The sequence below is a fragment of the Streptomyces sp. UW30 genome, from assembly GCF_008042075.1.
Lineage (GTDB): Bacteria > Actinomycetota > Actinomycetes > Streptomycetales > Streptomycetaceae > Streptomyces.
The window spans coordinates 1,737,172-1,792,748 of record NZ_RDBN01000037.1; the positions used below are offsets into that span (position 1 = coordinate 1,737,172).

Here is a 55,577-nt window from a genome sequence, read left to right on the forward strand (position 1 = left end):
CCCTCCCCCCAGGCAGCGCCGTCTTTCCGGCTCGCCTACGTCCCCGGAGTGACCCCCGCGAAGTGGGTGCGGATCTGGAACGAGCGCTTCCCCGACGTGCCCCTCACCCTCCACTCCGCGACCACCGCCGAGGCGCCCGACCTGCTCCGGGACGGCGACGCGGACGCCGGTTTCGTACGGCTGCCGGTCGACCGTACGTTCTTCAGCGCGATCCCCCTCTACACCGAGACCACGGTCGTCGTCGTCCCCAAGGACCATGTGATCGCGGCGGTCGACGAGGTGAGCGCCGAGGACCTGGCCGACGAGGTCGTCCTCCACCCCCTCGACGACGTCCTCGACTGGGAGCGACCGCCGGGGGAGCCCGCCTTCGAGCGCCCCGCGACCACGGCGGACGCCGTCGAGCTCGTCGCGGCGAACGTCGGCCTGCTCGTCGTACCCCAGTCCCTGGCCCGCCTCCACCACCGCAAGGACCTCACCTACCGGCCGCTCGTGGACGCCCCCCAGTCGGGCATCGCCCTGTGCTGGCCGCAGGAGGCGACCACCGACCTGGTCGAGGACTTCATCGGCGTCGTCCGCGGCCGCACGGTCAACAGCACCCGGGGCCGTACGACGTCCCAGACCCCGGCCGCCCAGGACCAGCCGAAGCGGGGGCGACCGCAGAGCGGCGGCGCCCCGCGTCGCCAGCCCGGCACCGGCCGCGGCCGGCACGGCGGCGCCACCGGCGGCAAGGGCACCAAGGGCGCCAAGGGCGCCAAGGGCGCCAAGGGAGGCAAGCCGCGCCGCAGGTCCTAAGGGGGCAGGCCAAGTCCGCTGCGGTTCGGCAACCCCCCAGGGGGGCGCGGGGCTGTGTTGGATGTGCGGCTACCGCCGCGCGGGCGCGACCAGCCACGATGGCGCCGCGGGCGAAAGACAACATGGACGCGGCACATCCAGCGGAGCGCTTCCGCGGAATCACTTCGGCGGCAGGCTCGCCGCGAAGGCGCGCCCCTCGTCGATCCACGCCCCGAGCACCTCGTCCTGCGTGAGCGCGTCCCCGGCGACCAGGATCCAGCCCCGCATGGGCCGGCCGGTCATGTCGAAGATCCGGGTGCCGGGCCTGGCCAGGGCGGCGTCGGTGCTGTCCGGGCCGACGCGGACCATGAGGTCGTCGCCGCTCACGCCGACCGCCATATGGCCGTGCACCAGGAAGGCGAGCCCGCCGAACATCCGCTTCTCGGTGATGTCGGTCCCCTCGCCGACCCGCTCCCGGATCCGCTGGGCGAGTCCCTCGTCGTATGCCATGGCGTCCTCACTCGGTGGGTGATGCGAGCCGGCGCTCCAGGTCCCGCAGGTCCTTGTCGATGCGCCGGGCGAGGAAGTACGCCGTCCGCGTGACCTCGGCGCCGACCCCGAAGCCACCCGTGTCGTCGATCGTCATGTACCCCGCCTCCGCGCGGCGGCGTCCGGTGCTGCCTCCAGGATCCCCGCACCGGGCGGTGGGCGCGCGGTGCGGGGACACGGCCGGCGGCTCAGGGGGCGTACGTGGCCCGCTCCGCCGTACGGACGACCGTCTGCCCGTCGGCCTGGCTCAGCAGGCCCGCGCTCACCCAGGCGCTCACGGTGGACCGCACCCGCGCGACCAGCGCGCCCTTGCCCGCGAAGGGCGCCCCGGCCCAGATCTCGTCCAGGAGCGTGGTGCCGTCGGACTTCGCGGGGTTGGCGACGCCGGAGTCGGAGTTGCCGAGGATCACCCGGGGCTCGGAACGCCGGAAGTAGGCGTGGGTCGGGTCCTCGGTGCCCTCGAAGAACGGGGCGAACTCGGTGCCGTCGAGAGTGAAGTGGAGCGGCTTGCCGGAGACCGGGGTGAGTGAGGGCAGCAGATCGCCGGAGAGACCGGCATTGCGGTACAGGCCGAACCGGAGGTGGCTCGTGGAGGAGTTGCGGCCGACGAGGTTGACCGGACCGTGGAAGAGGGTCTGCAGCGAGGGATCGTCGAGCGCCTTCTCCACCCGGAGCCGGAACGGCATGGAGATCCGTACCGTGTCGCCGCTGCGCCATGTCCGTGACACCGTGAAGTAGTTCCCCGGCGCCGGAGTACCGCTCACCGCACTGCCGTTGACCGTCACCCGGAATCCGGCGGTCGCCCAGGACGGCACCCGCAGCCGCAGGGCGAAGGCCGCGCCGCCGCCGATGGTGAGCGTGGTGCCCTGCTCGCGGGGGAAGGACGTGGCCTGAGTGATCGTCACACCCTTTTCCGCCCAGGTCAGTTGGGACGGGCTGTACAGATTGACGTACAGCGCGCTGCCGTCGGCGGCCTTGAAGTACACGGAGTCCTGGTACTTGGTGGCGCTCTCCATGCCGGTGCCCTCGCAGCAGGTCGTGCCCTGCTTGGGCGTGTAGTCGCGCACATGGCCAGGCGTCAGCCCGATGAAGTACGTGACGAGCGGCTTCTCGGCGTCCGCCTTGTCCTGCTTGGAGCCGAGGACCTGGTTGTAGAGGGCCCGCTCGTAGTAGTCCATGTACTTCGGCTGCTGCTCGTGGAAGAACAGGGTCCGGCTCAGCTTCAGCATGTTGTACGCGCAGCACGTCTCGGCGGTGGTGTCGCTGATCGTGCCCGCGATCACGTCGCGCGCCTTCCAGAACTCGGCGGTGCTGGTGCCGCCGATGCCGTACATGCGGTGCGGCACGACCATGCCCCAGAAATTCCGTGCCGCGTCGAGGTAGGGGGCCTCCCCGGTCGCGTCGTACAGCCGCAGGTACCCGGTGAAGATCGGTATGTGCTGGTTGGCGTGCAGCCCGTCGAGGATGTCGGTGTTCGCGGCGCAGTTGTCGATGAGCCGGTCCAGGTCGAACAGCCGGGCCAGCGCGAGGTGTTCGGCCTTCCCGGTGATCGAGTGCAGGTCGCAGACGGCCTCGACGATGCCGCCGAACTCGCCGCTGGAGAACAGGCCCCACATGCGCTGCAGGGTGGCCTCGGGCAGCTTGGACAGCCGCGCGTGCATCCAGTCGCACATGCCGGACGCGAGGTCGAGGGCCCGCGCGTCCTCAGTGGCGAGGTAGGCGTCCAGGACTCCCCTGAGGATCTTGTGCGCGGTGTAGTAGGGCGCCCACACCTTCGTGTAGTCGCTGGTGGTCCTCGACTCCAGGTCGATGAACTGCGTCTCCGGATACGCGGCCAGGAACCCGGGGTGGCTGGGCCCGCCCCAGGTGCGGCGCAGGGTGGCGGTGAGCCCGCGTCCGGAGGCATCGGCGAACGTCCCGCCGGAGGTCTCGTCGAAGGCGTACGAGGCCAGGTTGCCGCGCCCGGCGGAGGCGTCGGCGGCACGAGCGCCCTGCAACTCCGTGATCTCGGCGGCGCTCAGGGCCCGCGACCAGACGTTGAACTCGTCGTAGGCGCCCGCGAAGACGGGGTCGGTGGCGAAGTTGGAGCGGCCGAGCCAGTTGTTGGTGAGGGTGCCGAGGGCGGCCGGGGTGAGGGTCATCGCCGTGTTCCGGGCGACGGAGGTGCCGTTGACGTACAGCGTCCCAGTGCCGCCCGCGATCGTGACCGCGAGGTGGCTCCACTGGTTCAGCGGCAGCGCGGCGGTGCCGTCGAGGCCCTGCTCACCGCCAGGCCCGCCGGTCGTGACGGCGAAGCGCGGCACTCCGCCGGAGCCCCGGGCGGCCAGGTACATGTACCGGGTGTTGTTGTTGCCGAAGTCGAAGACGCGCGCCCAGTTGCCGTCGTGGGTGGGCTTCACCCAGGCGGACAGGGTGATCGCCGAGGCGCCCCCGAGGACTGCGGCGGGGAGATCGACGTACTGAGAGGCCCCCCGGACGTTCTCCGCGGCCGTACCGAACCTCCCGCCGACGCTCAGCACCGCCGGGTCCTTGCGCAGCGCCGCGCGCACCTCGGTCAGCGCCCCGATCATGGTGCCGATCCTGTCGACGAACACCTGCTCGCCGGTGCCGGCGTAGGCCTGCGACAGCATGGTCAGGAAGTGCCCGGTGTAGTGCCCGCGCAGATTGCCGTTCGCCTCGCCGTCCAGCCCCTCCCATCCGCCGGGCGCGACGGCGCCGCCCGTGGCGAGCCCGGCGTTGGCGCGGAACACCTGGAGCAGCCGGTTGACGTCGTAGCCCCGGGCGTGATCGAGCATCAACTGCCGCTTGTCGGTGAAGAGTCCGGGCCGCAGGGCCACGTCGTCCAGGGCGAAGGGCTGCACGGACCAGGCGGACGGAACGGCGGTCACGGCCTGCGCCTCCTGAACGGCGGCCGCTGCCCGGCCGGTTGCCGTGTGGCTGATCGCGGGGGCCGCCGCGGCGAGCGCGGCGGCCTGGAGAAGGGATCTTCTGGAGAGGGGCGGTGCCATGGGTGCTCCTCCACGCGGGTCGCCTTGTTCGTAATCACGAACAATGTACGGATGGTCGACCAGACGCTATGCGTGAGGTGAGGAGGCGTCAACGGTGCTGACGGGTTTGGCACTCGGGCGGATATCCGGTCAGGCCTGCCGGAGGTGAGGGGTCAGGTGTCGTGCAGGCTGTGGGGTGCTGAGACGTCCTACGGGTGGTGGGTCAGGACGAAGTCCAGCGCCGCGCTCACGTTCACCAGCCCCGCCCCGGTGGCCTCGTCCGGGCCGCGGCGGGCCGGGATGCCGAAGGCGTTCTTGCCGGTGGTGACGTCGGTGGCGGTCCTGGCCAGTGCTTCGGCCACCTGACGCGGCGTGAGTCCCGGGCGGGCCTCCAGGAGCAGCGCCGCCGCTCCCGCGATCTGGGGCGCAGCCGCCGACGAGCCGGAGAACAGTGCCCAGCCGTCGTCGCGGGTCGTCCCGTCGCCCTCGTCGCTCTCGTCGACGTCGATCGAGCAGCCGGGCGGTATCGGGAGCATCAGATACTGGGCCAGGGGCGCCAGGCCGACCAGCCCGGAGACCGTGGGGACGACGACGCCGTCGAACCAGGGGCTGGCGTAGCCGCTCGTGTAGTCCGACGCCCGCAACTTGCCCTGCGGATCGGAGAAGGCCCCGCCGACCGACAGCACCCCGGGCACCTGCGGCTCGATCGAGAACTGCCCGTTGCCCGACGCGAAGACGACGACGATGCCCTGCTCCACCGCGTCCAGGATCTCCAGCGCCCACACCCGGTGGATCTCCGGCAGGGGTCCGTCCTCGGGGAAGCCGACCCGCCCGCCCCAGGAGTTCGTCAGTACCCGCGGCTCTTCGGCCTTCGCCCGTACGAAGGCCGCCATGGCGGCGGTGAGTCTGCCGTTGCGGTCGCTGCCGCGGTAGGGCAGCAGACGCGCGCCGGGTGCCACGGCGAAGATGTTCGCCGACTCGCCCGTGCCGTGCCCCACCGGGTCCTCGTCGGGACTCGTCCCCGGGGCGAGCGCCACGGTCGGGGTGATGTCGTAGCCGTGCGTCGTGAAGTAGGCGTGCGGCGCCTGTCCTGTGTCGACCATGGCGACCCGCACTCCGCGTCCGACGTGCCCCCGCTCGTGCGCGGGCGTGGCGTTGAGGAGGCGGGCCACATCGTCCGGAAGCGTGAGATGGAACTTCGCGACCAGCGGAGGCCGCGCCGTCGCCGGAACGAGCCGCATCGGTATGCGCGGTTCCTCCAGCGCGACGGCCTCGATGCTCGCCTCTCCCGGCGCGGCACCGATGCCGAGGGCCCTCGGCTGACGGTCGCCGACGATGTCGAGATGCGTCACGGAACGCTGCCGGCCCATCTCGACCCGCTGCTGAACCTCGTAGCTCACGATCCTGCCGGTGGTCAGCTGCTCGAACGCCGCCGGCGTGCCGGCCACGGTGAATCCGAGCATGCTCTCGGCCGTCACGGTCAGACCTGCCTGCCGCGCATGCTCCTCGGCCCGCTCCCTGACGCCCCTCTCGGCGTGGAAGGGCCGGGCCGACAAGGGACTCGCCGCCTCGGTCATCGATACCCCGCCCCGCGACCGCGCCGACACATAGCCGTACACGGTGTCCGGAACGTTCCGCTCGTAAGTCGGCGTCTTCGCAGCCATCGGTCCCTCCGGGAAGTGGCGCCCGGACGCACGGTCACGGCAGCAGGTCACGCACGCCGAGCGTGGGAGTCGGCAGGACGGTGACGGACCTCGCGGTGGTCTCGAGTCCCGGGGGAACGGGCAGCGTCCTCGGCCGTGAACGATCCTCGACGGGCACCCCGAACGCCTCCGCGAACTGCCGGCCCGAACCGGTGATCAGCGTTCCGGCGGCCATGGGCACCACGTCGATGCCGTAGCGGGAACACCACGCGACCACATCGCGCACAGACGCTTCGGCCCGCAGCTCCACCAAGGCCTCGACGAACTCCTCCTCGGGCGCGTCACCTTGCCCTGAAGTCACTTGTCTCTCCTGAGAGCGCGCCTACGCTCCCCATCGTCCCACCGCGTGCCAATGGTCGCAAAAGGTGTTAATTGGCAGCACAGTTGGGCGGGACGTGTCACGCGGTTCAGTCGGAGGCTGTCGACCTCACGAGCCAGTCGACATCACGAGCCAGTCGACCTCACGAGCCAGTCGTATGCCGCCCGCGCCGTGAACTCCGACTGCCCGCCCCGCAGCAACAGCCCGGCCGTCGCGAACTCCGGGGCGTCCGCCTGGGCGGCCACATAGGGAACCGCGATGCACCGCATGCCGGCCGCGTCCGCGGCGGCGGCGCCAGGGGCGGCGTCCTCGACGACCACACACCGGGCCGGGGGCGTGCCGAGCCGGCGGGCCGCCTCGAGGAAGACGTCGGGGGCCGGCTTGCCGTGGTCGACCTCGTCGGCCGAGACGACGGTGCGCAGGTGGGCGTCGAGGCCCGTGCCGGCCAGGATCGCCGTGATGGCCTGGAGCGAGGAACCCGAGGCCACGGCCATCGGTACGCCCTCGGTCGACAACAGCTCCACGAACTTGCGCATCTCGGGGTACGCGCGCGTGGCCGTGCGGGCGAGTTCCAGATAGCGGCGGTTCTTGGCGGCGAGCAGTTCCTCGACGGAGGCGTCGAGGCCGTACTCCCGCTTCCAGAGCGTGACCGTCTCCAGCGTGCTGATGCCGACATAGCGCTCGTGGTCCGCCCAGGTGAAGCCGGGCACCCCGTGCTCGGCCAGGATCTGGCGGCCCGCCTCGTAGTAGTGGGGCTCGCTGTCCACGAGTGTTCCGTCGAGATCGAAGATGACCGAAATGCCGCTGAGTCCGCTCATGGACCCAGGATGTCAAAGGTCATTTCCGTGCTGCCGCCCGCCCGATCGACTCCACCAGCGGCAGCAGCCGGTACGTGACCCGCTCGCGCAGGGCCACCTCGGAGCGGGTGCGGACCACGCCGGGCAGGCTGATCAGCTTCTGGATCACGTCCTCCAGGTGGGCGTTGTCGCGGGCCACCACCCGGGTCAGCAGGTCCCCGCCGCCCGTGATCGAGAAGGCCTCGACGATCTCCGGGACGGCGGCGAGCGCGTCGCCCACGTCGTCGAGATGGCCCTGGGTCACCTCGATGTGCACGAACGCGAGCACCGGATGGCCGAGGGCGGCGGGCGACAGCGTCGGCCCGGTGCCGGTGATCACACCGTCCCGCTCCAGCCGGTCGAGCCGGGCCTGGAGCGTGCCGCGCGCGACGCCGAGGGTGCGGGCGTACTCACGCACGCTGGTGCGGGGCTGTTCCAGCAGAAGCCGCAGGATGCGGGTGTCGAGCTCGTCCACGGCCATGGTGTCGCGGCCTCTCTGCGTGTGTGGTCCGTTGGCTCGCTGATGGACGTGCCGGAACCGATATGCCTGTACCAATGGCACACCATATCGGGCGTCACTTGAGCCAGTCTGCGCGTTGATGCTGCAATGGACCCGGTCGATGGCGCTGCGGGTTCCCGCGGCGCCTTTTTCATGCCGGTGGCGAAGGGGCGGAAACAGTGCTGAAGAGGGTGTTCGTGGCGCCGGACCCGGGGCGGGCGCGGCTGCGCTTCGCCACGCGGGCCGTCCTCGGCATCGGGCTCGCGGTCGTCGTCTGCGCGCTGGCCGGAACTTCCCTCGTCGGCGCCGTCACCGGCGGGCTCGCCGCGCTGCTCGCCCTGTTCACCGTCACCGACACCACGGTCCGCGGGCAGGCGGTCACCACCGCGCTGCTGCCGCTCGTCGGCCTGCCCGTGCTCGCGGCGGCGGCCGAGCTGCACGACCACCCCGTCGCCCGCGACTTCACCTTCCTCGCCGTCGTCGGCGCCGGCGTGTACGCCCGCCGCTGGGGGCCGCGCGGGCACAGCCTCGGCGTGTTCGCGTTCATGACCTTCTTCGTGGCGCAGTTCCTGCACGCCACCCCGGGACAGCTGCCCGAGCTCTACGCCGCCGTACTGCTGTCCCTGCTGACCGCGGCCGCGGTGCGGTTCGGGCTGTGGTGCTACGAGCGCCGGATGCCCCCGGCACCCGTACCCGCACCGCCGGGCGGCGGCGGACTGGCCCGCGTGACCACGCGCCAGGCCATCCAGGCCACCGCGGGCGCGGGCTTCGCCCTCGTGGTGGGGCAGCTGGTGTCCGGGCAGCGCTGGTACTGGGCCGTCGGCGCCACCTGGTGGATCTTCGTCAACACCACCTCGCGCGGCGAGACCCTGGTCCGCGGCTTCCGCCGGGTCCTCGGCACGGTGATCGGCATCGGCCTCGGTCTGCTCGTCGCCGTCCCCCTGCACGGGGCGGCGGTGCCGACAGCCGTACTCCTCGCCGTGTGCGTCTTCGGCATCTTCTACACGGCCGCCGTCTCCTACACCTGGATGATGCTCAGCGTCACCGTGCTCGCCGAGCTCCTCTACGGCCTCCTGGGCGTCCTCCACCCCGCCCTGCTGGCGCTGCGGCTCGCCGAGACCGGCGTCGGGGCGATCGGCGCCATGCTGGCCGTGCTGTTCGTCCTGCCCGTCACCACGCACGCCATCACCGACGCCTGGATCCGGCGCGCCCTGCGCTGCGTCCACGCGGCCACCGCCGAGGCCGCCGCACGCCTCGCCGGCGACGAGAGTGCCGACCCCGGCTCGCGAGTGGCCGAGCTGGAGCGGCTGCTCGGCCGGGTACGGCTCTCGGTCGCCCCGCTCGTGCACCCGCTGAACCCGATGCCGGCCCGCAAGGGGCGCGCCCGCCGGGTGCTGGCTCTGCTCGACGACTGCGCCCGGGAGATCCGGGGCCTGGCCGCCGTCGCCGCCGACCCCGTCGCCTCGCACGACGCCCGCCTGGCCGCCGCGTGCTGGCGCGTCGAGGCCGCCGTCGAGGCTCTGACCGGCGGCGCGGACGTCACCGCCCCCACCGCGCAGCCCACGGCGGCCGACCCCGCGCTGGCCCATCTGCACGGCCTGGAGCGGGCCCTCGTCGAACTCGCCCAGCCCCTGCGGGCGCCGTCGGGTTCACCGCTCGTCGGCGCCTGAGACCACGCCGCCGGAGCCACGCCGAGCACGGCCGAGTCCCTTCATCGGCCACCGAGAGGGTGGATCAGGGCATCTCGCGGGTAACCCCGCATCCATCGGACCCACCAGCCCGCGAGCCGCGCGGGAGCGGCCCGCGGGCGGGTCCCGGCCGGGAAGCGCGAGGTGAGGCCCGTGCGTAGCGTGACGCGAGGCCCCGTACGGAGAGTGACGCGCGGCCCTTGCGGACAGTGACGTGAACTCGCCGACGATCAGGCGACCTTGGTCTAGACCGATGATGATCCGCTGCTACCGTCAGCCCGGACGGCACCCGACCGGAAGGGGACAGCGGTGGCAGACGTCGGCAGGCGGGGGAGACGGGCCTACATCGGATCGTTCACGGCAGCCGGAGGCCATGGCATCACGACGGCGGCCGTGGCCGCGGACAACGGCGCGCTGACCGTCCTCAGCGGGGTGCGCGATGTGCCCGACCCCGCGTACCTGGCCCTGTCGCCCGCCGGCGACACGCTCTACGCGGTCAGTGAGACCGCCGAGGGCACGGTGGTCGCGTACCGCGTGAACGGCGGCAAACCCGAGCTCGTCGGCTCGCCGGTACCCGTGGGCGGCAGCGGGCCCACGCACCTCAGCGTGTTCGCCGGCCACGTCCTGACCGCGAACTACGGCTCCGGCAGCGTCACCGCCGTGCCCGTCCGCTCGGACGGCACCCTCGCGGACGCCCCGCCCGCCGTCCTCCGGCACACCGGCTCGGGCCCCCACACACCACGCCAGCAGGGCCCGCACGCCCACCAAGTACAGAGCGACCCGAGCGGCCGCTGGGCCGTCAGCGTCGATCTCGGCACCGACTCGGTGCGGGTGTGCACCCTGACCGAGGGCACGCTCGACGTGTACCGGGAGATCGCCCTGCGCCCCGGCTCGGGCCCCCGCCATCTGGCCTTCCATCCGCACGGCCGGTACGCGTACGTCGTCAACGAACTCACCCCCACGGTCACCGTCTGCCACTGGGACGCCGACGACGGCACGCTCAAGCCGCTCACGGAGACGCCGGTGCTGCCGGGCGCCCCGGCCGGCGACGCCTATCCGTCGGGGATCGTCGCCTCGCCCGACGGCCGCTTCGTGTGGACCGCGACCCGCGGCGAGGACGTGCTGTCCACGTTCGCCGTCGAGGACGAGGAACTGCGGCTGGTCGGGACGGTGCCCTGTGCCGGCCACTGGCCACGCGCGCTGGCGGAGGCGGACGGGTTCCTGTACGTCGCGAACGAGCGCTCCGGAGACGTGTCCTGGTTCGCCCTGGACCCCGACCGGGGACTCCCGCGGTACGAAGGCTCCATCGAGGTGCCCGCGGCGTCCTGCGTGGTCTTCGGACCCGGCCCCGACCCGGCCGCCTGACGGATGCCGAAGGGCCCGCACCCCGGCTGGGGAGCGGGCCCTTCGGCGTTACGGCTGTGACGTGCGCGTCAGCGGACCGGCGTGCCCTGCGGCTGCGGCGGGGCGATGCCCAGCGCCGTCGTGTACTTCGACAGGGCGAGCTTGCCGATCGCCGGGTACGCGCCGAGCGCCTCGGCGGCGGAGCAGCCCGCCTCATGCGCGGCCTGCGCGATCAGGCTCGGGTCGATCTCCGGCCCTATCAGGTACGGCGCCAGCGCCAGCTGCTGCGAGCCCGAGGACCGCAGCTGCTCGGCGACGGCCGTGATCGAGCCGTCCTGGTCCAGGGCCGCCGCCATCACCGGCACGGCCAGACGCGCGGCGAGCAGCATGCCGGTGATCCCGGCCGCTTGCACGGCCTCCTCGCCGCCCACGGAGGCCAGGATGATGCCGTCCGCGGCCGTCGCCACGGTGAACAGACGGGCGCGGTCGGCGCGGGCCAGACCGGCCTCCGACAGGCGCACGTGCAGTGCCTCGGCGAGCAGCGGGTGCGGGCCGAGCACATCCGTCAGGTCGGCCGCGACGCGGCTGTCCATCACGGCCTGGCGGATGACGCGCAGCAGCGCGCCGTCCGGGCCGGCGAGCAGCGGCACGACGACGGCGACGGGGCCTTCCGGCTCCTTGGCCTCCACACCCGCGGCGATCGCCTGCTCATAGCGGGCGGTGCGCTCCTCGGCCGCGTGCACGAGCACCGACTGGAGCGTGGGGAACTCCGCGTCGTCGCCGTCGACGTACCCGATCCGGGCGTCGAGACCCGGGAGCTCGGAGCGGGCGATGCTCACGACCTCCTCGGCGAGACCGCGGGTGGCGGCGCTCGGCGTGCCCGGCACCGCGAGGACGAGTGAGGGCGCACCCTCGGGAGCCGCCAGGGGCTCGGGTCGGCGGTGCCGCCCGGGCTGACGAGGTCGCGGCATTCGTACTGGCAGGCCGGACGCGGGCCCAGTGGGGGAGCTCATGGCGACGCATGTTACTGGCTTCTTGGGCTCCCCTGTTCGGGGAGGGTGCAGGTGAGCGGTATCCGTCCGCTTTTGTCTGATTGAGTTACCTACGGTGCGGAAGTGGGCGGCGTAGTGGGATCAGTCCCCCTTGTCGGTCACCACGCAGAGCATCGCCTCGTCACTCGGCAGAGCGAGCGGGCCCGTCGCCAGGTCGGTCGCGATACGCACCGCCCCCTGCAATGGATCCCCGTCGGCCGGCACCCGCCGCGCGTGCGGCAGCCGCTTCGACAACTCCTCTTCCAAAGGTACGACAAGAGGCGCGCCCATGTTCAACAGGCCACCGGTGACGGCGACTTGGGGGTCCCCGGTGGTGGGGCAGACGGCGGCCGCCGAGTCCGCCATGTGCCGTGCGGCGGCCCGCAGGATGTCCGCGGCGACGGGGTCGCCGGCGGCGCAGGCGGCCACCTCGGGAGCGAAGGAGGCGAGGACCGCGGGGCGGTCCGGGCGTGGGTAGAGCCTGCCGGGCAACCCCCGCACCGGGCCGAACGATTCCTCGGCGCGAGCCAGCAACTGCGTCGATCCGTCGGGCCGTCCGTCGTGCGCGCGCAGCGCCGCCTCCAGCCCGGCACGTCCGATCCAGGCACCGCCGCCGCAGTCGCCGAGCAGATGCCCCCAGCCGTCCGCACGACGCCAGCGCGTCAGGTCGGTGCCGATCGCGATCAGCCCCGTGCCTGCCGCCACGACCGCACCCGGCCGCGGACCGAGGGCGCCCACATACGCGGTGACGGCATCGGCGGCCAGGGCGACCCGCCTGACGCCGAACTCGCGCTCCAACGCGCCCGGCAGTTCGGCACGCAGCCCCTCTCCCAGGCTGGCGAACCCGGCCGCCCCGACGGCGACCGCACGCGGTACGGCGCCCCCCGCCTCGGCCAGCGCCCCCCGCACCAAGGGCACGAGCTGCTCCATGAAGTGCCCGGCATCGATGCCCCGCTCCCCGGTCCGCACCGGCTCGCGGGACTCCCGACGCACCGGAACACCACGGCCGACGACACCGACGACGACCCGCATGCCGGAGCCGCCGGAGTCCACCGCGATGAAACCGGCGGGGCCGGTCACGGCAGGCGCCAGTCCACCGGCTGGCCTCCTTGGCCGATCAGGAGGTCGTTGGCGCGGCTGAACGGGCGGGAGCCGAAGAAGCCGCGGTCGGCGGACATGGGGGAGGGGTGGGCGGACTCCACCGAGGGGAGGTTGCCGAGGAGCGGGCGGAGGTTACGGGCGTCGCGGCCCCACAGGACGGAGACCAGCGGCTTGCCGCGTGCGGCGAGCGCGCGAATGGCCTGCTCGGTGACCTCTTCCCAGCCCTGGCCGCGATGGGCGCCGGGCTTGCGCGGAGCCGTGGTGAGCGCCCTGTTGAGCAGCAGCACGCCCTGCTGGGTCCACGGCGTCAGATCGCCGTTGGACGGCTGCGCCAGCCCCAGGTCGGTGTTCAGCTCCCGGTAGATGTTGATGAGGCTGCCGGGCAGCGGACGCACCTCGGGCGCCACCGAGAAGGAAAGTCCCACGGCATGGCCCGGGGTCGGGTACGGGTCCTGTCCGACGATCAGGACACGCACCTCGTCGAAGGGCTGTTGAAAGGCCCGTAGGACATTCGGCCCGGCCGGCAGATAGGTGCGTCCCGCGGCGATTTCCGCGCGCAGGAAGTCGCCCATCGCGGCGATCCGATCGGCAACGGGTTCCAGGGCCTTCGCCCAGCCCGCTTCGACGATTTCATGCAAGGGTCGTGGTGCCACGGGCGTCACCCTACTGCCGTACGGGCAGCGGTGATCAACCAGTGGCCAAGGCCCGCCCCTAAGCCCTGATGGCTCATGCGACCACCGCGGCCCTGACGCACAGCACGTCCGGCAGGTGCGACGCCAACTGCTGCCAGCTGTCGCCGTCGTCGGCCGACCCGAACACCTCGCCGTTGCGATTGCCGAAGTACACGCCCGCCGGGTCCGCGTCGTCCGTGCACATCGCGTCGCGCAGCACCGTGCCGTAGTGGTCCCCCGCAGGCAGCCCCGCCGACAGTGGCTCCCAGCTCTTGCCCGCGTCCGCCGTACGGAAGACGCGACAGCGGCGGTCGGCCGGGACGCGGTCGGAGTCGGCGTTGATCGGGAAGACGTACGCCGTCTCGCCGCGGTGCGGGTGGGCGGCCGCCGCGAAGCCGAACGTGGACGGCAGGCCCTCGCCGATGTCGGTCCAGTGCGCGCCCGCGTCGTCGCTGCGGTACACGCCCCAGTGGTTCTGGAGATACAGCCGGTCGGCATCGGCCGAGTCCTGCGCGATCTTGTGCACGCACTGGCCGAACTCCGGGTTCGGATCGGGCAGGAACACCGCGGAGACACCCGAGTTGGACGGCGCCCAGCTCGCGCCCCCGTCGGCCGTTCTGAACACTCCGGCGGTCGAGACGGCGACCGTCACGGCCTTCGGGTCGCGCTGGTCGGTGATCACCGTGTGCAGGCCCTCACCGCCGCCGCCCGGCACCCACTTGGACCGGGTCGGGTGCTCCCACAGCGGGCGGACGAGGTCGAAGGTCTCGCCGCGGTCCGCCGAGCGGTACAGCGCCGCCGGTTCCGTGCCCGCGTACACCACGTCCGGCTCTGCGGCCGCCGGGTGCAGCTGCCACACCCGCTCCAGCGAGGCTTCCGTGTCCTTGGGGAACTTGACGGCCGGCTGGGCCGGTTCGGTCCAGGTGCGGCCCAGGTCGTCGGAGTGGAACACGGACGGGCCCCAGTGCGCGCTGTCGCCGCCGGCCAGCATCCGCGGGCGCTCGCCCCGGGTGTCGATGGCGACCGAGTACACGGCCTGGGCGTTGAAGTAGGGACTCTCGTCGAACTCCCAGGTGCCACCTCGCCTGCGCCCGATGAACAGGCCCTTGCGGGTCCCCACGGCGAGCAATACCTCGGTCATGCCGATCACCTCCGCGACGCCTTTGTCTCAGACACCGGCCAGTCTGCACCCCGGCACTGACAGTCACCTCTGCAAACGAAGACTTCGCAGGTCAGGGCGGCGATGATAGCTCGCCGCCACGCGCCGCGGGTCCCTTTCGCGAAGACGCCGTCCGGACCGCGTGACCCGTGCCACCGTCGACTCCCGCAGGTGCCGTGAGCATCCGCCCGCCGTCTCCCGTATGGGAGGGAGGTCGGTAGGGATGCTCGTGCGCTCATGAGGAGGAAGCCTTCGATGGCGTTCCGTGGTCCGCAGGTGTGGCTGTGGCGTTGGCGGCGCAATCCGCTCAAGCGCCGGGCCGACGCGGTGGAGGCCTGGGTGCTGCTCGGCGTCTGGGTGCTCACCGTCCTCGCCGGAGTGCTCGCGGGCCTGACGACGGCCCGTACGGTGGAGCAGGGCATGGCCAGGGAGCGCGTCGAATGGCGGCCCGTGGTGGCCCTGCTGACGGAACAGGCGCCGGGCACGGCCGAGTCGCGCTCCAGTGCTTCCAGCAGCGAGCAGGTCTGGGCGAAGGTCCGCTGGAGCGCCCGGGACGGCTCCTCGCACACCGGCCAGGCCCGGGTCCACCCCGGAAGCGGCGTCGGCACACCGGTCACCGTCTGGACCGACCCCCAGGGCCGCCTGGTGACCAGGCCCGCCACCCCCTCCGAGGCCCGCACCCGGGCCACCCTGGTCGGCGGCGTCGCGGGCGTCTGCGCCGCGTGCGTCCCCTTCGTCGCGGGCCGGGCTCTCCGCAGCCGCCTGGAGAGCCGCCGCATCGACCGCTGGGGCTACGAATGGGCGCGGTTCGGCCCGCTGTGGGGTGGGCGGATGAGAGGGTGACGGCGCCGCGGGACGGCTGCGCCGTGTGGGCCGTGCCGCGGGTGACGCCCGAGTCGGTGTCGGCCGCGCAGGGGTCTCACCCCTGACCCGGCAGCGCCCGCTCCAGAATCCCGTCCACGTCGGCCGAGTCGGGCAGCGTTCCGAATGCGTGCCCCCATTCGCCGCCGAGCCGGGTCGCGCAGAACGCGTCGGCGACCGCCGCGGGGGCGTGCCGGACCAGCAGGCAGGCCTGGAGGGTCAGGGCCATCTGCTCGACCAGGCGGCGGGCACCCGCCTCGGAGCCCGTGGCCAGCATGTCCTTCAGGCGCACGACGGCCGCGTCCAGCCGGGCGTCCGCCCCGCGCGCCGTGGCCAGTTCGGCGAAGAGGGCCTCGGCGGTGCCCTGCTCCTTGCTCAACGCCCGCAGGACGTCGAGGGCGTTGACGTTCCCCGAGCCCTCCCAGATCGACAGCAGGGGAGCCTCGCGGTAGTGGCGGGGCATGCCCGAATCCTCGACGTAGCCGTTGCCGCCCAGGCACTCCAGGGCCTCCGCCGTGAAGGCCGGGCCCCGCTTGGTGACCCAGTACTTGCCGACGGCCGTCGCGATTCGGCGGAACGCCGTCTCGGTCCCGTCCGCATCCTCCGCGCGCACCACCCGGTCGGCCGCCCCGGCCAGCCGTAGCGTGAGGGTCGTGGCCGCCTCGGACTCCAGGGCCAGGTCGGCGAGGACGTTGCGCATCAGGGGCTGGTCGATCAGCCGGGCGCCGAACGCGCTGCGGTGGCGGATGTGATGTCCCGCCTCGACGAGCGTCTTGCGCATCAGCGTCGCCGACGACATCACGCAGTCCAGCCGGGTGCAGTTGACCATCTCGATGATCGTCTTCACGCCGCGTCCCTCGGGCCCGACCAGCCAGGCGACGGTCCCGTCGAACTCCGGCTCGGAGGAGGCGTTGGAGCGGTTGCCCAGCTTGTCCTTCAGACGCTGGATGCGGAAGGTGTTGCGGCTGCCGTCGGGCAGGACGCGCGGCACGAGGAAGCAGGACAGTCCGCCGGGAGCCTGGGCCAGCACCAGGAAGACGTCGCACATGGGCGCCGACGTGAACCACTTGTGCCCGCGCAGCGTGTACACGCCCGGCTCGGCGGTCGGCCAGGCCGTGGTCGTGTTCGTACGGACATCCGACCCGCCCTGCTTCTCGGTCATCCCCATGCCCGCGAGCAGACCCCGCTTCTCGGTGGGCACGCGCAGGCCGGGGTCGTACTCCCGGCTGGTCAGCAGGGGTTCGTAGACCTTCGCGAGCTCGGGCTGCCGGCGCAGCACGGGAACCGCCGCGTACGTCATCGACGTCGGACAGCCGTGCCCGGCCTCGGTGTGCCCCCACACCAGTCCGCCCGCGGTCCGGGCGACATGCGCGCCGGGCCGCTCGTCCGCCCAGGGCGCCGCCGCGAGGCCCTCGCCGACGGCGACCCGCATCAGGTGATGCCAGCTCGGATGGAACTCGACCTCGTCGACGCGATGGCCGTACCGGTCGTGCGTCCGCAACTCCGGCTCGTGCCGGTTGGCCAGCTCACCCCACTCCTGCGCCTGAGCGCTCCCGGCCCGCAGGCCGAGCCGCCGGATGTCCTCCTCGGCCCATCCGGCACCCTCCCGGCGCAGCCCTTCGATCAGGGCCGAGTCCTCCGACGCGTCGTACGGCGTCAGGGGAGGGGGCTGGTTGGTGACGTCGTGCGTGGCGTACTGCCCGGACTGCTCCTGCGCGGCTATCGAGACCATGCCGCCAGTGTTGCACCATGGCTACGGTTGCAGCAATCCTGTAATACGCCGAGTTGGCACGTAAGGTACCTGGCCATGCCGAACAACGCGTCACCGCAGGCCGACGAGGTGGAGCTGCGCCCGCTGTCCGCCCGGTCGGTCGTCCTGAGCCTGCTGCTGGGTCTGCATCCGCCCGAGCTGCCGGTGAAGGACCTGGTGAGCAGCGTGGAGCCGTTCGGGATCGCGGGGTCCACCCTGCGGGCCGCGCTCAGCCGGATGGTGGCGGCCGGCGATCTGCGCCGCGCGGACACGGTGTACGGGCTCAGCGACCGGCTGCTGGCACGCCAGCGACGTCAGGACGACGCCGTCCACCCCGGGACCCGGCAATGGGCCGGCGACTGGGAGATGGTCGTGGTCACGACCACGGGTCGGGGCGCCGCCGAACGTGCCGAACTGCGCACCGAGCTGACCCGCCTGCGGCTCGCCGAACTCCGTGAGGGCGTCTGGCTGCGACCTGCCAACCTGCTCCGCCCCCTGCCGGACGGCCTCGACCAGGTGACCCAGCACTACACGGCCCGCCCCGACCGCCCCGCACAGGAGCTCGCCGTGAGCCTGTGGCCGCTGGACGCCTGGGCCGGCACGGGGCACGCCCTGCTCGCCCATGTCGCCCGTGCGCGACGGCCGTCCGACCGCTTCACCGCCTTCGCGGCCGTCGTCCGGCACCTGCTCGCCGACCCGGTGCTGCCCCCCGAACTCCTGCCAACCGACTGGCCGGGCACGCGACTGCGCGCCGCGTACGACGACTACCGGCGGGAGTTGGCGCAGGACGTACGCGCGCGTGAGGCGAGGGAGCCGGTCGAGGGGCCCACGCGCGCGTGACGGACGGGAGCCGCTGCCGGTACGCGCACGTGCCCGCCCGGAACAACACGACGGCCGCCCGAAGCGCCGTGCGGGGACGCTTCGGACGGCCGCCTTCACCGTGGGGGGACTATCTGCCGATCGGGGCTACCTGTAGGTGATGTCCGAGGTGGAGTACAGGCAGTTCGTGCTGTCCGGCCCCGTCCCGACAGCCGTGTTGTTGTTGTACTTCTGGCAGGGGACGACCTTGCGGCTCGCGTCGTTGAGGATCGTGATGCCGCGCAGCGTCGCCACGTCGCCCCGGTTGACGTTGATGCCGACGAGACGGGCCGTGGACCCCGTGCCGGTCACCTCGATGTTGCTGAGGTTGACCTTGCGCGTGTACTGCGTGGAGCAGTCGCCGCACGAGCGGTACAGCGTCTTGAACTCGCTGACCGCGAAGTTGGAGATGTTCAGCGTGCCGGGCCCGTTGTGCTGGAAGACCTTGTCGGCCGCCTTCTTGGCGCCGCCGCCGGTCACGGTGTAGGTGGAGCCGCCGCGGAAGGTGGCGGCGTCCTCGCCGACGTCCTCCCACCACACGTTCTGCAGGGTGCAGTTGCCCTCGCAGTGGATGCCGTCGGCGCCGGGCGCGCCGATGATGACGTTCTTCAGGGTCGCGCCGGCCGCGAGCTCGAAGATCGGGTCCTGGCCCTCCTCCTGCCCGTCACCGGCCAGGTCGCCGCTGCCGTAGTAGCGGACCATGCCGCCGTCGCGGACGCCGGACACCTGGATGGTCGAGCTCACAGGCTGGCTGCCGGCGGGTGTCGGCCAGCTGGCGGCGCTCGCCGGCGGCGCTCCGACTGTCGTGATCATGACAGACGAGAGTCCGAGTGCGGCCAGACCGCCGGTCAGCGCGCGCCGGCGGGCGCGGGGCTTTGCTGGTGAAGTCATGTCCCGATGCCTTCTTCCGGTGGTGGGGGTGGTCAGATCTTTCCGGCGCCCGCGCCGCCCGTCACCGAGGCGACGACGCTGGACGCGGACTCCGCGGTGTAGCTGTAGGGCGGCGTGGTGAAGGTGCCGGCCTGGGAGATCTCGGTCGCGGCTCCGCCGAGATCGTTGCCGCGCAGATTGGCGTAGCCGTCCACGTCGCTGCTGCGGTTCGTGGTGATGGCGATCTTGGTGTCGCGGAAGACGTTGTTCTCCACGAGCATCTGGGCGCCCATGCGCGAGTGGCAGGCGGTGTCCGCGCCGGTCACGTAGTTGTTGTAGAAGTGCCCGGTGCCGAAGCGCAGGCTGGGGATGCGCGAGTAGACGTTGCTGAACAGGTTGTGGTGGTACGTCACCCTCAGATGCCCGGTGTCCTCGCTCGCGTTGTTGTCGCTGTGTCCGACGAGCGAGCCCTTGAAGTGGTCCTTGAAGGTGTTCCAGGACACCGTGACGTTGTCCGAGCCGTGATTGATGTCCAGCAGACCGTCGTAGTAGTCCTTGTCGTGATCGCGGTCGGCCGAGAAGGAGTTGTGGTCGATCCACACCTTCGTCGACGCCTGGACCGTGATGCCGTCGGACGGTGCCACGGGCTTGCTGATGTTCAGGTTGCGCACGACGACGTTGGTGACGTTCTTCAGGCGGAGTCCGCCGCCGGTGATCCCGGACGACGAACCCACGCCCAGCACCGTCGTGTTGGAGCCGACGTCGACCTGACCGCTCAGCGGGATCAGGCCGTTGACCCGGACGACCTTGGCCGAGCCGCCCGTCACCGCCGCCTTGAAGGCGTCCAGGGTGGAGACGGTGACCGCCGAGGAGCTGCCGCCGCCGGTCGTCCCCGCGCCGAATCCGACCGGCGTGGTCTCGGCCGCCCCGGCGGGCTGCGGCAGGGCGAGGGCGGCTGCGGTGGCGAGGGCGGCCACGGCTGCCGTCACCAGTGCGGTTCTCTGCGGGCGTGCACGTGGGGGGAGAGTTCGCATGCGGGTGCGTCCCTTCGGGAGGAGCGACTCGATCATGTACGTGAACGATGTACGTCATGGAGAACGCCGCGCGCGGGCAGTGTGGCCATGTGGGGGTGCTGTGGAGCGGTTCAGTCACACTGCTGAACGGAACGTATGGGGTAAGCGCTTTCTGGTCAACGCCTTGCGCGGAGGAATTCAGTCAGTCCTGGTGGGAGGCAAGGGCTCTCTGGGTGCCAGGTGTGGGAGCGCTTCCATGGTGGGCGTGTCCATGCCACGATGCCCTCGCGTGCTTTCCAAGTGAAAGGACTTCCACCCGGTCGGGACACGAGCCGCGACCAGAAGGGACAAGGACGTGCCCACCCCCCTCCGCACGACCACGAGAAGGAAGCTCCTGGCGTCACTCGCCGCCCTCCTGCCGCTCCTCGCGGCACTGCTCGTCGCCGCCCCCTCGGCCGCCGCCCGCACCGAGGCCGCCGACGTCGCCCCCACCGCGACGCTGACCGAGGTCACCGACTTCGGCACCAACCCCAGCAACCTGCGGATGTACCTCTACGTCCCGGACCGCGTGACCGTGAAGCCCGCAGTGGTGGTGGCCGTGCACTGGTGCACCGGATCCGGCCCGGACATGTACAACGGCACCGAGTACGACACGCTCGCCGACCAGTACGGCTTCATCGTGCTGTACCCGTCCGTCACCCGCAGCAGCAAGTGCTTCGACGTCTCCTCGCCGCAGGCGCTCCGGCGCGACGGCGGCAGCGACCCGGTGGGCATCAAGTCCATGATCGACTGGGTCACCCGCACCTACGACGCCGACACCGGCCGGATCTTCGCCACCGGCATCTCATCCGGCGCGATGATGACGAACGTCCTGCTCGGCGACTACCCCGACGTGTTCGCCGCGGGCGCCGCCTTCGCGGGCGTCCCCTTCGGCTGCTTCGCCACCACCGACGGCTCCGAGTGGAACAGCGCCTGCGCCCAGGGCACGGTCACCCGCACCGCGCAGCAGTGGGGCGACATCGCCCGCGCCGCCCACCCCGGCTACGTGGGCCCCCGGCCCCGCATGCAGCTGTGGCACGGCACCGAGGACGACGTCCTGCGCTACCCCGACTTCGGGGAGATGATCAAGCAGTGGACGAACGTCCAGGGGGTGAGCCAGACCCCGGCGGCCATGGACACACCCCAGTCCGGCTGGACCCGCACCCGCTACGGCGGCACCGGTGACCGTGCCCCGGTCGAGGCGATCAGCCTCCAGGGCGTCGGCCACAACCTCTACGGCTACGGTATGGCCGCCCGCGTCCTGACCTTCTTCGGTCTCGACGGCGGCGGCCCCGCCCCTCAACCCCAGCCGGGCGCCTGCAAGGTGACCGCCACCACCAACGCCTGGAACACGGGCCTGACCGCGTCCGTGACGATCACCAACACGAGCGCGACGGCGATCAACGGCCGGCAGCCGGCCTTCGCCCTGCCCGCCGGCCAGACGGTCACCAACGGCTGGGGAGCCACGTACGCCCCGTCCTCCGGCACGGTGACGGCGACCAACGCCTCCTACAACGCGACGCTCGCGCCGGGTGCGAGCGTCGGCATCGGCTACCAGGCGAACCACGCCGGAAACAGCGCGGCGCCGGGTGCCTTCACGCTCAACGGAACGCTCTGCACGGCTGGTTGATCGAGCCGCCCGGCATCCGGTGACCAGGGGTGACCCGACTCGTCACGAACGACCAGCGGCCGTACGGCGAGTCAGGTCCCCCCACCCACGAGTCCGCGATCAGACGGACCGGTGGTACTGGTCCGGCACATGCAAGTCCCCGCCCAGCTCCCGGGCCGCGTGCCGGGCCCACGACGGGTTGCGCAGCAGTTCGCGGCCGAGGAGGACGGCGTCCGCCTCGCCGTTCGCGACGATCTTCTCGGCCTGTTCGGCGTCGGTGATCAGCCCCACCGCGGCGACGGGCAGCGAGGTCTCGGCCTTCACGCGCGCCGCGAACGGCACCTGGTAGCCGGGGCCGACCGGGATGGGTACGCCGGAGGCGTTGCCGCCGGTCGAGACGTCCAGCAGGTCGATGCCGTGGGCCGTCAGGTCGGCGGCGAAGCGGACGGTGTCGTCGGCGGTCCAGCCGCCCTCCTCCAGCCAGTCCGTCGCAGAGATGCGGAAGAACAGCGGCTTGTCGTCCGGCCACACCGCACGCACGGCGTCCACGACCTGGAGGGCGAAGCGGGTGCGGTTCTCGTACGAGCCGCCGTACTCGTCGGTGCGGTGGTTGGAGTGCGGGGAGAGGAACTCGTTGATCAGATAGCCGTGGGCGCCATGGATCTCGGCGACCTCGAACCCGGCGGCGAGGGCGCGGCGCGCGGCGTCCGCGAACTGGCCCACGACCTCCTGGATCTCGGCGACCGTCAGCTCGGTCGGCACCGGGTGCCCGTCGGCGAACGGGATCGCGCTCGGCGCCACCGGCTGCCAGCCGTAGGAGTCCGGCCCGACCGGCGCACCGCCCTTCCAGGGCTGGTCGGTCGACGCCTTGCGGCCCGCATGGGCAAGCTGGATCGCCGGCACGGTGCCCTGCGACACCAGGAACCGCGTGATCCGGCGGAACGCCTCGACCTGCGTGTCGTTCCAGATGCCCAGGTCCCACGGGGAGATCCGGCCCTCGGGGCTGACGCCGGTGGCCTCGACGATGATCAGCCCGGTGCCGCCGGCCGCGCGGGCCGCGTAGTGCGCGAAGTGCCAGTCGTTGGGGGCGCCCGTGTCGGGGCCCTGTGGTGCGGCCGAGTACTGGCACATCGGGGGCATCCACACCCGGTTCGGGATCGTCAGATCGCGCAGGGTGTAGGGCTGGAAGAGCGGGCTCACGGCGGACTCCATTCGTCGCGGGGACCAGTCGTCGACTCGTACGATAGGCATCGTAGTACGGGAGATGTCAAACTACGAGAGATCTCGTACAATGGAGGAACCGCCGGCGAGGTGAGCCGAGCCGGGGAACCCGACGAAGTGGAGCCGCCGTGACCAGCCCCGCTGTCAGCAGCCGAGACCTCCCGCACCCGGCGCGCGAGGAGATCCGTCTCGAAGGTGTGCTGCACGCGCTGTCCGACCCGCTGCGGCTGCACATCGTGCGAGAGCTCGCCACCGTCGGCGACGAGCTCTCCTGTTCGCACTTCGACCTGCCGGTCACCAAGTCCACCACCACGCACCACTTCCGCGTGCTGCGCGAGAGCGGGGTGATCCGGCAGATCTACCGGGGCACGGCCAAGATGAACGGCCTGCGCAGGGACGACCTAGACGGCCTCTTCCCGGGACTCCTGGACGCCCTTCTCGACGCCGCCGCCCGGCAGGCCGTCCGTCTCGGCGGCGCCTGAACCGGCCCTCGCGGGCAGGTGGTTGAAGAGCAGGTTCAGCGCGATCGCAGTGAGGCAGCCGGCGCTGATACCGCTGTTCATCACCGTCTGGAACCAGTCGGGGAACTTCTCGTAGATCGTCGGCACACCGACCGGCAGCATGCCCATGGCCACCGAGACGGCCACCACCGTCAGGTTGTGGTTGCCCTTGAAGTCCACCCCGGCCAGGGTCCGCAGGCCGCTCGCGGCGACCGTCCCGAACATCACCAGACCCGCCCCGCCCAGCACCGGCGCCGGTATCGCCGCCACCACCGCGCCCAGCTTGGGCAGCAGCCCGAGCAGGACGAGGATGGCGCCCGCCGTCGCCACCACCCAGCGGCTGCGCACACGGGTCATGCCGACCAGGCCCACGTTCTGCGCGTACGCCGTGTACGGGAAGGTGTTGAAGACGCCGCCCAGTACCGTCGACAGGCCGTCGGCGCGCAGGCCGTCCGCCAGGGAGCGCGGCTCGACCTTGCGGTCGGTCATCTCGCCGACCGCGATCAGGTCACCCGTCGTCTCGGTCATCGTCACCAGGGCCACCACCAGCATCGACGCGATCGCCGAGAACTCGAAGGTCGGCGCCCCGAAGTGGAACGGCGTGCTGATCCCGAGCCAGTCGGCCTCGCCGACCCCGCCGAAGTCGGTGAAACCGAACGGCACGGCCACCGCGAGTCCGACCACGATGCCGATCAGTACGGCGATCCGGCTGAGGAACGCGGGCGCGAACCGCTGCACACCGAGCACCACCGCGAGGACGAAGCCGGCCAGCGCGAGGTTCTTCGGCTCCCCGAAGTCCGCCGAACCGGCGCCGCCCGCGGCCCAGTTGCCCGCGACGGGCAGCAGGGACAGGCCGATGATCAGGATCACCGTGCCGGTCACGAGAGGCGGGAAGAAGCGCAGCAGCCTGCCGAAGACCGGGGCCAGCAGCATGATCGCCAGTCCCGCGACGATCACCGAGCCGTAGATCGCGGGGAGCCCGCCGCCCGTCGTGCCGATGAGCACCATCGGGGACACGGCGGCGAACGTGCAGCCCTGCATGATCGGCAGCCGTACGCCGAAGCGCCAGAAGCCGATGCACTGGATCAGCGTCGCGATGCCGCACACCAGGAGGTCGGCGGTGATCAGATACGCCAGGTCGGCGGGCGGGAGTTTCATCGCGCCGCCGACGATGAGGGGGACGGCTACCGCGCCTGCGTACATCGCGAGTACGTGTTGGAGGCCGAAGGCGGCCAACTGGCGTTTGGGCGGGACCTCGTCGACCGGGTGCACGGGTGCGGTTTCGTTCATGTGCGAGACCGTAGGCTCCTTGAACAGAATGTTGATTTCATGGGTGTTGCCGCTTCGTATCCTGCTCCGGGGCCCATGGGTCCCCGCGCCCCTACCGGGAGTCGCCGTGCGCGGCGCTCATCAGGGACCGCCAGTCGGGGAGCTTCACCACACCCCTCCCCAGTGACGCGCCGAGTTCCGCCTCCGCGCGCTCGATCGCGCACCAACCCGTCCACTCGACCGGCTCGACCCCCTCGGCACGCAGTGCTGTGAGCGGATCCTCGGGCAGTTCTCGTCGTACGAGCGCGGAGGCGTCCTCCAGAAGTGACGTCACCGTCTCCTTCGCACACGGCCGGTTGGTGCCGATGACTCCGGTCGGGCCCCGCTTGATCCACCCGGCCACGTACTCGCCCGGCGCGACGGCACCCTCGCGCAGCACACGCCCGGCGAGATGCGGCACCGTGCCGGTCGACGTGTCGAAGGGGAGCCCCTCCAGCGGGACTCCGCGGTAGCCCACCGAACGCAGCACCAACTGGGCCTCGATGTCCTCGTAGTGGCCGGTCCCCGTCACCCCGCCCTGCCCGTCGGGCGCCGTCCGCTCGAAGCGCACCGCGCCCACGCGTCCCGCGTCGGCGAGGAGTTCGACGGGGCGCAGGAAGAAGCGCAGGCCGATGCGGTGGCTGGCCTCCCGCGGCGGGGCCTCGGTCCAGCCGCGCAGCACCTCCACGTTGCGGCGCTGCGGCGCGGGCAGCCCGGAGGGGTCGGCGTAGGCCGGATCCAGCGCCAACTCCCGCGGATCCACGATCACTTCGGTGTCCGGCAGGGTGCTCAGCTCCCGCAGCTCCTTGGTGGTGAAGCGGGCCTGCGACGGGCCGCGCCGGCCCACCATCACGACGTCGGTGACGCGGCTCGCGGCGAGGGCTGTGAGCGCGCCCTGCGGCATGTCCGTCGGGCTCAGTTCGGCGGTGCCCCGGGCCAGCATCCGGGTGACGTCCACCGCGACGTTCCCGACGCCGATGACCACCGCTGAGCGCGCGCCGGCCACGAAGCCGTCGTCACGGGCGTCCGGATGGGCGCTGTACCAGGACACGAACTCCGTCGCCGACCAGCTGCCCGGCAGGTCCTCGCCGGGAATCCCGAGGTGCCGGTCGGTGGCGGCGCCGACGCAGTACACCACCGCGTGGTACAGCTCGCGCAGCCGCGCGGCCGGTACCGCGCCCGGGCCGATCCGGACGCCGCCGAGGAACCGCACCCGCTCGTGCTCCAGGACTGTGCGCAGGTTGTTCTGGAGGGACTTGATCTTCTCGTGGTCCGGCGCCACCCCGTAGCGCACCAGGCCGTACGGGCACGGCAGCCGGTCCAGGACGTCGACGACCACGTCGGGGTCCAGCTGTACGAGGCTCTGGGCGGTGTAGCACCCGCTCGGCCCGGAGCCGACGACGGCGACACGAAGCACGGCGGAACTCCTTGTCCGGGGATCGTCAGGAGTCGCTCTCGACTCCAGCATCGCACCGCGGCCGCTCCGCTGACAGGGTGCAGTGCGCTGTACGGGACGCGTGTTTCGTTCGTATGGAATGTGATCATGCGGTTACGTTGCGTGTGTGCTGGAAGCATCCTTTCTTAATCTGTCCGCTCGCCCCGCGACAGACGGTGCCGTGTCGGTGTGGCCCGCGTGGAAAGTGCGGGACGGTGGCGGCGCCACTGTGTGGTTCGGCGTCCGGCTGGAGTTCCGTGACGGCGCCCGGGTCGACGCCATGGCCGTGCTGTCCAAGGGGAGCGTCTCCATCGAGGACGTACGGGCCGAGCCGGCGCTCTCCCTCGACGACCTGGCGGCGCTGGCCGACTGGATCGAGGCCCCGCTCTCCGAGGCGTGCGGGATCGGGACCGGACGGGACGGCGGGGACGTCGAGGACGGCGCGGATGCCGAGGGCGGCGCGGACGTCGAGGGCGGCGGGGACGCCGGGGCGAGCCGGGCCCGGTCGGTCTGGCCGCGTGGCATCGAGGGGCAGTGGCTCGTCGCGCAGAAGTACCGCGCGGCGCAGGAGGCGGGCGTCGACCCGGTGCTCGCGGTGATGAGCGCGACGGGGCACAGCCGCCGCAGGTCGCTCCGGCTCATCGGTCAGGCGCGCGACGCGGGCTTCCTGACCCCGCGTCGCGCCCGCCGCTGACCTCGGTCTCGTCAGGGGACCCGCCGAGGCCGTCAGAGCATGTCCCGCATCCGGGTGATCTCGCTCGTCTGCTGAGCGATCACCTCGTCTGCCATCTCCTCGATCCGGATGTTGTTGCCCTGCCCCTTCACGTCCGTGGCCATGGTGATCGCCCCGTCGTGATGGGTGATCATCAAGGTGAGGAAGAGCTGGTCGAACGCCTTCCCCCGCGCCGCGCGCAACTTCTCCAGCTGTGCCTCGGTCGCCATGCCCGGCATCGTCGCGTGCTCGTGGCCGTCGCTCCGCTCGGCCTTGCCGTGGGTCCTGAGCCAGCCCTTCATGGCGGCGATCTCCGGTCCCTGCGCGGCGGCGATCCGCTCGGCGAGCTTTTCGAGCTTCGCCGACTCGGCGCGGTCCGGGGCGAGTTCGGTCATCTCCAGGGCCTGGGTGTGGTGCGTGATCATCATGCGCGCGAAGGAGACGTCCGCCAGGTTGGGGGAGTCGTCCTCGGCACGCCCGCGTGCGGCCTCCTCGGCGGACAGCATCCGGTTCGACTCGCCGGGCTTGCCCGGCACGATCACCGAAGGCCCGCTGCGCGCGGGCGACTTGGCGTCGGAGTCGTCGCAGCCGGCGAGCGCAAGCACGGCCACGGCGGTCAGCGCGACCACGGCGGCCAGGGTGGTGGATGCCTTCGGTCCGGTCGGTCCGGTCGGTTCGGTAGGTCCGGTAGGTCCGGTCGGTTCGGTCGGTCCGGTCGGTCCGGTCGGTCCGGTCGGTTCGGTCGTGACGCGAGACGCGCGGCGGCCTCGCGTCTTCGTTACATCTTCATTGCCCCCTGTTGATATGTGCATGACCGAGACGATACTCGTGCGTGCGTGAACCGCTCCAGTGCGAACGGCACAAGGGAGGAAACAGTGATCCTGTTCAGCATTCCCCGAACACGACGCAGACGCCTGGGAGTTGCCACCGCCGCTGCCGGGCTCCTGGCCGCACTGCTCACCGCGCAGCCGGCTGCCGCGACCCCCGATCCGGGGGACGGCCCGGTCGCGGAGCAGGAGGTCTCCGAGAGCACCCGGGCCGAGGTGCGCAGTTCCCTGGCGGACGGCGAGATACCCGGCCAGAACGAGATCGTCCACTCCGACAACATCGAGCACCTGGCCTTCGTCCCCAAGGACGCGCTCCAGGGCACCAATTCGGACCTCGCCTTCCAGGGCCGCTATGCCTTCGCGGGCAACTACGACGGCTTCCGGATCTTCGACATCAGCGACCCGACCGCGCCGAGGACGGTCGCACAGGTCCTGTGCCCCGGCTCGCAGAACGACGTATCCGTCTCCGGTGACCTGCTGTTCCTGTCCACCGACTCCTCGCGCAGCGACAGCAGTTGCAACAGCACCACCCAGCCCGTGACCGAGAAGTCCTCGTGGGAGGGCATGAAGGTCTTCGACATCAGCGACAAGACGAACCCGAAGTACGTCGCCGCCGTCGAGACCGCCTGCGGCTCGCACACCCACACGCTGGTGCCCGAGCGCCGCAACGTCTACATCTACGTCTCCTCGTACTCGCCGGACGCCACCTACCCGGACTGCCAGCCGCCGCACGACGGCATCTCCGTGATCAAGGTGCCGCGCCAGGCGCCCGAGAAGGCGGCGGTGGTGAACTTCCCGGTGCTCTTCCCCGGTGAGGGCCCGGACGGCGGTGGCAACCCCGGCCCGCCCGGCGGCGTCCGCAAGACCACCGGCTGCCACGACATCACGGTGCTGCCCTCGAAGGACCTGGCCGCGGGCGCCTGCATGGGCGACGGCATCCTGCTGTCCATCGAGGACCCGGAGCATCCGAAGGTCATCGACCAGGTCCGGGACGACGTGAACTTCGCGTTCTGGCATTCGGCGACCTTCAACCAGAAGGCGAACAAGGTCGTCTTCACCGACGAACTGGGCGGCGGCGGCGCGGCCACCTGCAACGCGCAGATCGGCCCGGACCGCGSCGCCGACGGCATCTACGACATCATCGGCAAGGGCGACAAGCGCAAGCTGGTCTTCCGCAGCTACTTCAAGATCCCCCGCCACCAGGCCGACACCGAGAACTGCGTCGCCCACAACGGCTCGCTGATCCCGGTCAAGGGCAGGGACATCATGGTCCAGGCCTGGTACCAGGGCGGCGTCTCCGTCTGGGACTTCACCGACTCGGACCGGCCGAAGGAGATCGCGTACTTCGACCGGGGTCCGCTCACCACGGACACCATCAAGTCGGGCGGCTCCTGGTCGTCGTACTACTACAACGGTTACATCTACTCGAACGAGTACGCGAGGGGCTTCGACGTTCTGAAGCTCAACGACCGGCGCACGGCCCCGGCCGGCCGGGTCCACCTGCGCGAACTCAACGTCCAGACACAGCCGGACTACTTCGACTGACCGGACGGATCCGGCTGACCGGAGCGATCCGACCGGCCGTCCGCGCAGTCCGGGGCGGAGCCGGTCGCGAAGAACCGCGACAGATCCGTGTCGCAAGTCCCGCCGGGCACGGCCTCCGTGTCCGGCGGGACGCCCTGCTCCCAGTCGAGCCGGTAGCGCTTGAACAACTCGGCCCGCAGTACCGGCACCGGCATCGGCGCCCCGGGCACCAGCGCCGCGTAGACCGCGCCCATGAGCAGGGCGCGCAGCATCGGATAGTCGGTGTCGGCGTCCGCGGAGCCGTGCCGTACGCAGGTGTCCCGCAGCAGTTCCGCCAGCCGCCGCTGCTCAGGGCACTGCACGAAGCCCTCCGCCTGGAGGATCCCGGCCATGTGCTGGCGCATCAGCACGGGCCGGTCCCGGGCCAGGCCCAGGATCGCGTCGATGGCCCGGGCCATCCGCTCCCGGCCGTCCTCGGTACGCGGTTCGCGCTCCAGCGCCTCCTCCAGCGTGCCGTGCATCAGCCGGTGCACGGCGGACTGGACCAGCTGGCGCTTGCCGGGGAAGTAGTACGACACCAGTCCGCGCGCCGAGCCCGCCCGGTCCGCGATGTCACCGAGCGTGGTGGCCTCGAAGCCCCGCTCGCCGACGAGCTCGACCGCCGCCTGCAAAAGCCGCTCCCGGGAACGCCGCCGCAACTCTTCATTGACCGAGGCGCTGCGCGGGGACATGCTGTAACTCCTGCGTTGACTGGCTGCCAGCCAACTATACTCAGCGCATCCGGCCCGGCCTCGATACGGCCTGGCCGGGGTTGCCGTCTGCCCCGGGCGACACGGGGGATCGTCCGGGGCGGACTCGACCCTCCGGGATGGTCGCCGGAGGCTACTTGTCAGGCCGATTGTGCCGATTGTTCGGCCGGTCGCTCCGCTGCGGGCCGATGCCGTTGGTCCGCGCCCCGGCGCTCACCAGCTCCAGATCCAGCACCGGCCGCAGCCCGTCCGGGCGCTGGGCCGCCGGCAGATGATCCACGAAGTGCACCGCACAGCCCAGGGTCGCCGCACCGCCGTCGGCCCGGCGGTCGTCGCCGACCATGACGACGTCACGCGGATCGGCGTCGAGCGCCGCGCAGGCCGTCCTGAACAGGCGGGGGTCGGGCTTCTGGACGCCGTGCTCGTACGACAGCACGTAGGTGTCCACGTACGGATCGAGGCCGTGCTCCCGGAACACCGGGCGGATGTCCCAGCCGATGTTGCTGACCACGCCCACACCGATACCGCGCTCTCGCAGCGTCCCCAGCACCTCTGCGGTGTCCGGATACGGCACCCAGGCGGCCGGTGCCATGTGGCGGTCGTACAGCATGTCGTGCAACCGGTCGTCGGGGAGCGGCACATGCCGGGAGAGGCCGGTGTAGGCCGCCCGGTGCAGCTCCGCGCTCTTGTCCCGCACTCCCCAGACGCTCGCGACGTCCTCGGGCAGCCAGGAGGGACCGCTCCCGCCCGGCAATGCCCCCATCGCCTCCAGCGCCTGTGCCGCCTCGGCCAACTCGGCCTCGGCGAGCTCCACTCGGGCCTCGGCGAGCGCTCCGCGCAGCCAGGACTCGGTGGACTCGACACGGAAGAGGGTTCCGGAGAAATCGAACAAAACTGCGGTCATGGGTGGATCCTACGGGGCGGTGTTCCGCCGCGCGGGAAGATCGCCGTCATCGGCGACGGGGTGTCCTCGCCCGCGCCGGTACGTCTCTCACCTCGGCTGCCGCGCCCTCGTCCCCGCCCTGCCAGAGGTCGTGCACCCGCACCGCCAGCACCACGACCAGCGCGCCGAGCAGCCAGCCTCCGACGACGTCCGTGGTCCAGTGGACGCCCAGCCAGATCCGGGTGAGCCCGACGCCGGCCACCGAGATCATGGCCAGCGCGACGGCCGTACGCCACAGGGTGCGTTCGGCGCCATGGCGGTGCAGCAGCCACAGCAGCAGACCGCAGACCACCGTGGCCGTCATGGTGTGGCCGGAGGGGTAGGCGGCGTAGTGGGCGGAGTCGACCGGGTCGGTCCAGACCGGGCGGGGGCGGTCGAGCAGGGCCTTGAGGGACTGCTGGACACATGTGGCGAGCAGACATGTGGTCACCAGCCATACGGCCGTCCAGCGCGCGGCTCTGCGCCACACCAGCCAGAGCGCGACCGCGAAGGTCAGGATCCGCATCGTCCATGGATCCCAGACCCAGTCCGTCAGGATGCGGAACGTGTGCGTGACTCCGGGCTTTTCCACCGCCCAGCGGTGCGTGGTGTCCGCGATGGCGTCGTCCACGGTCATCAGCGGGTACCAGCGCACGGCGACCAGCGCGAGCAGCAGCACCGAGCTCAGCGCCAGTGCACCGGCCCAGCGGGAGGTGGCGCGCTCGGCCGGTGGGCGGGGCGGGGACTCGACGGACTGGGTGTGCATACTGCGATCCTCGCCGACCGATGGGGCGAGAGGCCAATGCCGGGGGTGGGTTTGCGACGCCCGCCACAGGGGCAGCGGGTTGTGGCCCGGAGCACCATCGACCGGACGGGTACCGGGTACCCGGCGGTGGATCCGGCTATTCGGGCGTGCACGAACGAGGAGTTCGGCCTACGGCGCCGGCGCAGGGCTCGCGCGTGCCCCCCCGGCATCAGCGTTCCGACGCCCCCCGGACCGCCGCACGCGAGCCTTCTCAGAGGGCGAGCAGCATCGCCACCATCGCGATCCCCATCGACAGCCGGCAGGCCCGCGCCAGTTCCGGTCGGTCGCCCCAGCCGACGCCCCCGCCGGCGGCGGCAACCGGCACCAGCCGGACGCCGCAGAGCAGTACGTATCCCGTGAAGTACACGAGCAGCGCGCCCGTCAGGAGCGGGATGCCTGAACCGCTGTGGCCGCCCTGATGGCCGGGCGAGAGGGCCATAGCGATCGCCATGTAGACCATGGCCGAGGCTCCCACCAGGTGGTGCAGATGGTGCCCGCCCGCCCGTGCGGACCACAGGGCGTGCAGGGCGGCCGTGCCGAATACGGTCGCGAAGACGGGCCAGGCCCACGACGGCGGTGTGAACACCGCGGCGGGCACCGCCATCGTGGCCATGCCGAACCCCATCAGCGCCTCGCCGCCCGCGGCGCGGCGCTGCTCCTCGACGTGGCTGCGCATCCGCAGCAGGCAGTAGACCCCGGTCGCCGCACACAGCGCGACCAGCAGCCAGCCGGGCGAAGCCGGTCCGTGCACGCGCACCTCCCCGCTCGACGGTCTCGGACAGTCCGTCGATGCCCCGGCCGCGCGGCGCGCACGCGAGCGCAAGGGTGTACACGGGGAGCATTCGACGGAGCACGGCAGGTCACTCCATACGTTTTACGAGTAAAACACTTGCTAAGGTGATGGGTATGAGCAGTCGCCTCCCGCTCGCCGGAGTGCTGCGCCTCGGCCGGCCCTCCGACATCTGGTTCAAGCCCGCCCTGAGCGCGGTCGCCGCCGTCGCCCCGCCCAACCTCGCCCTCCTCGCGCTGGGCCGCCTGGACCTGGCCATGTACACCATGGCCGGATCCCTTTGCGCGCTCTACGCCCATGACCGCCCCTACGCCGTCCGGGCCCGCGCCCTGGCGTGGGTCGTGCTGGGCATGCTCGGCGGTCTCGCCGCCGCCCTGCTCGCCGCCTCCCTCACCCGCGATGCCGTCGTGCTGGTCGCCGTCGGCGCGGTGCTGGCTGCCGTGCAGAAGGTGCTGTGCGACGCGACCCGCATCGGCCCGCCGGGCAACGTCGTCCTCACCTTCATCAGCTCCGCCGCCCTGTTCACCCCACAGACCCTCGACCGGATCCCGGGCCACCTCGCGCCGGCCGCAGCGGCCGGCGCCTGGGCATGGCTCGTCGGCATGGCCCCCGGCCTGCTGCGCCCGCACGGCCCCGAACGCCGGGCCACCGCGCGAGCCTTGAACGCGGCCGCCGCACGCGCCGAGGGGCAGGATTCCGCCGACGCCCATGCCGCCGCCGTCATCGCCGTGCAGGCCGCCCGGCAGGCGCTGCCCTGCGCGGCCGGCACCTCCGACACCCACCGCGCCCTTGAACGCCTCGTGGTCCGCGCCGAGGTCGCCCTCGCCGCACCCGCCGACGCCGACCCCGTGCCGCTGCGTATCTGGGCCCGGCAGGTGCGCGGCAACCGGCCGGTGCCCGAGGTCGCCGACCTCACCGGCATCGACACCGAACTCGCCGCGCAGCCAGGCCCGTTGTGGCACCGCCTGCGCCCCCTGGCCCCCCTCGCCGTACGCACCGCCCTCGGCTGCGCCCTGGCCGGATACGCCTCCCTGGCCCTCGGCATCGGCCGCCCCTACTGGGCCCTGGTCACTGCCGCGTCCCTCTACCAGGCGGACCTCGCCCTCACCTGGGGCCGCGGCGTCCAGCGCGTCGTCGGCAACCTGCTCGGCGTCCTCCTCTTCGTCGCGCTGGTCCCCCTCGCCCACACCGGTGAGGTCGCCCTGGTCCTGTGCTGCCTCGCCCTCAACTTCGGCGCCGAGGCACTCATGGGCCGCAACTACTGGCTCGGCAGCGTCTGTGTGACGCCGATGGCGCTGCTGATCACCGAGTTCGCCGGGTTCCAGGAGCCCGGCCGGCTCATCACCGAACGGGTCGTGGACACCCTGGTCGGCGCGCTCGTCGGGCTCGCCGCCGCCGTGGCCGTACCGCACCGGGCGCGGGTCGTGCGTGCCGAGCGCGCGGGACCACGTACGCTCGCCGCTACGGGTCGCAGCCGAGAACCGCACCCGGACCAGCGCACGGGCGACACGACGGAGGGTGTACGGCCATGACGGCGACGAGCGGCGGGCCGACCGGGACGAGACGGGACACGGTGGCCGCGGTGGTCCGGCAGTGGCAGAGCGTCCACCCCGACCTCGACACCGCGCCGATGGAGATCATCGGCCGGATCAACCGCTGCGCCGCTCTCCTCCAGCAGGCCGAGGACGCCCCGCTGCGCCGCGCGGGCCTCAGCCGTCCCGAGTTCGACCTGCTCGGCGCGCTGCGCCGCACCGGCCACGAGCTGACGCCCAGCGAACTCGCCCGCGAGACCTTCTCCTCGGGTGCCGCCGTCACCAAGCGCCTCAAGCAGCTCACCGAGCGGGGTCTGGTCGAGCGCCGCGGCGACACCCGCGACCGGCGCGTCGCCCACCTCCGCCTCACGGACGCGGGACGGGACCTCGTCGACGGCGTCCTGCCGGAGCAGCTCGCCTACGAGACGTCCGTACTGTCCGAGCTCGCCCCCGGCGGGCGCAGCGAACTCGCCTCCCTGCTCGGCGAGTTGCTCGGCCGGCTGGAGGGGCGCTTGGGCGCGCTGCGCGCCTGACCCTGCCTGAGGCCGTCAGGTCTCGTCGGGTGACCGGTACACGCCGAACACCGCACCCTGTGGATCCCGCAGGACCCCGATGCGCCGCCCGTTGGGCATCGAGGCGGGCTCCTTGAGCACCGTGCCGCCCGACTGCGCCGCGACCGTGGCCGCGGTGTCCGCGTCCGCGACGGAGAAGTACGGCAGCCAGTGCGCCGGCACCTCGTGCGGGAACTTGTCGTCCATCCTCACCATGCCACCGAAGTCGGCGCCGGCGATGCCCCACTGCGTGTAGTGCTCCGAGGCGTTGACGGTCCAGCCGAACACCGTCGTGTAGAACTCCACGGCCCGCTCGGGCGCCCGGGTCATCAGCTCCACCCAGCCCAGCGAGCCGGGCGCGTTGAGGAGCCCCGCGCCCGGGAACGACCGCGCCTGCCAGAGCTGGAACACCGCTCCCGTGGGGTCCACGGCCACCGCGAAGCGGCCCACGTCGAGCACGTCCATCGGGCCGACCAGCACCGTGCCGCCCTCCTGCGACACCTGCTCGGCGACGGCGTCGGCGTCCTGCACCGCGAAGGACACGTTCCACGCCACCGGCTGCCCCTCCTGGTACAACGGGGTCAGCGCGGCCACCGCCGCGTCCCCGAGATGCGCGACCGTGTAGCCGCCCGCCTCCTGACGCGGATCGGTCTCGGCGCGCCAGCCGAACAGCCCCTCGTAGAACCGTTTGGCCCCGGCCATGTCACTGGTGCCGAGCTCCGTCCAGCAGGGCCCGCCGTTCACCGGCCTGTCGAGCTTCATGGCGTCCTCCCACCAAGGAATCCCCTCCCACAAGGAAACCCCCCTCCAGCACGCTATGCCCGGCCCACGGCCCGGGCCATCCGGCGCGAAACCACTGGAGCCCGGCGCCGCCGCCGACGTACCCTCGACCCCGTACCGCACCGCGTGGCGGCCTCCAGCCCGACATCCCGATCCGGAGGTCCCGTATGCCCGCGCTCGAGGTGCGCCCCTTCCGTCGCGCCGACCGCGACCAGCTCACCGAACTGATCAACCTGCACGTCGCAGCCGTCGTCCCCGGCGTCTCCGTCTCCGTGAACACCGTGCCCAGCGCCCTGGAGCGGCAGCCGCACGAGTTCGTCACCGACCCCTGGGTGAGCCGGCGCGTGACCCTCGTCGCCGAGCAGCGCGACCACGTCGTGGCCGCCGCGCATCTGCTGCGCTACCGGGCGGACGACGGGGTGGGCGCGACCTACCGGGGCAGCGCCGAGATCGACTGGTTCGTCTTCCGCCCGCCTTCTTCTGGCCGGACTCCGCCGAGGCCGCCGACCTGCTGATGACCGCATGTCTGGCACAGCTGGCCCGCTGGGGCGTGTGCGCCCGGCACGCGAGCGGCGAACTCCCCGCCCCGGCCGTCTACGGCCCGCCCCGCACCCGGCCCCACATCCGATCCCTCTACGAACGCGCGGGCTTCCGGCACGTCGGCGACACCGAGGTCATCCTGATCGCGCGGGTGGCCGACCTGCCGCCGCACGAGCCGGGCCGGGGCGTCACCGTCGACCGCACGCTGGGGAGTGCGGCACCCGCTTCACGGCGTACGCCGACGGCCGCGCTCTCGGCCACATCGAGGTCGACACGACCCTGTCCCGGCCGGAACGTCACACCCGGGGCGCCGCCCTCGCCGACATCGGCAACCTGCACGTCGACCCGTCGGCGAACGCCGAGGAACTGGAACACCGGCTGCTCGGCGAGGCCGCCCAGTGGCTGCGGCTGTGCGGTGCGGACCGGCTCCTGGCCTACGAGCCGGCGGATGCCACCGCGCCGATCGACCGCCTGACCTCGGCCGGCTTCCGGGAACTGACCCGCACCGACCGGGGCTGGGAACATCGGCCCTAGATCCCCGGGCGATACCGCAGCGGATGGTCCGCCGGAATCTCCACCAGCACGATCGGCGTCCCGTCCGGGTCGGCGATCCACATCTCGATCAGTCCCCAGGGCTCCTTCACCGGCGGCCGCACGATCCCGACGCCCTTCGCCACCAGCTCCTCGTGCGCGGCGGCGACGTCCTCGACCTGCATCCACAGCCGCACGGCCGCGGACGCCGGCGCCTCGGCACGCCCCGAGACCTCCAGGAAGCCACCGCCGAGGAAGTAGACGGTGCCGCGCTCGGGCCCGGTCCCGAACTCGCGGTAGACGGCGAGGCCCAGTTGCTCGCCGTAGAAGACACGGGACCGTTCGGGATCGGTGGGGCGCAGCAGGGTCCTGCCGCTCAGTACGTGCACCATGCAGCCGGAGCGTAGCGGCGCGTTAGGCTCAGCGGTGCCCGAGCCGCGCCCGAGATGGGGAGAACCGCACCATGGACACCGCCGCGCCCGACGCCTCCGCCGGACTCGTCTTCCGTGATGCCACCGACGCCGACGTGGACACGCTGGTCGCGCTGATCGAGTCCGCGTATCGCGGGGACTCCAGCCGGACCGGGTGGACCACCGAGGCGGACATCCTCGAAGGGCAGCGCACCGACCCGGAAGGCGTGCTGGACGTCATCAAGTCGCCCGACAGCCGGCTGCTCACCGTCGAGCAGGACGGGCAGGTCGTCGCCTGCTGCCAGGTCGAACACCGCGGCGACCACGCCTACTTCGGGATGTTCGCGGTCAGCCCGGCACTCCAGGGCGCCGGCCTCGGCAAGGTCATCATCGCCCAGGCGGAGCGGCTGGCCCGCGAGACGTGGGGCGCGACCGAGATGCACATGACGGTGATCTCCGTACGCGACGACCTCATCGCCTGGTACGAGCGGCGCGGCTACCGCCGTACGGGCCGGATGACTCCGTTCCCGTACGGCGACGAGCGCTTCGGCATCCCACAGCGCGCCGACCTTCAGTTCGAGCTCCTGGTCAAGGAGCTCGGCTGATCGCCCCGGAGGGGCAACGCCCCTTCAGGGGCGACCAGCCACGACGGAGCCGCAGGCGAGGGACGACGCACTGCGGCTCGACCCGGCGGAGTGGTCACGCCGTGAAGCGGCCGGTGCGTTTGATCTCCGGATAGTCCGTGGTCGCGCCGTCCAGTCCCAGGGCCCGTACGAGACGCAGGTGGTCCTGGGTGTTCACCACCCAGCCGATGATCCTCAGATCCGCCTTGCGGGCGCGCTCCACGACCTCCAGGGTGAGCCGGCGGATGTTCAGACAGACTGTCGCCGCGCCCACCTCGACGGCCCGGTCCACGATGTCCGTGCCGTAGCGGCTGGCGATCAGCGCGGTGCGTACCCCGGGCACGAGGCGGGCGATCTCGGCGACGGCGTCGTCGTGGAACGAGGACACCTCGACCCGGGGGGCCAGGTCCCGGTCGTTCATCACCTCCGCGAGCGCCCGGGCCGCGGCCACGTCCTTGATCTCGGCCTGGAGCGGGGTCCGCACGGCGTCCAGGACCTCTTCGAAGACCGGCACGCGCTCACCGCGGCCCGCGTCCAGGGCGCGCAGTTCGGAGAGGGTCTTGTCGGCGATCGGGCCGGTTCCGTCGGTCGTGCGGTCCACATCGGTGTCGTGCATGACGACGAGGGCGCCGTCCTTGCTGAGGTGGAGATCCAGTTCGATGACATCGAGGCCGGCCTGCTGGGCCGCGACGAAGGACCGGAGGGTGTTCTCGGGTTCGACACCCATGACTCCGCGGTGACCGATGGTAAGGAAGTTCAAGGTTCAACTCGCTTCCGTCGACGGCGGCGGGGGGAGCGCACGCGAACCGGAGCGGATTGTTCGCGTGGCCGAGCCGCAGCCTAGTGGCCAGTGCGCGTGATGAACCCCACGTGTACGCAGGGTTTGCAGCGATGGACATGTCGTGCCTGGATCGCGCCCTTGTGGGTGGTCACCCTGGCGTGGGCGAGTCCCCCAAGGGATTGACCGGATGTCGCCGGTCGGCTCCGCGTATGCCCACTGGGTGCCTGAGTAATCGCCGTCGCGACGTCCAACAGGAAAAAGTTCGGTGACCTTGGGGGTGCACAGGATAATTTCCCGGGCCTCCTCTTGCTGGGAGAAACCTCGTGCGCATACGGTGTCCATACGCGAGGTTCTCCCGTGGAGGATGGGACATGACGGAAATTCTTGTGCAGGCGGCTTCGGAGGATCGGGTTCCTCCCGTGACCAGGGTGGTTGAGCACCCGGCGTGGCCGGTGCTCAAGGATGCCGTGGAGCTGATCCGGCCATGGCAGTCCAAGGACGGATCGATCGACTTCGAGGCCGAGGGCGCGCCCGCACGGGCCGACGCCGAGGCGGCCGTACGGCGTGTCGTGGTGGCCGTCGAGGAGCTGTCGCCGCTGCTGCCGCACGACGCGGCCTACCACGCGGCCCTCGTGAAGGACCTCGGCCGCTGGGCCGAGGGCGGCTTCGAGGTGCCCGACTTCCTCGATTCGCTGCTGGCCTTCCAGCCCGCCGCGGGCCGCGCGGACGGCCTGCAGCACCTGGTCGTCTTCCCGATGTACACGCAGAACGGCAACCCCGACCGCAACCTCGAAGCGGTCGTGCTGCGCATGGTCTGGCCGGACTGGCTGGCCGAGCTGGAGCGCACCCGCTACGACAACCCGCTGTTCTGCGGCATCAAGTTCGAGGACTTCACGGCCGGCTACGACACCAACTCCGCCGTCCTCTTCCCGGAGACGATCGCCGTGCGCCAGGCGCCGGAGCGCTTCAGCTGGGGCGGCATCTTCTGCGACCGCGAGGCCGCCCGCTTCCGCCGCGTCACCGACGCCGCCGTCGACATACTGGGCCTGGACCTGCCCGAGGACATCGCCGCGATGGTCCACGACCAGAAGCGCTGCGAAGAGGCGTTCGTGCTGTGGGACATGGTTCACGACCGCACCCACAGCCACGGCGACCTGCCGTTCGACCCGTTCATGATCAAGCAGCGCCAGCCGTTCTGGATGTACGGCCTGGAGGAGCTGCGCTGTGACCTCACCGCCTTCAAGGAGGCCGTGAAGCTCCAGGCCGACGGCGTCCCGCAGGCCCGTGACGTGCAGTACGCCGTGCTGCTCGACCGCATGTTCCGCTTCCCGGTCACCGGTGAGCGCGTGCGCAACTACGACGGCCTCGGCGGACAGCTGCTCTTCGCCTACCTGCACAAGCACGACGTGGTGCGCTGGATCGACAACAAGCTGCACATCGACTGGGACCGCGCCCCGCAGGTCACCAACCAGCTGTSCGCCGACATCGAGAAGCTCTACCGCGACGGCATCGACCGCCCGAAGCTCGTCCACTGGTTCGCCGGCTACGAGCTCGTCTCCACCTACCTCGCCCCGCACCCGGGATCGCGCTGGGCCAAGGGCCCGGACGCCCTGGACCTGACCCAGCCGCCCCGCAAACTCGTCGATGACGTGCTTCCGGACGAGTTTCCACTGAGCATGTTCTATGAGGCCCTCTCCAAGAAGCTGAAGAACGTGATCGCCTCCACCAAGGGCATCACGGCGGAGAGCGCCGAGCGAGTCGCCGCGTGAGCGACCGCACCATGAATACTGCTCAGGAGGCGAAGAAGATGGCGGGGAACGGAGCTCTCAACGGTGCGGTGATCGCGGTGGCGGGCGCGGGCGGGCCCGCGGGCCGTGCGGCGCTGCTCCGGCTGGCCGAGGCGGGCGCGACCGTGGTCGGCGCGGACAACGATCCCGAGCGGCTCGCGGAGGCCGTGGACGCGGCCCGCTACGCCTCCGGCGGCGCGACCGTCACCGGCGAGCCCGTCGACCTGCTCGACCTCCAGTCCACCCGCGACTGGGCCGACCACATCGAGAAGGACTTCGGCCGTATCGACGGCCTGGTCCACCTCGTCGGCGGCTGGCGCGGCAGCGAGACCTTCATCAAGACGAGCCTCGACGACTGGGACTTCCTGGAGCTGCTGCTCATCCGCACCGTGCAGCACACCTCGCTCGCCTTCTACGAGGCCCTCCAGCGCAGCGACCGCGGACGGTACGTGCTGATCAGCGCCGCCGGCGCGACGAACCCGACCGCGGGCAACGCCTCCTACGCAGCCGCCAAGGCCGCCGCCGAGGCCTGGACGCTCGCGCTCGCCGACGCCTTCCGCAAGGCCGGGGGCGCCGAGGACCTGACGTCCGCGGCTGCCATCCTGGTGGTGAAGGCGCTGGTGCACGACGCGATGCGCGCCGACCGCCCCAACGCGAAGTTCGCGGGCTTCACGGACGTCAAGGACCTGGCCGATGCCGTCGTCGGCGTCTGGGACAAGCCCGCCGCCGAAGTGAACGGAAACCGCCTGTGGCTGACCGAGAAGCCGTGAACCCACCGAAGACCGACGCCCGTCGCCACCACGACCCGGACGTCCGCGGCTTCGCCAGTGACAACTACGCCGGCGCCCACCCGGAGGTGCTGGCCGCCCTTGCCCTGGCCAACGGTGGGCACCAGGTCGCGTACGGCGAGGACGACTACACCGAGAACCTCCAGCGGATCGTGCGCAGCCACTTCGGCGCCACGGCCGAGGCGTTCCCGGTGTTCAACGGCACCGGCGCCAACGTCGTCGCGCTCCAGGCGGTCACCGACCGCTGGGGCGCGGTGATCTGCGCCGAGAGCGCGCACATCCACGTCGACGAGGGCGGCGCCCCGGAGCGGATGGGCGGCCTGAAGCTGCTCACCGTGCCCACGCCGGACGGCAAGCTCACCCCTGACCTGATCGACAAGCAGGCGTACGGCTGGGAGGACGAGCACCGGGCGATGCCGCAGGTCGTCTCGATCACCCAGAGCACCGAACTGGGCACCCTCTACACGCCGGACGAGATCCGCGCGATCTGCGACCACGCCCATGCGCACGGCATGAAGGTGCACCTGGACGGTTCGCGGATAGCCAACGCCGCCGCCTCGCTGAACGTGCCCATGCGGACGTTCACCAACGCGGTCGGCGTCGACATCCTCTCCCTCGGCGGCACGAAGAACGGCGCTCTGTTCGGTGAGGCGGTCGTCGTCCTCAACCAGGACGCCGTCAGCCACATGAAGCACCTGCGCAAGCTGTCCATGCAGCTCGCCTCCAAGATGCGCTTCGTGTCGGTGCAGTTGGAGGCCCTGCTCGCCAAGGACCTGTGGCTGCGCAACGCCCGGCACGCCAACGAGATGGCGCAGCGCCTCGCCGAGGGCGTCCGTGCCGTCCACGGCGTGGAGATCCTCTACCCGGTGCAGGCCAACGGCATCTTCGCCAAGCTCCCCCATGACGTGAGCGAGCGCCTCCAGAAGAGGTTCCGTTTCTACTTCTGGGACGAGGCTGCCGGTGTCGTGCGCTGGATGTGCGCGTTCGACACGACCGAGGACGACGTGGACGCGTTCGTGGCGGCGCTGAAGGAGGAGATGGCGCGCTAGCGGACGTCGTCCGTCAGTTGACCACGATCTGCGCCCTGTTGTTGCGCAGGTTCGGGTCGAACCTGCTGATGGGCAGCTCCGGTTCGTCGTTGAGGGTCTCGACGGTGGTGCGCGCCCCGCGTACCACCTGGTCGATCCTCAGCCGCACCTCCACCCGGTGGGACGCCCCGTCGCGCAGGTAGGTCGGCGTCCAGCAGAAGTACGTCGTGACGGGCGTCCCTTCCTCGGACGGCGGCAGCGGCGAGCACTCCTCCGGTACACCGACGATCGTCGTGCCCTCGGGCGCCTGGATCCGCACCACCGCCACGGGTGCGCCCGCACCCAGCGACGCCACCCATGCCGGGCCCCGGTTGTGCACGGTGACGGCGGCGGTCACGGTGTCACCGGCTGCCCCGCGCACCCTGCTGCCGGTGAGCTTCAGGTCGGCGGTGTTCCTGGCGTCGAGGATGACGACCCGGTAGTTGTCCGACAGATCGATGTCGTCCTCCCCGGCGACGGCCGGCGCCGCCGCCACGGGGCCAAGGTTCAGCTCGGGACCCGTCCCCGGGGTCCAGGTCCACTCACCGCGGGCTTCTTCGAGGGCCTGGTCCGAATACGGCAGTACGGAGTGGTCGAACCGCTCGTACAGCGCCCTGCGTTCCACGCGCAGACCGGTCGTCAGCGCGTACCGCTCGCCCGGAGCCACCGGCTCGTCCAGCACACACAGCGCGGACTCTCCGGTCGCGTGCTGCCGGTACTCACAGTTGGAGTGCCGCTCCTTGAAGCGCAGTCCGTACGACGCGTTGATCCACAGCAGCGTCCGCTGTACGGCGCGGTTGCCGTTGTTGCCGACCGTCGCACTCACCCGGGTGTTCGTTCCGGGCCTGAGATCCCGCTGGTACTCGGCCTGGCTCAGACCGAGGTCCGGACCGTCGCCCAGGCTGACCCGCGTCTCCGCGGGGAACGCCGTCAGCTCGCCGGCGGTCGCGCTGTAGCGCACGTACCCGGAGGCGGCGAGGTCCGCGTCCGGCAGTGCGCTCAGGCCGAGTCGGGCCGCCGTCACGAGGTCCGTCCCGGCCGGCATCCCCGGGAAATCGCAGACCGCCTTCACCGCCGACTCCGGCACACAGTTCGAGGGCCACGACACCCGCGCGAAGGAGGCGACCTCGCTCGCGTCCACGGTCAGCCGGCCGGGCTCGACCTCGTTCTCGGTGTTGTCGTGGCGGACCTGCGCCGTGAGCGTGCGCTCGGCCGGGCCACCCGAGCCCTGCGCCGGCAGCACGGACTCCGACGGCACGTCGATCCACAACTGGTCGGACGCGGCGTGGACGGGCCCGGCCCCGACCGCGACAACAGCGCAGCCGGCGAGCGCGGCTCCGAGCAGACGATGTTTCATGATTCCCCCTGGTCGATGAACTGGTCGTTGAACTCGTCAGTGATCCGGTCGGTGACGAGACCGGCGACGTGGGGGATGGGTTGTAGCCGCGCGTGGGGGTTGCGGCGAAGTTCGGCCGTTTTGACATCACTGCATAGCTATGCGCTCTGATGCAATTCAATTGACGGTCGACTCGGCCGCCGCCTACCCTTTCCAGTCATGCAGATGATCCAGGAAACCGCAGATCTCTCCGCCTACTTGGCCGCCGACGAGGTGATCGACCATCACCATCCGCTCGTGCGTGAGACGGCTGCCAGGCTCGCCGACGGGGTGGCGGACTCGTATGAGTATGCGCGGGCGGCTTTCGAGTTCGTCCGCGACGCCATCCCGCACTCGCAGGACTCCGGTGACCTCCGGGTCACCTGGCGCGCCTCCGACGTCCTGGAGCAGGGGACCGGCATCTGCTACGCCAAGGCCCACGCGTTCGCCGCGCTGCTGCGGGCCGAGGACATCCCGACCGCGCTCTGCTATCAGCAGTTCGACGTGGTGCACGGTCTGGTCGCCGTGCGCTTCAACGGGGCCTGGCACCGGCAGGATCCGCGGGGCAACAAGCCGGGCGTCGACGCGCAGTTCTCGCTCGACGGTGAACGGCTGGCCTTCACGCCCGACCCGGAGTTCAATGAGCTGGACTATCCGGTCCTGTATGCTGCACCTCATCCGGTGGTGCTCGATGCCCTCAAGGCGGCCCCCGACCGGCCTCACCTGTGGCGGATACTCCCCACCGCACTCTGATCCCCGGGAGAAGGCGGACGATGACCCTCACGCTGACCGTGTCCGACGAGGTGCGCGCGCTCGCGCCCGGCTTCACGCACATCGCCATCGAGGCGCACGGGCTGGTCAACGGCCCGAGCACGGACGAGAGTTCCGCGCTCCTCGACGACGCGGCAAGGCGTCTCGCCGTACGCCTGGACGGGCGCGCACCGCACGAGGACCCGCACATGGTGGCCTGGCGGGAGGCGTACACGGCGTTCGGATCGAAGCCGTCACGCACCCGCAACTCCGCGGAGGCGCTGGCCAAGCGGGCCCTGTCGGAGTCGGGGCTGCCCCGGATCAACCTGCTCGTGGACGTCTACAACGCCATCAGCGTCGCCCATCTCATCCCCGTGGGCGGCGAGGACATCGACCGCATCGAGGGCGGCATGCACCTGGTGCGCGCCACCGGCGAGGAGGACTTCGTCACCGTCGCCGGCGGCGAGGAGGTCGTCGAGCACCCGGACGCGGGCGAGGTCGTGTGGCGCGACGAGGCGGGCGTGACCTGCCGCCGCTGGAACTGGCGCCAGGGCCCGCGCACCCGCCTCACCGAGGAGACGGTGTCCGGAATCTTCCTGCTGGAGAGCATGACGCCGATGCCCGTGGCCGACGTCGAGAACGCGGCGACCGAACTCGCGGGCCTACTGGAGAAGTTCAGCCCCGGAGCACGGATCGAGGTCCGGCCGGCGGCCTCCTGAACCAGCCGGGCGTCAGTGCGCCTCGGCCGCGCGCACCTGCTCCGGCGTCGGGGCCGTACCGCCCAGGTGGGCCGGCATCCACCAGGTGTCGGTCGCGTCCTTGGGGCGGACGGGGTAGGCGCGCTGGGCGGCCTCCAGGAGTTCCTGGACGCGCTCGCGGAGCTGGCGGGTGATCGCGCCGGCGTACTTGTCCTTGGAGGCCTCGATGGCCTCGCCGACGCGGATGGTGATGGGGGTGTGGCTGCGCTTGAAGTTGCGCGGGTGGCCCTTGGTCCACAGGCGCTGGGTGCCCCACACGGCCATCGGGATCAGCGGGACGCCCGCCTCCTGGGCCATCCGGGCGGCGCCCGACTTGAAGCTCTTCAGCGTGAACGACTGCGAGATCGTGGCCTCGGGAAAGACGCCGACGATCTCGCCGGACCGCAGCGAGTCCAGCGCGTGGGCGTAGGCCGCCTCACCCTGCTTGCGGTCCACCGGGATGTGCTTCATGCCGCGCATCAGCGGACCGGAGATCTTGTGCCGGAACACCGACTCCTTCGCCATGAAGCGCACGAGGCGCTTTTGCGGGAGGGCCGCCAGGCCGTCGAAGACGAAGTCCAGATAGCTGATGTGGTTGCTCACCAGCACAGCGCCGCCCGAGCGCGGAATGTTCTCCGATCCCTTGCAGTCGATCTTGAGGTCCCACACCTTGAACAGTGTCTGGGCGAAACCGACGACGGGACGGTAGACAAGCTCTGCCATGGACGGGGTGGACCCTTCCTTCTCTGCCTGGGAAGGAGGCTCCCAGTGGGAAAGTTACGCAGCCGTAGGTTTACGGCTTGCGCAGATCGTGCCCCAAGAACGTCCGAGGGCCAAGCCCAAGTGCCGGGGAAGGGCGAGATCCTCGTCACGTCGCCCCTTGATCCACCTCGGACTTTGGCTCCGCCGCTACCCGGCGCGCACCGTCAGCCGCCGCACGAGCAGGTACGCCTCGCACCCCAGGCAGTAGCCGAACACGGCGTTCAGGAAGGCGGCCGCGAGCGCGGCCCCGGTGGCGGCGAGTCCGAGCCAGGCCGGACCGAGCGTGAACCCGACCAGTCCGACGCCGGCGAAGAGCAGCCCCACCGCCTGCGCGAACCGCGGCGGCTCGGGCGCCTCGAACTCGGTCGGCGGCCCGATCCGGGGACGGACGGCCCTGCGGAAGAGCCAGCCGTACGGCGAACGGCCCACCCCGCCCGCCGCGCCCAGCGCGAACGCCAGCGTCTGCCAGGCCAGCAGCCAGGCGCTGCCGGTGACCAGAACGACCGCCAGCACCACGGTCGTCACGACCGCCCCGAAGCGCGGCCCCCTCACATCAATGTCCATGAATCAAGCATTCCGCATGGGAAAGGCTTCAGGAGCTGGGAATCTTTGCAGTCTCGTGAACGCTTGAGCAGGGTGATGACCGGACTTGTGGTGTGCGTGGCGGTGCTCGCGGCGGCGAGCGTCTACGGAGTGCTGCATCGGCGGCGGAGCGGGAGAGTACGGGTGCGCGGGCGCGACGACGGAAAGCGGCTCGGGGCGGCCGAGTTGGGCGGCGAACTGGGCCAGCGCGCCACCCTTGTGCAGTTCTCCAGCGCCTTCTGCGCACCCTGTCGGGCCACCCGGCGCGTGCTCGGCGAGGTCGCCGGCATGCTCCCGGGCGTGACCCACATCGAACTCGACGCCGAGGACAACCTCGACCTCGTACGCCGGCTCGACATCCTCAAGACCCCGACCGTGCTGGTCCTCGACGCCGACGGGACCGTGGTGCGGCGGGCCACCGGCCAGCCCCGCAAGGCGGACGTCATCGCCGCGCTGGGGGAGGCGGTCTGAGGGGGTATGGCACCGAGGGTGAGTCATCTCCCACATCCCGGAACGTACTTGACTGTGCGCACCACCTATCGTCAGCCTGACCGTATGCCTGAGGAACTCCTTCTCTTCCGACGGGCCCACGTCGATCTGGCCCGCACTGCGAGCGCGTGCTGTCCGAGCCGTTGAACGGCCACGGATCCGCCCGCCTCCCCGCGCAGAAGGACAACTCCATGACGGCCATCTCCGGCCTCGGTACCGCTCGGCTCGCCTCACCCGACCTGCTCCGCTCCGTCTTCCGGCGGCACGCCGCCGGAGTGGCGGTGATCACCGCCCGCGGCGAGACGGGCCCGGTCGGCTTCACCGCCACCTCCCTCACCTCCGTCTCCGCCGAGCCCCCGATGCTCTCCTTCGGCATCGGCACCGGTGCCTCCAGCTGGCCGGCGGTGTCCGCGACGGACCACGTCGGCGTCCACATACTCGGCGAGCACCAGCAGGACCTGGCCGCCACCTTCGCCCGCAGCGGCGCCGACCGCTTCGGCCCGGCCACGTCCTGGCGCGAGGGCCCCGAAGGCGTCCCCGTCCTCGACGACGTCCCGGCCTGGATGGTGTGCCGGGTCGTCGCACGCGTGCCGGCCGGCGATCACCGCATCGTGCTGGCCGAGGTCGTCCTCGGCGACCCCACCGGTCCCGGGCGTCCGCTGGTGTACCACCAGGGCCGGTTCAACGGGCTGCGTGACTGACCTCACCGCACTGATGTGACCGAACAGGCCGTCCGCGGTTCTGCGAAGCCGTCGGTTTCCGATTACGCTGCGTTGCAAAGGTCACAGTTCAAAGCGCTTGCTTAGCGGGCACGAACTGGGTGTACTGACGAGTAATATTTCGCTCGGAGCGCGGGTCGCCCCGATCGGGATCGGCCGCTTGAGGCGCCTATGCTGCCTGCAAGTAGGCAGCACAGAAATGTCGACGCAGTAGGAGAGCCGGCGTGAGCTTGAGGATCGTTGTCACTGTGAAGTACGTGCCCGACGCCACTGGCGACCGGCACTTCGCCGATGACCTGACCGTCGACCGGGACGACGTGGACGGTCTGCTCTCCGAGCTCGACGAGTACGCGGTCGAGCAGGCGCTGCAGATCTCCGAGAACTCCGACGACGACGTCGAGATCACCGTCCTGACGGTGGGCCCCGAGGACGCCAAGGACGCGCTGCGCAAGGCGCTTTCCATGGGCGCCGACAAGGCGATCCACGTCGAGGACGACGACCTGCACGGCACCGACGCCCTCGGCACCTCGCTGGTGCTGGCCAAGGCGGTCGAGAAGGCCGGCTACGACCTGGTGATCTCCGGCATGGCGTCCACGGACGGCACCATGGGTGTCGTACCGGCCCTGCTCGCCGAGCGCCTGGGCGTCCCGCAGGTCACCCTGCTGTCCGAGGTCTCCGTCGAGGACGGCACGGTCAAGGGCCGCCGGGACGGCGACGCCGCCTCCGAGCAGCTGGAGGCCTCCCTGCCGGCCGTCGTGTCGGTCACCGACCAGTCGGGCGAGGCGCGTTACCCGTCCTTCAAGGGCATCATGGCCGCCAAGAAGAAGCCGGTTCAGTCCTGGGACCTGTCGGACCTGGAGATCGACGCCGAGGAGGTCGGTCTCGAGGGTGCCTACACCGTCGTGGACACCGCGGCCGAGCGCCCGGCCCGCACCGCCGGCACGATCGTCAAGGACGAGGGCGAGGGCGGCAAGCAGCTCGCCGAGTACCTCGCGAGCCAGAAGTTCATCTAAGGGCCCGTCGGCCCTCTGAGGCTCAACACCCCTTCCGCCCCTCAAGCCTTCGCAATCCGCAGGAGAGCATTCCCATGGCTGAAGTTCTCGTCTACGTCGACCACGTGGACGGCGCCGTCCGCAAGCCCACCCTGGAGCTGCTGACGCTGGCCCGCCGCGTCGGCGAGCCGGTCGCCGTCGCGCTGGGCAACGGCGCCGCCGACACCGCCGCCACCCTCGCCGAGCACGGCGCGGTCAAGGTCCTCACCCACGAGGCCGCCGAGTACGCCGACTACCTGGTCGTCCCGAAGGTCGACGCCCTCCAGGCCGCCGTCGAGGCCGTCTCCCCGGCCGCCGTGCTGGTGCCGTCCTCCGCCGAGGGCAAGGAGATCGCCGCGCGTCTGGCGCTGCGCATCGGCTCCGGCATCATCACCGACGCCATCGACCTGGAGGCCGGTGACGAGGGCCCGGTGGCCACCCAGTCGGTGTTCGCCGCGTCCTTCACGACCAAGTCCCGTGTCGCCAAGGGCACCCCGGTCATCACGGTCAAGCCGAACAGCGCCGCCGTGGAGGCCGCCCCGGCCGCGGGCAGCGTCGAGGCCCTCGCCGTCACCTTCTCCGCCCAGGCCACCGGCACCAAGGTGACCGCGCGCACGCCGCGTGAGTCGACCGGGCGTCCGGAGCTGACCGAGGCCGCGATCGTGGTCTCCGGTGGCCGTGGCGTCAACGGCGCGGAGAACTTCGCGATCATCGAGGCGCTGGCCGACTCCCTCGGCGCGGCCGTCGGCGCCTCGCGTGCCGCGGTGGACGCCGGCTGGTACCCGCACACCAACCAGGTCGGCCAGACCGGCAAGTCGGTCTCGCCGCAGCTGTACATCGCCTCCGGCATCTCCGGCGCGATCCAGCACCGTGCCGGTATGCAGACCTCGAAGACGATCGTGGCGATCAACAAGGACGCCGAGGCCCCGATCTTCGAGCTGGTCGACTACGGCGTCGTCGGCGACCTCTTCGACGTCGTCCCGGCCCTGACCGAGGAGATCAAGACCCGCAAGGGCTGATCCCGAACAGGCGCATCGAGGCCCCCGTGACCGTCGCGACGGTCACGGGGGCCTCGTGTCATCACAGGGTCAGGGACGCCTGTACGGGCAGATGGTCGCTCGGGAACTGGCCGTCGACGGCGAAGGTGTTGATCGACGCCCGGTGCGCGGTGACACCGGGCGTGGTGAGGATCCAGTCGATGCGGTCGCCGTTCGGCGTCAGCGGCTTGTAGCCGTGGAAGGTCGCGTACAGTGCGCTGCGCTCGCGCGCGGTGTCCCAGCTGTCGAGGAGACCGGCGCCGAGCAGTGTGTCGTAGACCGTGTTCTTGTGGGCGGCGATGTTGAAGTCCCCGGTCACCACGACCGGCAGTGAGCGGTCGAACCCGGCGATCCGCTGCGCGATGAGCGTGGCGCTGCGTTCGCGCGCGTACTGGCTCACATGGTCGAAGTGGGTGTTGAGGGCGTAGAACTCCCGTCCGCCGTCGGTCAGATCGCGGAAGCGGACCCAGGTGACCATGCGGGCGAAGGCGGCGCCCCAGGTGTTGGAGCCGATCACGTCCGGGGTGTCGGAGAGCCAGAAGTGGTCGTACTCGGTCGGGCGCAGTCGGTGGGAGTCGTAGAAGATCGCCATGGATTCGTCGCGACTGCCGTGCAGCCGGCCGGTGCCCACCCAGTCGTAGCGCGGGCCGAGGTCGGCATCGATGTCCAGCAGCTGCGAGAAGATCCCTTCCTGGGTGCCGATGACATGGGGGGCCTCGCGGCGCAGCAGCTCGCGCATCACCGGTCTGCGCACGGTCCAGCTGTTCGGCTCCGTCGTGCTCGCGAAGCGCAGGTTGAAGGACATGACCTTCAGGTGCCGGCGGGGTGGGCGCTCGCCCGCCGATGCGGTGGACGTGGGCAGTGCTGTACTGGAGAGGGGCGCGGTGACCGCTGCGGCCAGTGCGGCTTTCAGGCCCAGACGGCGCGTGACTCGGCTGTGGTTCGGCACTTCGGGCTCCTTGGTGGGAACGGCCGGACGAGTCGTGCGGGGCGTGCGTATGGAAGTGTGATACCGCGTCCTGAGGTGGGCGTGAACATGACGAGATGGAGGAGTGACTCCCCGTGGACATGGTGTTGACCATCCGGAAGGTCCCCGGATAACTTCATTCTACGGATTGTTGATTCCGTAGAGCGGAAAACAGGAGGGTGTGGGAATGGGTCAGGGCCAGCAGGAGAATGTGGCGACGAGCCTCGCGGGCGCCGTCAGCGAGGAGATCAGCGCCTCCCTCGCGCCGGTCGACGCCGAGCTGGAGCGCCGCTACCCCGGGGACCCGGGCACCCGTCAGCCCGTCCACACCGTGTACGTCCCCGGTGACATCTTCGCCGCCGACACCATCCGCTCCTGGGGCGACCAGGCCCTCACGGCCCTCGACGAACACGCCCCCGACGCCGCCTCCTTCGCCGCCGTACTCGGCCTGTCCGACGAGCTCGCCGAGCCGGTGTACTCCCGGGTGCGCGCCAAGCTGGAGCGCGAGCCCATCGAGGACCTGCGGGTCGACTTCGAGGACGGCTACGGCCCCCGCCCCGACGCCGAGGAGGACGGGGCGGCCGCCCGCGCGGCCCGCCTGATCGCCGAGGCGTACGAGAACGGCACTGCGGCCCCGTACATGGGCATCCGCATGAAGTGCATGGAGGCGCCGGTCCGGGACCGCGGCATCCGCACCCTCGACATCTTCCTCACCGGCCTGATGGAGGCCGGCGGCCTGCCCGACGGACTCGTCCTCACCCTGCCCAAGGTGACCTACCCCGAGCAGGTCACCGCCATGGTGCGGCTCCTGGAGGAGTTCGAGAAGGCGCGCGGGCTGGAGCCCGGCCGGATCGGCTTCGAGATCCAGATCGAGACCAGCCAGTCCATCCTCGCCACCGACGGCACCGCCACCGTCGCCCGGATGATCCAGGCCGCCGAGGGCCGCGCCACGGGCCTGCACTACGGCACCTTCGACTACAGCGCCTGCCTCGGCGTCTCCGCCGCCTACCAGGCCAGCGACCACCCGGCCGCCGACCACGCCAAGGCGATCATGCAGGTCGCGGCGGCCGGCACCGGCGTACGGGTCTCCGACGGCTCGACGAACGTCCTGCCCGTCGGCCCGACCGAGAAGGTCCACGACGCCTGGCGACTGCACTACGGCCTCACCCGCCGCGCCCTGGCCCGTGCCTACTACCAGGGCTGGGACATGCACCCCGGCCACATCCCCACCCGGTACGCGGCCGTCTTCGCCTTCTATCGTGAAGGTTTTGAGCAGGCCGCGGCCCGCCTCGCCCGCTACGCCAACCGGGCCGGCGGCGACGTCATGGACGAGCCCGCAACCGCAAAGGCCCTGGGCGGCTACCTGCTGCGCGGCCTGGACTGCGGCGCCCTCGACATCGGCGAGGTCGCCCGGCTGACCGGACTGACCCGTGCCGATCTGGAGGGATTTGCGGCACCGCGACGCGGTGACCTCACGGTCTCCGCCAAGTAGCGGGCCGGTCACAGCAGCCTCCACCGACTGGAGTTGTCACCCTGGCCCCGTAGTCTGTACGGACGCAACGACGGTCCACAGGAACGGGGCAACGGTGTCTTCGGGGGAGAACGGACAGGCGGACGAGACCGGCCGGCTGCTCGCGGGGCGCTATCGCGTCGTCGCCCAACTCGGGCGCGGCGGCATGGGCGTGGTCTGGCGGGCCGTCGACGAGGTTCTCGGCCGCGAGGTCGCCGTCAAGGAGCTGCGCACCTACTCGGACGCCGACGGGCCCGAACTGGCGGATCTGCGGCTGCGAATGCAACGCGAGGCCCGAGCGGCCGCCCGGGTCCGGCATCCGGGAGTCGTGGCCATCCATGACGTCACCGAGGTCGACGGACGCCCGCTCATCGTCATGGAACTGGTCGACGGCCCCTCCCTGGAAGCCGTGTTGCGCGAGCGCGGCACGCTCGACCCGCGGGAGGCGGCCGGGATCGGCGCCAAGGTCATGGACGCGCTGGCCGCCGCCCACCGCGCCGGCGTCCTGCACCGTGACGTCAAGCCCGGCAACATCCTGCTGGAGAGCTCCGGCCGGGTCGTACTCACCGACTTCGGCATCGCCACGATGGAGGACCCGGGCGACGGTTCGGCCACCCATCTGACCCGCACCGGCCATCTGGTCGGCTCCCTGGACTACATGGCCCCCGAGCGCGCCCAGGGCGCCGAGCCGGGTGCCTCCTCGGACGTCTGGGCCCTGGGTGCCACGCTGTACGCGGCGGTGGAGGGCTCCGCTCCGTTCCGCCGTACGTCGACCTTCTCCACCCTCACCGCGATCGTCACCGAGCCGCTGCCGGAGCCCGGTAACGCGGGCCCGCTCGGCCCCGTCCTCCAGCAGCTGATGGACAAGCGGTCCGAGTTCCGGCCCGATGCCGACGCGGCACGCGCACTCCTGCAGGCGGTCGCGGACTCCGGCGGCACCGACGCGCCGACGACGGCGCTGCGGGGGCCGGCGGACCCCGGGCCCGACGAGACGGAGCGCAGTGTCCCGTCGGTGCCGCCCGGCTTCGGGCCCACGGCCGCGGCGGGTTCCGCCGGCCAGGCGCACGGCGGGGACACACCCAGGCAGGGAGTGCCCGCCTCCAACCTTCCCGGGGCACCGGTCTTCGGGGCACCCGGACAAGGCGCGCAGGGCCCCGCGGCTCCCGGCCAGAGCTCCGGTGCCGTCGGTCACTCCGGCCCGGCCGCACCGGGATCCGTCGCCCCGGGGCAGCCGCCCATGTCGCCGTACGGCGCCGTGCCGGGGCCGTCCGCCCCGCACCCGCCCGGCTTCGGCGGCCCCACCCCGCCGCACGACGCGGACGCCACCGGCCCGATGGTCACCTCCTCCGGTACGCCCTCCCGGCGCAAGGGCCGCGCCCTGCTCGCCGCCGTGGCCGTCACCGTCGTCCTCGCGGCGGCCGGGGTCACCGTCGCCCTGGTGAACAACAAGGGCGACGCCAAGGCCGAGGCAGGGGGCGAGTCGTCCGTCGTCGCGCAGGACGGTACGTCCGCGCGGGCGAGCGGCAGCCCCGACGCGGACCGTTCGGGCGACTCCGGCCTGACCGAGAAGGACGACGACAAGGAATCGCCCGGCGCGACCAAGTCCCCGAGCCGATCCGCCGGCAGCGAGCCCTCGGACCGGCCCACCACCTCGGCCCCCACCAAGACCTCGGACGGGGGCGGCAGCAACGGGGGTACCACGGGCGGCGGTTCCGGCGACGGCGGTACCACCGGCGGTGGAAGTACGACCGGCGGCGGGGGAACCACGGGCGGTGGAGGCGGCACCACACCGGCCCCGTCCTGCACTTCCATCGGCGGCGGCAAGTACAACTGCAAGGTCTGGAAGCAGGCCAAGTCGTACACCGCCTCGGGCAGCGAGGTAGGCGTCCTCTACGCGGGCACCAACTACTTCTACTGCCAGCAGAACCTGGGCCGCCGTGAGACGTACGGCGAGTGGACCAACGTCTGGTGGGCCAAGACGGACGACGACAGCGGCAACGCCAACGTCTTCATCAGCGACGTCTACCTCGAGGGCGGCAACAACGACGAGCCGGTGCCCGGGCTGCCGGTCTGCTGAGGTCAGCTCTCCCCGACCCGCAGACGGGCCTCCAGCCCGGAGGCCGTCACCAGCTTCTCCTGCGCGAACACCAGCGTGCCCCGCGCGCACAGCCCGGCGTCGGCCCGTGCCCGTGCGCAGAACTCCTCCGGGGTGGCACCGAAGAGCTCCCTCAACCGGGGCGAGTCCGTGAGGAGTTCGGTGAGCAGGGCGCGCTGGCCGGGGTGGGTGCGCGGTGCACCGGTGCCGTCGTGCAGGACGCCATGGCGGTTGACGTACGCGAAGGCGCCCGGGAGCACGGTGCCGTCAGCCAGTTCGACCCGCACGTCGGGCGCCGGCAGCCAGGCCCGGCCGTAGTGTCCGTCCGGCAGCGGCACCCCCTCGCTGGCGTCGATCACCGCGAGCTGCTCGTCGTCGAGCCAGGTGAGGAACAACTCCCGTACGTGTCCCGGGGCGTGGAAGGGGGACGCGGACACATAGCCCATGTGGCTCACGTGTGCGGAGACACCCACGTCCAGACCCGTCACCCGTGCCTTCACCATGGGCAGGGGGGAGACGATGCCGAACTCGTCCATCTTGCTGCGCAGTTGGCCGGGGCAGGCGTTGGAGCCGACGGCGAGGACGGGCACTCGGTCGTCGTACAGCAGGCGGTCCAGGGGCAGCAGCCGGTCCCCGACGAGGAGCCCGGAGTCCGACGGCCAGGCGCCCGGGTAGAGCAGGGGATGATCGCGCGGCGCGTCCGCCAGGCCGAGCGTCTTCAGTCTGCGGTCGTCCTCCACGGGCCGATCGGTCCTCTCCGTCCTACGGCGGCACGGTCGTCCGCCGGCTCAGCCTTCCGGCCGCAGCTCGCCCGAGCCTCGGGTGATCAGCCGCGTCGGCAGCTCGATGCGCTCCGGTGTGACCAGGGTGCCGTCCAGCTGGCGGAAGAGCCGCTCGGCGGCGGTGCGGCCGAGGGCCGCGGCGTCCTGGGCGACGACGGTGACGCCCGGCTGGAGCAGGTCGGCGAGTTCGATGTCGTCGAAGCCGACCAGGGCGACCGGGCGGGGCTGCTCGGCGAGGACACGGATCACGGTGACCGTCACACGGTTGTTGCCCGTGAAGATCGCGGTGACGGGGGAGGGGCCGGTGAGCATCTCCTCGGCCGCGCGGCGCACCCGCTCCGGATCGGTGACGCCGAGGGACATCCAGGAGCCCTCCACCGGTATGCCCGCGTCCTCCATGGCGGCCCGGTAGCCGCGCAGCCGCTCGGCGGCCGTGTGGATGCGGGGCATGTCGCCGATGAAGCCGATCCGGCGGTGGCCGTGGGCGATGAGGTGGGCGACGCCGTCGCGGGCGCCGCCGTGGTTGTCGGCCAGGACGCAGTCGGCGTCGATCTTCCCCGCCGGACGGTCGACGAACACGGTGGCGACGCCCGCCTTGAGCTCGGGCTCCAGATAACGGTGGTCGTCACCGGCCGGAATGATCACCAGCCCGTCCACCCGCCGCGCGCACAGCGCCAGCGCCAGCTCCTGCTCGCGGTCCGGGTCCTCGGCGCTGGAACCGTTGATGAGCAGCGCGCCGTGCGCCCGCGCGACCTCCTCGACCGCGCGGCTCAGCGGGCCGTAGAAAGGGTCCGCGAGATCCTCCAGGACCAGACCGATGCTCGCCGTACGGCCCTTGCGCAGCACCCGCGCGCTGTCGTTGCGGCGAAAGCCCAGCGCGTCGATGGCCTCCTGGACGCG

The 55,577-nt window shown here is 71.5% G+C and carries 56 protein-coding genes (1 of these 56 running past the window's edge); 25 read left to right on the forward strand and 31 right to left on the reverse strand.

The genetic code is table 11. The annotated features are described in order from the left end of the window. A partial coding sequence (locus EAO75_RS26680) for a LysR family substrate-binding domain-containing protein (protein ID WP_261989418.1) occupies window positions 1-792 on the forward strand: 792 nt, incomplete at its 5' end. Between the two features lie 159 nt (window positions 793-951). On the opposite strand, the gene EAO75_RS26685 is transcribed toward EAO75_RS26680, so the two are convergent. From EAO75_RS26685 to EAO75_RS26710, 7 genes are all read right to left on the reverse strand, one after another. Then, entirely contained in the window at window positions 952-1,281 is a 330-nt protein-coding gene (locus EAO75_RS26685; RefSeq protein WP_147997546.1) for a TfoX/Sxy family protein, read from the reverse strand. Window positions 1,282-1,288: 7 nt separating this feature from the next. After that, window positions 1,289-1,417: a hypothetical protein gene (locus tag EAO75_RS47630; protein ID WP_261989419.1), complete on the reverse strand. Its 129-nt coding sequence runs from the start codon at window positions 1,415-1,417 to the stop codon at window positions 1,289-1,291. Between the two features lie 91 nt (window positions 1,418-1,508). Continuing rightward, window positions 1,509-4,328 (reverse strand): beta-L-arabinofuranosidase domain-containing protein, encoded by a 2,820-nt coding sequence (locus tag EAO75_RS26690; protein ID WP_147997547.1) that lies wholly within the window; start codon window positions 4,326-4,328, stop codon window positions 1,509-1,511. Window positions 4,329-4,516: 188 nt separating this feature from the next. Next, a complete protein-coding gene (locus EAO75_RS48280; protein ID WP_315987355.1) occupies window positions 4,517-5,971 on the reverse strand; it encodes a S8 family serine peptidase in 1,455 nt (484 codons plus the stop codon). Window positions 5,972-6,005: 34 nt separating this feature from the next. Continuing rightward, complete coding sequence (locus tag EAO75_RS26700; RefSeq protein WP_147997548.1) at window positions 6,006-6,311, reverse strand: hypothetical protein; 306 nt, start codon at window positions 6,309-6,311, stop codon at window positions 6,006-6,008. A 143-nt stretch (window positions 6,312-6,454) separates the two neighbouring features. Then, window positions 6,455-7,147, reverse strand: a complete 693-nt coding sequence (locus tag EAO75_RS26705; RefSeq protein WP_147997549.1) for an HAD family hydrolase — start codon at window positions 7,145-7,147, stop codon at window positions 6,455-6,457. Window positions 7,148-7,166: 19 nt separating this feature from the next. Continuing rightward, window positions 7,167-7,646 (reverse strand): Lrp/AsnC family transcriptional regulator, encoded by a 480-nt coding sequence (locus EAO75_RS26710; RefSeq protein ID WP_147997550.1) that lies wholly within the window; start codon window positions 7,644-7,646, stop codon window positions 7,167-7,169. A 197-nt stretch (window positions 7,647-7,843) separates the two neighbouring features. On the opposite strand from EAO75_RS26710, the gene EAO75_RS26715 reads away from it, so the two are divergent. Continuing rightward, the gene (locus EAO75_RS26715; RefSeq protein ID WP_147997551.1) at window positions 7,844-9,334 is read left to right on the forward strand and encodes an FUSC family protein; all 1,491 of its coding nucleotides are present in this window, start codon (window positions 7,844-7,846) and stop codon (window positions 9,332-9,334) included. A 327-nt stretch (window positions 9,335-9,661) separates the two neighbouring features. Beyond that, complete coding sequence (locus tag EAO75_RS26720; protein ID WP_147997552.1) at window positions 9,662-10,717, forward strand: lactonase family protein; 1,056 nt, start codon at window positions 9,662-9,664, stop codon at window positions 10,715-10,717. A 68-nt stretch (window positions 10,718-10,785) separates the two neighbouring features. On the opposite strand, the gene EAO75_RS26725 is transcribed toward EAO75_RS26720, so the two are convergent. The 4 genes from EAO75_RS26725 to EAO75_RS26740 all read right to left on the reverse strand — a co-directional run bounded on the left by EAO75_RS26725 (window position 10,786) and on the right by EAO75_RS26740 (window position 14,640). Further along, window positions 10,786-11,709 (reverse strand): sirohydrochlorin chelatase, encoded by a 924-nt coding sequence (locus EAO75_RS26725; protein WP_147997553.1) that lies wholly within the window; start codon window positions 11,707-11,709, stop codon window positions 10,786-10,788. A 120-nt stretch (window positions 11,710-11,829) separates the two neighbouring features. After that, a complete protein-coding gene (locus tag EAO75_RS26730) occupies window positions 11,830-12,807 on the reverse strand; it encodes an N-acetylglucosamine kinase (protein ID WP_261989420.1) in 978 nt (325 codons plus the stop codon). Continuing rightward, window positions 12,804-13,481, reverse strand: coding sequence for a uracil-DNA glycosylase (locus EAO75_RS26735; RefSeq protein WP_147997554.1), 678 nt, complete (start codon window positions 13,479-13,481; stop codon window positions 12,804-12,806). Before EAO75_RS26735 ends, EAO75_RS26730 begins: the two co-directional genes overlap by 4 nt. A gap of 73 nt (window positions 13,482-13,554) precedes the next feature. Next, window positions 13,555-14,640 carry a WD40/YVTN/BNR-like repeat-containing protein gene (locus EAO75_RS26740; protein ID WP_147997555.1) on the reverse strand — a complete coding sequence of 362 codons (1,086 nt, stop codon included), beginning with the start codon at window positions 14,638-14,640 and terminating at the stop codon, window positions 13,555-13,557. A 273-nt stretch (window positions 14,641-14,913) separates the two neighbouring features. Between EAO75_RS26740 and EAO75_RS26745 the strand changes: the two genes are divergently transcribed. Next, complete coding sequence (locus EAO75_RS26745; RefSeq protein WP_147997556.1) at window positions 14,914-15,501, forward strand: hypothetical protein; 588 nt, start codon at window positions 14,914-14,916, stop codon at window positions 15,499-15,501. A 76-nt stretch (window positions 15,502-15,577) separates the two neighbouring features. Here EAO75_RS26745 and EAO75_RS26750 read toward each other — a convergent pair whose 3' ends face one another. Then, window positions 15,578-17,251 (reverse strand): DNA alkylation response protein, encoded by a 1,674-nt coding sequence (locus EAO75_RS26750; protein WP_147997557.1) that lies wholly within the window; start codon window positions 17,249-17,251, stop codon window positions 15,578-15,580. A gap of 75 nt (window positions 17,252-17,326) precedes the next feature. Between EAO75_RS26750 and EAO75_RS26755 the strand changes: the two genes are divergently transcribed. After that, complete coding sequence (locus tag EAO75_RS26755) at window positions 17,327-18,109, forward strand: PaaX family transcriptional regulator C-terminal domain-containing protein (RefSeq protein ID WP_147997558.1); 783 nt, start codon at window positions 17,327-17,329, stop codon at window positions 18,107-18,109. A 126-nt stretch (window positions 18,110-18,235) separates the two neighbouring features. Here EAO75_RS26755 and EAO75_RS26760 read toward each other — a convergent pair whose 3' ends face one another. Next, complete coding sequence (locus EAO75_RS26760; RefSeq protein WP_147997559.1) at window positions 18,236-19,018, reverse strand: pectate lyase; 783 nt, start codon at window positions 19,016-19,018, stop codon at window positions 18,236-18,238. A gap of 32 nt (window positions 19,019-19,050) precedes the next feature. After that, complete coding sequence (locus tag EAO75_RS26765) at window positions 19,051-20,031, reverse strand: polysaccharide lyase family 1 protein (protein WP_147997560.1); 981 nt, start codon at window positions 20,029-20,031, stop codon at window positions 19,051-19,053. A 334-nt stretch (window positions 20,032-20,365) separates the two neighbouring features. Between EAO75_RS26765 and EAO75_RS26770 the strand changes: the two genes are divergently transcribed. Then, window positions 20,366-21,679, forward strand: coding sequence for a PHB depolymerase family esterase (locus tag EAO75_RS26770; protein WP_147997561.1), 1,314 nt, complete (start codon window positions 20,366-20,368; stop codon window positions 21,677-21,679). A 99-nt stretch (window positions 21,680-21,778) separates the two neighbouring features. On the opposite strand, the gene EAO75_RS26775 is transcribed toward EAO75_RS26770, so the two are convergent. Continuing rightward, the gene (locus EAO75_RS26775) at window positions 21,779-22,858 is read right to left on the reverse strand and encodes an NADH:flavin oxidoreductase/NADH oxidase (RefSeq protein WP_147998093.1); all 1,080 of its coding nucleotides are present in this window, start codon (window positions 22,856-22,858) and stop codon (window positions 21,779-21,781) included. A gap of 149 nt (window positions 22,859-23,007) precedes the next feature. Between EAO75_RS26775 and EAO75_RS26780 the strand changes: the two genes are divergently transcribed. Next, window positions 23,008-23,361: an ArsR/SmtB family transcription factor gene (locus EAO75_RS26780; protein WP_147997562.1), complete on the forward strand. Its 354-nt coding sequence runs from the start codon at window positions 23,008-23,010 to the stop codon at window positions 23,359-23,361. On the opposite strand, the gene EAO75_RS26785 is transcribed toward EAO75_RS26780, so the two are convergent. Together EAO75_RS26785 and EAO75_RS26790 are read right to left on the reverse strand one after the other, a co-directional pair. Beyond that, complete coding sequence (locus EAO75_RS26785; RefSeq protein WP_147997563.1) at window positions 23,281-24,669, reverse strand: nucleobase:cation symporter-2 family protein; 1,389 nt, start codon at window positions 24,667-24,669, stop codon at window positions 23,281-23,283. The genes EAO75_RS26780 and EAO75_RS26785 overlap by 81 nt on opposite strands. A 91-nt stretch (window positions 24,670-24,760) precedes the next feature. Next, window positions 24,761-26,104, reverse strand: a complete 1,344-nt coding sequence (locus EAO75_RS26790; RefSeq protein ID WP_147997564.1) for an FAD-dependent oxidoreductase — start codon at window positions 26,102-26,104, stop codon at window positions 24,761-24,763. Window positions 26,105-26,303: 199 nt separating this feature from the next. Here EAO75_RS26790 and EAO75_RS26795 point away from each other — a divergent pair, with 199 nt between their 5' ends. Next, the gene (locus EAO75_RS26795; RefSeq protein ID WP_147997565.1) at window positions 26,304-26,816 is read left to right on the forward strand and encodes a DUF6214 family protein; all 513 of its coding nucleotides are present in this window, start codon (window positions 26,304-26,306) and stop codon (window positions 26,814-26,816) included. Window positions 26,817-26,848: 32 nt separating this feature from the next. Here the strand turns inward: EAO75_RS26795 and EAO75_RS26800 are convergent, their stop codons facing one another. Then, window positions 26,849-27,472, reverse strand: coding sequence for a DUF305 domain-containing protein (locus EAO75_RS26800; protein ID WP_147998094.1), 624 nt, complete (start codon window positions 27,470-27,472; stop codon window positions 26,849-26,851). Window positions 27,473-27,709: 237 nt separating this feature from the next. Between EAO75_RS26800 and EAO75_RS26810 the strand changes: the two genes are divergently transcribed. Beyond that, complete coding sequence (locus EAO75_RS26810; RefSeq protein WP_147997566.1) at window positions 27,710-29,206, forward strand: LVIVD repeat-containing protein; 1,497 nt, start codon at window positions 27,710-27,712, stop codon at window positions 29,204-29,206. Here EAO75_RS26810 and EAO75_RS26815 read toward each other — a convergent pair. The 4 genes from EAO75_RS26815 to EAO75_RS26830 all read right to left on the reverse strand — a co-directional run bounded on the left by EAO75_RS26815 (window position 29,194) and on the right by EAO75_RS26830 (window position 32,412). Next, window positions 29,194-29,916: a TetR/AcrR family transcriptional regulator gene (locus EAO75_RS26815; RefSeq protein ID WP_147997567.1), complete on the reverse strand. Its 723-nt coding sequence runs from the start codon at window positions 29,914-29,916 to the stop codon at window positions 29,194-29,196. The genes EAO75_RS26810 and EAO75_RS26815 overlap by 13 nt on opposite strands. Window positions 29,917-30,067: 151 nt before the next feature. Next, complete coding sequence (locus EAO75_RS26820) at window positions 30,068-30,838, reverse strand: HAD family hydrolase (RefSeq protein WP_147997568.1); 771 nt, start codon at window positions 30,836-30,838, stop codon at window positions 30,068-30,070. Between the two features lie 46 nt (window positions 30,839-30,884). After that, window positions 30,885-31,622, reverse strand: coding sequence for a phosphatase PAP2 family protein (locus EAO75_RS26825; protein WP_147997569.1), 738 nt, complete (start codon window positions 31,620-31,622; stop codon window positions 30,885-30,887). Window positions 31,623-31,872: 250 nt separating this feature from the next. Then, complete coding sequence (locus EAO75_RS26830; RefSeq protein WP_147997570.1) at window positions 31,873-32,412, reverse strand: DUF5134 domain-containing protein; 540 nt, start codon at window positions 32,410-32,412, stop codon at window positions 31,873-31,875. A 155-nt stretch (window positions 32,413-32,567) separates the two neighbouring features. Here EAO75_RS26830 and EAO75_RS26835 point away from each other — a divergent pair, with 155 nt between their 5' ends. Next, a complete protein-coding gene (locus tag EAO75_RS26835) occupies window positions 32,568-33,983 on the forward strand; it encodes an FUSC family protein (protein ID WP_147997571.1) in 1,416 nt (471 codons plus the stop codon). Further along, entirely contained in the window at window positions 33,980-34,516 is a 537-nt protein-coding gene (locus EAO75_RS26840) for a MarR family winged helix-turn-helix transcriptional regulator (RefSeq protein ID WP_147997572.1), read from the forward strand. Before EAO75_RS26835 ends, EAO75_RS26840 begins: the two co-directional genes overlap by 4 nt. Before the next feature lie 15 nt (window positions 34,517-34,531). On the opposite strand, the gene EAO75_RS26845 is transcribed toward EAO75_RS26840, so the two are convergent. Next, on the reverse strand, window positions 34,532-35,296 hold the full coding sequence (locus EAO75_RS26845; protein WP_147997573.1) for a VOC family protein: 765 nt from the start codon (window positions 35,294-35,296) through the stop codon (window positions 34,532-34,534). 185 nt (window positions 35,297-35,481) lie between these two features. On the opposite strand from EAO75_RS26845, the gene EAO75_RS48285 reads away from it, so the two are divergent. Beyond that, window positions 35,482-35,829 (forward strand): hypothetical protein, encoded by a 348-nt coding sequence (locus EAO75_RS48285; protein WP_315987362.1) that lies wholly within the window; start codon window positions 35,482-35,484, stop codon window positions 35,827-35,829. Window positions 35,830-35,836: 7 nt separating this feature from the next. Next, window positions 35,837-36,388, forward strand: a complete 552-nt coding sequence (locus EAO75_RS48290; RefSeq protein ID WP_315987363.1) for a hypothetical protein — start codon at window positions 35,837-35,839, stop codon at window positions 36,386-36,388. Here the strand turns inward: EAO75_RS48290 and EAO75_RS26855 are convergent. Further along, on the reverse strand, window positions 36,385-36,777 hold the full coding sequence (locus EAO75_RS26855) for a VOC family protein (RefSeq protein WP_147997574.1): 393 nt from the start codon (window positions 36,775-36,777) through the stop codon (window positions 36,385-36,387). The genes EAO75_RS48290 and EAO75_RS26855 overlap by 4 nt on opposite strands. A 71-nt stretch (window positions 36,778-36,848) precedes the next feature. Between EAO75_RS26855 and EAO75_RS26860 the strand changes: the two genes are divergently transcribed. Then, complete coding sequence (locus tag EAO75_RS26860; protein ID WP_147997575.1) at window positions 36,849-37,400, forward strand: GNAT family N-acetyltransferase; 552 nt, start codon at window positions 36,849-36,851, stop codon at window positions 37,398-37,400. A gap of 94 nt (window positions 37,401-37,494) precedes the next feature. Here EAO75_RS26860 and EAO75_RS26865 read toward each other — a convergent pair whose 3' ends face one another. Then, a complete protein-coding gene (locus EAO75_RS26865; RefSeq protein WP_147997576.1) occupies window positions 37,495-38,178 on the reverse strand; it encodes a glycerophosphodiester phosphodiesterase in 684 nt (227 codons plus the stop codon). A 392-nt stretch (window positions 38,179-38,570) separates the two neighbouring features. Between EAO75_RS26865 and EAO75_RS26870 the strand changes: the two genes are divergently transcribed. The 3 genes from EAO75_RS26870 to EAO75_RS26880 are packed head-to-tail and all read left to right on the forward strand — an operon-like array spanning window position 38,571 to window position 41,823. Further along, entirely contained in the window at window positions 38,571-39,968 is a 1,398-nt protein-coding gene (locus tag EAO75_RS26870; protein WP_147997577.1) for a DUF6421 family protein, read from the forward strand. A gap of 38 nt (window positions 39,969-40,006) precedes the next feature. Beyond that, window positions 40,007-40,756 (forward strand): SDR family oxidoreductase, encoded by a 750-nt coding sequence (locus EAO75_RS26875; RefSeq protein WP_147998095.1) that lies wholly within the window; start codon window positions 40,007-40,009, stop codon window positions 40,754-40,756. Next, a complete protein-coding gene (locus tag EAO75_RS26880) occupies window positions 40,753-41,823 on the forward strand; it encodes a threonine aldolase family protein (RefSeq protein ID WP_147997578.1) in 1,071 nt (356 codons plus the stop codon). Before EAO75_RS26875 ends, EAO75_RS26880 begins: the two co-directional genes overlap by 4 nt. 13 nt (window positions 41,824-41,836) lie before the next feature. Here EAO75_RS26880 and EAO75_RS26885 read toward each other — a convergent pair whose 3' ends face one another. Then, on the reverse strand, window positions 41,837-43,198 hold the full coding sequence (locus EAO75_RS26885; RefSeq protein ID WP_147997579.1) for a hypothetical protein: 1,362 nt from the start codon (window positions 43,196-43,198) through the stop codon (window positions 41,837-41,839). A 198-nt stretch (window positions 43,199-43,396) separates the two neighbouring features. Here EAO75_RS26885 and EAO75_RS26890 point away from each other — a divergent pair, with 198 nt between their 5' ends. Beyond that, window positions 43,397-43,969, forward strand: coding sequence for a transglutaminase-like domain-containing protein (locus EAO75_RS26890; protein ID WP_147997580.1), 573 nt, complete (start codon window positions 43,397-43,399; stop codon window positions 43,967-43,969). A 20-nt stretch (window positions 43,970-43,989) separates the two neighbouring features. After that, entirely contained in the window at window positions 43,990-44,685 is a 696-nt protein-coding gene (locus EAO75_RS26895) for a B3/4 domain-containing protein (protein WP_147997581.1), read from the forward strand. A 12-nt stretch (window positions 44,686-44,697) separates the two neighbouring features. On the opposite strand, the gene EAO75_RS26900 is transcribed toward EAO75_RS26895, so the two are convergent. Beyond that, window positions 44,698-45,426 (reverse strand): lysophospholipid acyltransferase family protein, encoded by a 729-nt coding sequence (locus tag EAO75_RS26900; RefSeq protein WP_147997582.1) that lies wholly within the window; start codon window positions 45,424-45,426, stop codon window positions 44,698-44,700. A 186-nt stretch (window positions 45,427-45,612) separates the two neighbouring features. Further along, complete coding sequence (locus EAO75_RS26905) at window positions 45,613-46,029, reverse strand: DUF4395 domain-containing protein (protein ID WP_147997583.1); 417 nt, start codon at window positions 46,027-46,029, stop codon at window positions 45,613-45,615. Window positions 46,030-46,104: 75 nt separating this feature from the next. Between EAO75_RS26905 and EAO75_RS26910 the strand changes: the two genes are divergently transcribed. The 4 genes from EAO75_RS26910 (at window position 46,105) to EAO75_RS26925 (ending at window position 49,305) form a co-directional block, all read left to right on the forward strand. Further along, entirely contained in the window at window positions 46,105-46,518 is a 414-nt protein-coding gene (locus EAO75_RS26910) for a TlpA family protein disulfide reductase (protein WP_147997584.1), read from the forward strand. Window positions 46,519-46,727: 209 nt separating this feature from the next. Beyond that, the gene (locus EAO75_RS26915; protein WP_147997585.1) at window positions 46,728-47,237 is read left to right on the forward strand and encodes a flavin reductase family protein; all 510 of its coding nucleotides are present in this window, start codon (window positions 46,728-46,730) and stop codon (window positions 47,235-47,237) included. A 242-nt stretch (window positions 47,238-47,479) separates the two neighbouring features. After that, entirely contained in the window at window positions 47,480-48,268 is a 789-nt protein-coding gene (locus EAO75_RS26920; protein WP_147997586.1) for an electron transfer flavoprotein subunit beta/FixA family protein, read from the forward strand. 74 nt (window positions 48,269-48,342) lie between these two features. Continuing rightward, window positions 48,343-49,305: an electron transfer flavoprotein subunit alpha/FixB family protein gene (locus EAO75_RS26925; protein ID WP_147997587.1), complete on the forward strand. Its 963-nt coding sequence runs from the start codon at window positions 48,343-48,345 to the stop codon at window positions 49,303-49,305. Between the two features lie 61 nt (window positions 49,306-49,366). Here EAO75_RS26925 and EAO75_RS26930 read toward each other — a convergent pair whose 3' ends face one another. Further along, window positions 49,367-50,272: an endonuclease/exonuclease/phosphatase family protein gene (locus tag EAO75_RS26930; RefSeq protein WP_147997588.1), complete on the reverse strand. Its 906-nt coding sequence runs from the start codon at window positions 50,270-50,272 to the stop codon at window positions 49,367-49,369. A gap of 205 nt (window positions 50,273-50,477) precedes the next feature. On the opposite strand from EAO75_RS26930, the gene EAO75_RS26935 reads away from it, so the two are divergent. Next, window positions 50,478-51,782, forward strand: coding sequence for a DUF6986 family protein (locus EAO75_RS26935; protein ID WP_147997589.1), 1,305 nt, complete (start codon window positions 50,478-50,480; stop codon window positions 51,780-51,782). Between the two features lie 94 nt (window positions 51,783-51,876). Next, a complete protein-coding gene (locus tag EAO75_RS26940; RefSeq protein ID WP_147997590.1) occupies window positions 51,877-53,877 on the forward strand; it encodes a serine/threonine protein kinase in 2,001 nt (666 codons plus the stop codon). 2 nt (window positions 53,878-53,879) lie between these two features. Here EAO75_RS26940 and EAO75_RS26945 read toward each other — a convergent pair whose 3' ends face one another. Then, the gene (locus EAO75_RS26945; RefSeq protein ID WP_147997591.1) at window positions 53,880-54,635 is read right to left on the reverse strand and encodes a hypothetical protein; all 756 of its coding nucleotides are present in this window, start codon (window positions 54,633-54,635) and stop codon (window positions 53,880-53,882) included. Between the two features lie 48 nt (window positions 54,636-54,683). Beyond that, window positions 54,684-55,577: the 3' portion of a LacI family DNA-binding transcriptional regulator gene (locus EAO75_RS26950; protein ID WP_147997592.1), read on the reverse strand. It continues 156 nt past the right edge of the window; only the last 894 of its 1,050 coding nucleotides appear in the window; its start codon lies off the right edge, out of view; it ends in the stop codon at window positions 54,684-54,686.

What these genes read in the sequence shown, in the direction of transcription:
- EAO75_RS26685 (WP_147997546.1), bottom strand. Translation starts at nt 1,281, where the DNA reads ATGGCATACGACGAGGGACTCGCCCAGCGGATCCGGGAGCGGGTCGGC.
- EAO75_RS47630 (WP_261989419.1), bottom strand. Translation starts at nt 1,417, where the DNA reads ATGACGATCGACGACACGGGTGGCTTCGGGGTCGGCGCCGAGGTCACG.
- EAO75_RS26690 (WP_147997547.1), bottom strand. Translation starts at nt 4,328, where the DNA reads ATGGCACCGCCCCTCTCCAGAAGATCCCTTCTCCAGGCCGCCGCGCTC.
- EAO75_RS48280 (WP_315987355.1), bottom strand. Translation starts at nt 5,971, where the DNA reads ATGGCTGCGAAGACGCCGACTTACGAGCGGAACGTTCCGGACACCGTG.
- EAO75_RS26705 (WP_147997549.1), bottom strand. Translation starts at nt 7,147, where the DNA reads ATGAGCGGACTCAGCGGCATTTCGGTCATCTTCGATCTCGACGGAACA.
- EAO75_RS26710 (WP_147997550.1), bottom strand. Translation starts at nt 7,646, where the DNA reads ATGGCCGTGGACGAGCTCGACACCCGCATCCTGCGGCTTCTGCTGGAA.
- EAO75_RS26725 (WP_147997553.1), bottom strand. Translation starts at nt 11,709, where the DNA reads ATGAGCTCCCCCACTGGGCCCGCGTCCGGCCTGCCAGTACGAATGCCG.
- EAO75_RS26740 (WP_147997555.1), bottom strand. Translation starts at nt 14,640, where the DNA reads ATGACCGAGGTATTGCTCGCCGTGGGGACCCGCAAGGGCCTGTTCATC.
- EAO75_RS26745 (WP_147997556.1), top strand. Translation starts at nt 14,914, where the DNA reads ATGGCGTTCCGTGGTCCGCAGGTGTGGCTGTGGCGTTGGCGGCGCAAT.
- EAO75_RS26750 (WP_147997557.1), bottom strand. Translation starts at nt 17,251, where the DNA reads ATGGTCTCGATAGCCGCGCAGGAGCAGTCCGGGCAGTACGCCACGCAC.
- EAO75_RS26755 (WP_147997558.1), top strand. Translation starts at nt 17,327, where the DNA reads ATGCCGAACAACGCGTCACCGCAGGCCGACGAGGTGGAGCTGCGCCCG.
- EAO75_RS26760 (WP_147997559.1), bottom strand. Translation starts at nt 19,018, where the DNA reads ATGACTTCACCAGCAAAGCCCCGCGCCCGCCGGCGCGCGCTGACCGGC.
- EAO75_RS26765 (WP_147997560.1), bottom strand. Translation starts at nt 20,031, where the DNA reads ATGCGAACTCTCCCCCCACGTGCACGCCCGCAGAGAACCGCACTGGTG.
- EAO75_RS26785 (WP_147997563.1), bottom strand. Translation starts at nt 24,669, where the DNA reads ATGAACGAAACCGCACCCGTGCACCCGGTCGACGAGGTCCCGCCCAAA.
- EAO75_RS26815 (WP_147997567.1), bottom strand. Translation starts at nt 29,916, where the DNA reads ATGTCCCCGCGCAGCGCCTCGGTCAATGAAGAGTTGCGGCGGCGTTCC.
- EAO75_RS26820 (WP_147997568.1), bottom strand. Translation starts at nt 30,838, where the DNA reads ATGACCGCAGTTTTGTTCGATTTCTCCGGAACCCTCTTCCGTGTCGAG.
- EAO75_RS26825 (WP_147997569.1), bottom strand. Translation starts at nt 31,622, where the DNA reads ATGCACACCCAGTCCGTCGAGTCCCCGCCCCGCCCACCGGCCGAGCGC.
- EAO75_RS26835 (WP_147997571.1), top strand. Translation starts at nt 32,568, where the DNA reads ATGAGCAGTCGCCTCCCGCTCGCCGGAGTGCTGCGCCTCGGCCGGCCC.
- EAO75_RS26840 (WP_147997572.1), top strand. Translation starts at nt 33,980, where the DNA reads ATGACGGCGACGAGCGGCGGGCCGACCGGGACGAGACGGGACACGGTG.
- EAO75_RS26845 (WP_147997573.1), bottom strand. Translation starts at nt 35,296, where the DNA reads ATGAAGCTCGACAGGCCGGTGAACGGCGGGCCCTGCTGGACGGAGCTC.
- EAO75_RS48285 (WP_315987362.1), top strand. Translation starts at nt 35,482, where the DNA reads ATGCCCGCGCTCGAGGTGCGCCCCTTCCGTCGCGCCGACCGCGACCAG.
- EAO75_RS48290 (WP_315987363.1), top strand. Translation starts at nt 35,837, where the DNA reads ATGTCTGGCACAGCTGGCCCGCTGGGGCGTGTGCGCCCGGCACGCGAG.
- EAO75_RS26855 (WP_147997574.1), bottom strand. Translation starts at nt 36,777, where the DNA reads ATGGTGCACGTACTGAGCGGCAGGACCCTGCTGCGCCCCACCGATCCC.
- EAO75_RS26860 (WP_147997575.1), top strand. Translation starts at nt 36,849, where the DNA reads ATGGACACCGCCGCGCCCGACGCCTCCGCCGGACTCGTCTTCCGTGAT.
- EAO75_RS26875 (WP_147998095.1), top strand. Translation starts at nt 40,007, where the DNA reads ATGGCGGGGAACGGAGCTCTCAACGGTGCGGTGATCGCGGTGGCGGGC.
- EAO75_RS26885 (WP_147997579.1), bottom strand. Translation starts at nt 43,198, where the DNA reads ATGAAACATCGTCTGCTCGGAGCCGCGCTCGCCGGCTGCGCTGTTGTC.
- EAO75_RS26890 (WP_147997580.1), top strand. Translation starts at nt 43,397, where the DNA reads ATGCAGATGATCCAGGAAACCGCAGATCTCTCCGCCTACTTGGCCGCC.
- EAO75_RS26895 (WP_147997581.1), top strand. Translation starts at nt 43,990, where the DNA reads ATGACCCTCACGCTGACCGTGTCCGACGAGGTGCGCGCGCTCGCGCCC.
- EAO75_RS26900 (WP_147997582.1), bottom strand. Translation starts at nt 45,426, where the DNA reads ATGGCAGAGCTTGTCTACCGTCCCGTCGTCGGTTTCGCCCAGACACTG.
- EAO75_RS26905 (WP_147997583.1), bottom strand. Translation starts at nt 46,029, where the DNA reads ATGGACATTGATGTGAGGGGGCCGCGCTTCGGGGCGGTCGTGACGACC.
- EAO75_RS26910 (WP_147997584.1), top strand. Translation starts at nt 46,105, where the DNA reads ATGACCGGACTTGTGGTGTGCGTGGCGGTGCTCGCGGCGGCGAGCGTC.
- EAO75_RS26915 (WP_147997585.1), top strand. Translation starts at nt 46,728, where the DNA reads ATGACGGCCATCTCCGGCCTCGGTACCGCTCGGCTCGCCTCACCCGAC.
- EAO75_RS26925 (WP_147997587.1), top strand. Translation starts at nt 48,343, where the DNA reads ATGGCTGAAGTTCTCGTCTACGTCGACCACGTGGACGGCGCCGTCCGC.
- EAO75_RS26935 (WP_147997589.1), top strand. Translation starts at nt 50,478, where the DNA reads ATGGGTCAGGGCCAGCAGGAGAATGTGGCGACGAGCCTCGCGGGCGCC.